Here is a 55,579-nt window from a genome sequence, read left to right as displayed (position 1 = left end):
AGCTACATCAACGCCATCGGCCGCTCCATGGCGGTGATCGAATTCAACCTCGCCGGCGAGGTGGTATCCGCCAACCGCAACTTCCTCGAACTCATGGGCTACCGGCTGGAGGACATCCTCGGCAAGCACCACCGCATGTTCTGCGTCGACGAAGACACCCGGGGTGATGAGTACCGGCAGTTCTGGGCCCGCCTCAACCAGGGTGAATTCCTCTCCGACCGCTATCGCCGGGTCACCCGTGACGGCCGCGTGGTCTGGTTGCGCGCCACCTACAACCCGCTGTACGACGCCAACGGGCGCCTCTACGGCGTGGTCAAGTTCGCCAGCGACATCACTGCCCAGGTGGAACGCCGCAACGCCGAGGCCGCCGCCGCCCAGCTGGCCCACGATATCGCCATGGAGACCGACGTCACTGCCGCCCAGGGCACCCAGACCGTGGCCCGCACCGTCGACGTGGTCACCGAGATCGCCACCAACCTGGGGACGGTCGCCGACCAGATCGAGGGGCTGAACAAGCAGTCCGAGCAGATCACCAGCATCGTCCAGGTCATTCGCGGCATCGCCGACCAGACCAACCTGCTGGCCCTCAACGCCGCCATCGAAGCCGCCCGCGCCGGTGAGCAGGGCCGTGGCTTCGCCGTGGTGGCCGACGAGGTGCGCCAGCTCGCCTCCCGCACCAGCCAGGCCACGGTGGAGATCAACAGCGTGGTGCAGCAGAACCAGAACCTGGCCCGCAGCGCGGTGAGCAGCATGAGCACCACCCAGGACCGCGCCCGGGAAGGGGTCCAGCTCGCCAACCAGGCCGGCGAAGTGATCCGCGAAATCCGCAGCGAGTCCCACCGGGTGGTGGATGCCGTCGCGCAGTTCTCGGTGACCTTCGCCGACTGAGCCGCACACGCCGGTCGGTGCTTGCCATGGCCAGTGCACGGGTGCAGAGTCGCGATCGCCCCAGGAGCGACACCATGCTGAATACACCCGACCTGCCGCTGACCCTCTACGTCGACCTCGCCTGCCCGCTCTGCGCCCGCGAGGCCCATTGGCTGGCGCGCCACGCCGACCCGGTACGGCTGCGCCTGGTGGACATCAGCGCCGTCGACTTCGACGAACAAGGAGCCGGCCGCAGTCGCCAGGAGCTGGGAGATCGCCTGCACGCCCGCAGCGCCTCGGGGCAGTGGTACACGGGCGTCGATGCCACGCTCTGGAGCTGGCGTGCCGCCGGCCTGTACCGCTGGGCCGCACCGCTGGCCTGGCGGCCCTTGCGGCCGCTGTTCAAGCTCGGCTATGGCCTGTTCCGCCGCCTCCGTCCGCACCTCACCTGGCTGCCCCACCCGGATGGCAGCCGGCGCTGTGCCGGCCAGTGCGAGCTGCCCCCGAGCCCCCACGACAAGCCCTGAAGCCAGCTAGCTGCCCCCCTTCTGCAGGGGCTGCTGGGCAGCACGACAGCAGTGAACCGCGCAAAAAAAAGAGCCGCCAGGAGGTGGCGGCTCGAAGCATGTCCGGTTGTCCCGTGTGGCACCGGACACGTGGTGGAACAGCGATCAGGAGAGGAGCCGGAGGCCCAGGAGAGGGAGGTCGCCTTTTCCGCATCCTTGGGGCCAAGACTAGGGCCCGCAATGTCAAAACGATGTCACACCTGCGTGAAGAATTCGTCGGCCACTACTTTTTTTCAGCAGAGCCCTCGTGGCGCAGTTCCAGCACCCGATTGCGACCCTGCTCGGCCAGCAGGTAGCGGCCGGGTGCGACTTCCACCAGGGTCTGCGCCGAGCGCAGGTGATCCAGCACCACGCGCGGTTCATTCTTGCGGTCCCAGAGCAGCAGGCGCGCCTGGTGGGTGGCGTCTTCGCTGATCCACAGCCCCTCGCCATTGCACAGCAGGTAGCCCGGCTGGCGCAGCTGGTCGAGCACCACCGGGTCGCTCGCCTGCTCCAGGCGCAGGGCATGGACGATGCCTTTCTGCTTTTCGGAGTAGTACACCTGCCCGTCCGGGCACACCGCCACGCCCTCGCCCTCTTCCAGGCCGTCGCGCAGGGTGCTCACCTCGCCGGTGGTGGGCGCGTAGCGCAGCAGCCGCCCGTCGCCCTTGCGATCCTCGATGGCATAGAGGTGGTGGCCGTCGGTGGCCAGGCCTTCCACGTTGATGGCCGTGAACAACACGTGAACCACACCGTCGGCCAGCCACAATACCGGGTGCTCGCCCTCCTCCTGGCTGAAGGCGATCCCGCCGCGGTACTGCACCATGCCGTCGGGCTTCGACAACCCTTCCTCCAGCTCCAGGCTGGTACCGCCGGAGAGGCTGCGCAGGAGACGTCCCTGCCCGTTTCCCAGCTCCTCGCTGAGGTAGGCGCCACCTGCGCCATCGGGTAGCAAGGCGCTCACCTTCTCCAGCCCCGAGAGGCTGACGCGGAAGGTCCAGCCCTCGGCAGCCGTGACCGGGTAGAAATGCCGCCAGGCCGGAATGCACAGGCCAACCAGCAGCACCAGCGCCACGCCCGCGAACAGCGCGCGTCCGTAGCGGTTCCAGGATTCAGCCATGGCCATGGGCCTCCTTGTCGGTTGCCGGGATCAGCCCTCGAGGCTGACCGTGAAACAGCTCCCTCGCCGAGGTTCTGAACGGACGTCAACCCGCCACCCCTGCTGCTCGCAAATGCGCCGCACCAGGGACAGCCCCAGGCCGAGCCCCTCACCCCGCGCCCGCTCGCCCCGCACGAAGCTCTGGAAGATGCGTTCCTGCTCGGACTCGGCGATGCCTTCCCCGGTGTCCTCCACGCGAAACCCGGACGCCACCAGCACCAGGCGCACGCGGCCCTTCTCGGTGTAGTGCAGGGCATTGCGCAACAGGTTGGACATCACCGTCCTTAGCAGGGGCGCCTCGTAGCGTCCAGCCGGCAGCCCCTCCTCCACCACCTCGAAGGCCAGGCCCTTGGCGGAGAACTGCACAGTCCATTGCCGTGCCTGCTCGGCCGCCAGGGCATCCAGCGCCACGCTCTCGCCGGTGCGGCAACCGTCCTCGCGGTTGCGCGCCAGGCGCAGGAAGGTCTGCACCAGGTCGTTCATCTCGCCGCTGGCCCGGGCAATGCGGGCCACCTGGCCACGCTCGGCGCGGCTCAGGTGCTCGGTGGCCTGCAGCAGTTCGCAGGAGGTGATGATGATCATCAGGCCGGTACGCAGCTCATGGCTCACGTCACTGGTGAACAGTCGCTCGCGCTCCAGGGTCTCGCGCAGTTGCCCAAGGGTCTCGTCGAAGGCCGCTGCCAACCGCCCCACCTCGTCGTCGGGGTAGTCCGGCGCCAGGCGCGGTGCCAACGGCAACAGCAAGTCGCGGTGACGCACCTGCCGGGCCAGGCGCCGCACCGGCGACATCACCCGTCGCGCCAGCAGCCGGCCCAGGCCCCAGGCGCCCAGCACGCTCAGGGCGAACCCGGCGGCCACCACGGCGAAGAGCATGTGCTCGCGAGCCTCGAACTCGTGCTGCTCCTCCACCAGCATGTCCACATGGTCGGCGTGGGCACGCTTGAACACGTAGTAGGCCTCGTCACCGGCCACCCATTCGGAGAAGCCTTCCGGCAGGTCGACGAAGCGCGCCGGCAGGCTGCCGTGCCCGCCCTCGGAGCTGTAGAAGCGGGTGCTGGCGTCGATGCGCGCTGCCTGGTCATAGCTGACCTCTCGGCGCATGGCGAAATCCAGCTCGCGGCTCATTTCCTCGGAGACCAGGTTCTCTTCGAGGCAGTGCACGATGCCGACGATACCCAGGGAGAACAGGCCGCTGACGAGCAGCGTCATCACCACGAAGGCCAGGACGATGCGCCGCTCCAGCGGCTGCTTGCTGGGGGCCGGCATGGATCAGCCGGCCCGCGCGCGAAGTACCACGATCACGCCCCCGCGCCTGCCAGGGTCGAGCCGGCCTGGCGGACCCGGCAGCCGGCGAACAGGTCCAGCCCGTCGTTGTAGGCCGTGGTCTGCAGCTGCAGCAGGCCGAGCAGGGAATGGAACAGGTTGTCCTGGCTCAGCGGCTTCTCGCGGTCCTTGGCCAGGCAGCCGGTGTCCAGGCCGAAGTCCTGGGTGTAGCTGTCGGAGAACCAGGCCAGCAGCGGCACATGCTTCTGCTGGTCCGGTGCCAGCACATAGGGCGTGCCGTGGAGGAACAGGTTGTACTCGCCCAGGGACTCGCCGTGGTCGGAGAGGTAGATCATCGCGGTGTCGAGGCGATCCTGGTTGCGGCGCAGGATGTCGATCAGGCTCGCCAGCACATGGTCGGTGTAGACCAGCGTGTTGTCGTAGGCATTGACGATGCTCTCCTGGCTGCAGTCGTTCAGCGCGTTGCTGCGGCACACCGGGGTGAAGGTCTCGAACCCCTGCGGGTAGCGCTTGTAGTACTCCGGCCCATGGCTGCCGGCCTGGTGCAGCACCAGCACGGTGTCGCCCTTGAGCTGGTCGATGTAGGCCTGCAGGTCGCGCAGCAGGATCTCGTCGCGGCACTCGCCGTCGCGGCACAGGTCAGGGTCCTGGCGGTGGCTCAGGTCCACCTGGTCGACGCGGTCGCAGGCGCCCTTGCAGCCGGACTGGTTGTCCCACCAGCTCACCGTCAGGCCGGCGCGCTTGAGCACGTCCAGCAGGCCTTCCTGGGTGCGTGCCTGGGTGGCGTCATAGCCGGCCCGCCCGAGGTTGGAGAACATGCAGGGCACCGATACGGCAGTCTCGGTCCCGCAGGAGTGCACATTGGTGAAGCCCAGCAGACCGCTCTCGGCACGCAGCTTCGGCGTGGTGTCACGGGCGTAGCCCAGCACCCCGAAGTTGTCGGCCCGGGCGCTCTCGCCCACCACCAGCACGGTGAGGGACTTGCGCTGGTGCCCCACCCAGGCAGAAGACTTGCGGGCATCGGTGGCGATGCTGCGCAGCGGCTCCTGGGCGGTGGCCAGCTGCTCGCGCACGTAGCCGAAGGACGCATTCAGGTAGTTGCTCGGCACCACCAGCAGGCGCAACTCGTGGTGATTGCGGAACAGCGAGGCCAGGCCCTGGTAATTGACCAGCGCCACCCCGCCCAGCACCGCCACCGACCCCACCGCCAGCACCACCTTGCCCACCAGCTCGCGGCGCAGCGAGCGGTGCCGCACCGGCACCTTCCACAGCAGCCAGCTGGGCAGCACGCCCAACAGCAGGATGTGCAGCAGCAGGCTCAGGGACATCAGCCCGTGCACTTCCTTGATGTCGGTCTCGGCCACGTTGCGCAGCATGTTGGCGTCGATCATCACGCCGTACTGGCCCATGAAATAGGCGACCCCGGAGCTGACCATGAACAGCACGATCAGCACCGGCTTGAATACCCAACGGAACGACAGCAATGCCAGCACGAAGCTGAAGATGGACAGCACCATCACCCCGAAGGCGACCCGCAGGCCGATGCCACCGGCACCCGCCGGAACGATGCTGGAGAGGTGGGACCAGAGGGGGTAGTTGTACAGCGCCAGCAGCAGCACGCTCGCCAGCAGGGCCAGGCTTTCGGGGCGGAAGGAGAGGTTCTTGAACATCGGTAGGCTCACGCAGCGAAGGGATCGTCCCTGTCGATTCGCCAGCGAGAGTAGAAAGCGCGATATCAAAAGTTCGTGAATTAAACCTTGGCAAATTGTCGAGGACGCCCTGCCAGCCAGCGCCCTTCACGCTTTTTTCAGGATTGCTTGACCCGCGCTTGACGCAATGACCCGCAGCATCGCCTCGCACCCTGCCATTCGCAGGCCCCTTCGCGAGGACACCACGCCGATGAACAAGCTTCCCCAGATCACCCTGGCCTTCTGGGTGATGAAGATCTGCGCTACCACACTCGGCGAAACCGCCGGCGACCTGCTGTCAATGACGCTGGACGTCGGCTACGCCATCAGTTCGATGATCCTCATCAGCCTGTTCCTCGTCTCCCTGGTCACCCAGCTCCGCGCCCGCACCTACAACCCGGCCCTGTACTGGACAGTGATCCTCACCACCAGCACCGCCGGCACCACCATGTCCGATTTCATGGACCGCACCCTCGGCCTCGGCTATGCCAGCGGCTCGGCGATCCTCATCTCGCTGCTGCTTGGCGTCCTGGCAGTGTGGCGGTTCAGCGAGAAATCCCTGTCGGTGGACCACATCGACAGCCGTCGCGGCGAGCTTTTCTACTGGATCGCCATCCTCGTCTCCAACACCCTCGGCACCGCCCTGGGCGATTACCTGGCCGACGACTCCGGCCTCGGCTTCGCCGGCGGTGCCCTGCTGATCGGCAGCCTGATCGCCGCCGTGGCGCTGGCCTACTACTTCACCCGCCTGTCCCATGTGCTGCTGTTCTGGCTGGCCTTCGTCCTCACCCGCCCGTTCGGCGCCACCCTCGGCGACGTCCTCACCAAACCCCACGCCAAGGGCGGCCTGGACTTCGGCACGGTCGGCTCCTCGGCGATCCTCGCCGGCGTGCTGGTGGTGCTGGTGGTCATCGCCATCCGCGCGCAACGGCAGCAGCCCCTGCTGCAGGCCATCCCCCTGCAGGACAGCCCGCCTCGTTGAGGGCGGTCGCCCACTCGCAACAAGGCGCGCCGCTGACTGGCAACACGCCATCTGCAAGCAGCCGCTCCGCTCGCGCAAGGCTCACCCCAGGGTGGGCCTTGTGTCGTTCATCAGACGTTGTAGTCCGCCGGCGGCGGTGGCAGTTGGCTGAGGAGTTCGTGCAGGCCGGCGGCCCAGTCGCGGCGGATGCCCTGGTAGTACTCGTCGTCTTCGGTGACGCGGTAGCCCACCGGGTGGATGAGGCTGTCGGTGTGGTAGACCAAGAGGTCCAGCGGCATGCCGACGGAGAGGTTGCTTCGGATGGTGGAGTCGAACGACACCAGGGCGCAGCGCAGGGCCTCTTCCAGGCCGGTGCGGTAGGTGAGGTTGCGGTCGAGGATGGGCTTGCCGTACTTGCTCTCGCCCAGTTGCAGGAAGGGGGTGTCTTCGGTGGCCTGAATGAAGTTGCCCTGGGGGTAGATGCTATACAGCGCCGGCGGCTGGCCGGCGATCTGCCCGCCGACGAGGAAGGAGCAGGTCAGGTCGGTGTTGCCCGCCAGCGGTGCGCCGTCCCGGGCCACCACCTCGCGGATGGTCTCGGCCACCAGGGCGGTGGCGTCGTACAGGGTCGGCACGCTGTCGAGGTTCACCAGGGTGCTGCCCAGGCGCTGCTTGAGCAGGTTGACCACCGACTGCGAGGTGGCCAGGTTGCCGGCGCTCTGCAGCACGATCAGCCGCTCGCCCGGCACGCCGAAGGTGAACAGCTTGCGGAAGGTGGCGATGTGGTCGATGCCCGCGTTGGTGCGGGAATCGGAGACGAACACCAGGCCATCGGCGAGGTGCATGGCGACGCAGTAGGTCATGTCAGGCTCCTGTTGTTGTAGGCGCCCCGCCCTGCCCATGTTCGGGCGGCATTCCCGGCTGGTGGCCTGCCGGGTGGCAGGCGGGCAGTCAAAAGCCGGGGTGCGGCGGAGCGTCGGGGGACCGCGTTACTGCTGTTCCTGGACCATCAGCAGCGGCGGCGGGTCGAGGTCGACCCGCGCGTGCATCTGCTCCCCGCCGCCCCGGCGCATCCCGCGCACGGGGCAGGCGTCTAGGTAGTCCAGCCCCACCGCCAGCTTCAGGTGGCGTTCGGGGCGGGACAGCCGGTTGGTGACGTCGAAGCTGTACCAGGCCCCCTCCAGCCAGGCCTCCGCCCAGGCATGGCTGACCAGTTGGCTGTCGCCGTCGCGGTACAGGTAGCCGGAGACGAAGCGGGCCGGCACACCGAGGGTGCGGGCGCAGGCGAGGAAGGCGTGGGTGTGGTCCTGGCAGACGCCGGCACGCCCGGCGAAGGCTTCGGCAGCGGTGCTGTCGACGGCGGTGACGCCGGCCTTGTAGGGCATGTGTTCGTGCAGGGCCTCCATCAGGGTGATGAGCCCGTCGCGCCCGGTGTTGGCCGGGCAGCGCTGGTGGGCGAAGGCACGCAGGGCCTCGTCCGCTGCGGTCAGCCGGGTGCTGCGCAGGAACGGCAGCGCGGACTGCGGGTCGTGCTCGGCTTCGCGGCTCTCGTCGATCTCCACCTGGCCACGGGCACCGATGACGATGGCCTCATGGGGCTCGTCCAGGGTCAGCACGTGGAGGATGTTGCCGTACGGGTCCAGCTGCGCGCGCACCGGGCGCGGCAGGTCCAGCTCCCAGCTCAGCACGTGCTGTCGCTCGCTGTCGTGGGGGGTCAGGCGCAGGTACTGGATGCTCGCGCGAACCTGGTCGTCGTAGCGATAGGTGGTTTCGTGGCGGATGGACAGTTTCATACGGCCTCCAGGTAGGAACTGTGGATGGCTCTGGCCAGCTGGCGAACCAGCAGGATGAAGTCGGTGAGCCAGCCGTGCAGGCCCTCACCGAGGATTTCGTCGATGCTCGTGTAGCGCAGGCGGGCGTCCAGCTCGGCGGCGAGCCGCTGGGCCGGGCGGCCGTTCTCGCCGGGCAGCCCGGAGAGGATCAGGTTCAGCTCCTCCATGCAGGCCCGCAGCGAGCGCGGCACGTCGGGGCGCAGCAGCAGCAGTTCGGAGACCTGGCGGGTGCCCGGGGAGCCCCGGTAGACCTCGTTGTAGGCCTCGAAGGAGGACAGCGCCCGCAGCAGCGCACTCCACTGGTAGTAGCCGCGGGCGGAGGTGTCGCTGACCTGCTCGGCGTCCTCGCCGAGCATTTCGTAGCGGGCATCGAGCAGGCGCAGGGTGTTGTCGGCCCGTTCGATGAAGGTGCCCAGGCGAATGAAGCGGTAGGCGTCGTGGCGCATGATGGTGCCGAAGGTGGCCCCCCGGAACAGGTGGGAACGCTCCTTCACCCAGTCGCAGAAACGCTTGATGCCGTAGCGGCCGAGGCCTTCGGCGGCGATGCCGCGCATCTCCAGCCAGGTGGCGTTGATGTTCTCCCACATGTCGGCGGTGATGCGCCCGCGCACGGCGTGGGCGTTGGTTCGCGCGGCTCGCAGGCAGCTGTAGATGCTGGCCGGGTTGTCGGCATCGAGGGCGAAGAAGTGCAGCATGCGCTCGGCGTGCAGCTGCCCGTGGCGGGTCAGGTAGGCGTCCAGCGTGCCGGTGATCAGCAGCGGCATGGCCAGTTCTTCCAGCCCGTCGCCACGGCCATCCTGGGGCATCAGCGACAGCGAGTAGCTGACGTCCAGCATGCGGGCGAGGTTCTCGGCGCGCTCCAGGTAGCGCGACATCCAGTACAGGTCGGAGGCAGTACGGCTCAGCACGGTCAGTCCTCCACGATCCAGGTGTCCTTGGTACCACCGCCCTGTGACGAGTTGACGACCAGGGAGCCCTCGCGCAGCGCCACCCGGGTCAGCCCGCCGGGCACCAGCCGGGTTTCACGGCCGGAGAGCACGAAGGGGCGCAGGTCGATGTGGCGCGGGGCGATGCCCTTCTCGACGAAGGTCGGGCAGGTGGACAGGCACAGGGTGGGCTGGGCGATGTAGGCGTCGGGACGGGCCTTGAGGCGCTCGCGGAAGGCCTCGATCTCGGCCGCCGTGGCGGCCGGCCCGACGAGCATGCCGTAGCCGCCGGAGCCCTGGGTTTCCTTGACCACCAGTTCGGGCAGGTGGGCGAGGACGTGGGACAGCTCCTCCGGCTTGCGGCATTGCCAGGTGGGCACGTTGCGCAGGATGGGCTCCTCGTCGAGGTAGAAGCGGATCATGTCGCCGACATAGGGGTACACCGACTTGTCGTCGGCGACGCCGGTGCCGATGGCGTTGGCCAGCACCACGTTGCCGGAGCGGTACGCGGCCAGCAGGCCGGGCACGCCGAGCATGGACTCGGGGTTGAAGGCCAGGGGATCGAGGAAGGCGTCGTCCAGGCGGCGGTAGATCACGTCCACCGGCTGCGGGCCGGAGGTGGTGCGCATGAACACGCGGTCGTCACGCACGAACAGGTCGGCGCCTTCCACCAGTTCGACACCCATCTCGCGTGCCAGGAAGGCGTGCTCGAAGTAGGCACTGTTGAAACGACCGGGGGTCAGCACCACCACGCTGGGGTTGTCCAGCGGGCTGGAGCTCTTGAGCGTTTCCAGCAGCAGGTTCGGGTAGTGGTCGATGGGGGCGACGCGCTGGGCGGCAAACAGCTCGGGGAACAGCCGCATCATCATCTTGCGGTCTTCGAGCATGTAGCTGACGCCGCTGGGGGTGCGCAGGTTGTCCTCCAGCACGTAGTAGGTGCCGTCGCCGTCGCGCACCAGGTCGACCCCGGCGATGTGGGCGTAGATGTCGCGGTGCAGGTCCAGGCCCTGCATGGCGATCTGGTAGCCCTCGTTAGCCAGCACCTGCTCGGCGGGGATGATCCCGGCCTTGATGATGCGCTGCTCGTGGTAGAGGTCGGCGAGGAACAGGTTCAGCGCCTTGACGCGCTGGATGCAGCCCCGCTCGACCACGCGCCATTCGCTCATGGGGATGGCGCGGGGGATGGTGTCGAAGGGAATCAGGCGCTCGGTGCCCTGCTCGTCCCCGTAGAGGGTGAAGGTGATACCGGCCCGGTGGAACAGCAGGTCGGCTTCGCGCCGCCGCTGGGCAAGCAGTTCTTCGGGGGTTTCGGCCAACCAGCGGGCGAACTCCCGGTAGTGCGGACGGCAATTGCCGCTCGCGTCGTACATCTCGTCATAAAAGGTGCGGGCCATGCCGGACTCCTTGTCGCTACCGACCACCGAGCCGTCGCAAGCGCCGTGCCAGCGACGAAAATCCTTCCCGATCAAGCAGTTGCAACCAGGCCGAAAATTACCTGCACCACAGCGGTGCAGCCCTGGGAGCGGATCGGGACGCCGCGCCCCGTTTGGCGGCGGCTTGAAGCTAGGACGGTGGGGATCGCCGCTGCGTTCCGTCTTTTTGCGCGGCAGGAAGGAGTCTAGGTCACGCCCGCCGGGCTGCCCGGGGAGAGGACGGAAGGTGGCTGCGCCACCCTGTCGCAGGGAGCGGGGCGGCGAGCCGCCCCGTGGGCATCAGGCGCGTTCGGGGAAGGCCAGGTCGAGCCAGTGGCGGTAGAAGCCTTCGGCCACCTGGTTCAGCTCGGCGACGCGCCGGGGCAGGTCATCCAGCATCACCTGGCGGGGTTGCTGGCTGGGCTGGGTCTCGTCCAGCAGGTGGGCCCAGTCGGTGAGCCAGAGGCGTACCAGCTCCTCGGTCATCTCCGGGTGCCCCTGCAGGGCGAGGATCTTGTCCCCCCAGGAGAACCCCTGGTTTGGGCACCAGGGGCTGTCGAACAGCCAGCGCGCGCCTTCGGGCAGGTCGAAGGTGTCGCTGTGCCACTGGTAGACCGGGAACTCCGCCGGCAGGTGCGCCGTCCAGGGGCTGCCCTGGGCATCGGCGCGTTGCTCCAGCGGCTGCCAGCCGATCTCGGTGTAGGGCATGCGGTGCACAGCCGCGCCCAGGGCACGGGCCAGCAACTGGCCGCCCAGGCAGTGGCCGATGACGGGGATGTCGCGGGCGATGAAATGGCGCAGGGCGGCCAGCTCGGTGTCGATCCAGGGCAGCGGGTCGTTGACGCTCATCGGGCCGCCCATCACCGCGACGGCCCGGGGCCGGTCGAGGTCGATGCCGTCCAGCTCGCCATGGTCGGCACGCAGGACGCTGTAGGCGATGCCTTCGCGCTCCAGCACGGTGGCCAGGTGGCCGGGGGAACAGAAATCAGCGTGGGTGAGAATCAGGATATCGGTCATGGGGTTGCCTCCGTCGGCGGAGTCTGAGGCAAAGCCCCCGGCTCGGTCGAGGGGACGCTCAGGCCCTCCTCGGCCCGGCACCCAGGGCGATGGCGACCAGCACCAGCGTCATGCCCAGCAGGCGGCCGGCCTCCAGCCCTTCTCCCAACAGGCTGATACCGACCATGGCCGCTCCAACGGGCATCAACCCGGTGAAGAGGCCGGCGACGCCTGCCGCCACCTCGCGCACGCCGCGATACCAGAGCAGGAAGGACAGCACGCTGGCACTGAGCGCGTAGAACACCAGCCACGCCCAGGTGGTGGCGGATACGGCGGGAAGATCCAGGGCCAGTGCCTCGAGCACGGCGAGGGGCAGGAACAGCACGAGACCGGCGAGGTTGACCCCTAAGGCCATGGCCCAGGGGTGCAGGGAAAGCGACAGCCGACGGGAATAGATGGCGAAGATCGCCTCGGCGAACACGGCCCCCAGCACCAGCAGGTTGCCCAAGAGGGACCCCAGCCCCTGCTGTCGGCCGTCCGGCAGGTTCAGTACGCCGATGCCGCCTGCAGCCAGGGCGATGGCCAGCGCCACCCGCCTGCCAATGGGCTCGCGCAGCCACAGCCAGCCCAGCAGCGCAACGGCACAGGGCGTGGCGCTGGTGATGATCCCGGCGCTGGTGGCGCTGGTGTGCTGCACGCCGTAGAGCATCAGGAGGCTGAACAGGAAACAGCCGAAGAACGCCTGGAGGAACAGGCCCCGCGCCGCGCGCCGGTCCAGCCCCTGGCGCACCCGGTGCAGCCCCATGCCCGGCAGCAACACGAGGGTGGCGATGAGAAAGCGCAGGCCGGCGAACAGGAATACCGGGACTTCAGCCAGCACCAGCTTGCCGATGGCGATGTTGCTCCCCACCAGGAGCATGGAGCAGGACAGGCAGAGGTAGGCGAACCAAGGCATCGTGGCAACATCCTTGCGGGCGCGGAGCACGGCCGGCCAGCCTACCCCAGCTGGCACGGCCGGGCCATTCGTCACTCCCGGCTCAGCACCTTCATGACCCAGCGGTTGACCCAGGCCGGCGAGAGCTGCCCGGCCAGGTACAGCAGGCGGAAGGCGACGCTGATGGGACGGTGCACGGCCGCGCCCTGGGCCTGTTGCCAGCAGGCTTCGGCCACGTCCTCGGCCTGGAGGTTGACACCGAGGCGACGCAGGGCCGGCGGCTCGAAGGTCTGCCGGCTGACCATGGGCGTGCGCACGAACGGTGGCATCAGGTCGCCGACGCGGATGCCATGGCGTCGCCACTCCAGTTCCAGCGCCTCGGTGAAACCACGCACGGCGAACTTGGAGGCGGAGTAGCTGGCCATGTGCGGCGTGCCGTAGACCCCCGACGCCGACCCCATGTTGATGACCTGCGCGCCCGGCGTGGCCTTGAGGTAGGGAAAGGCGGCGTGGGTCATCTGCACTACGCCCTGCACGTTGATGGCGAGGATGCGCGCGTGCTCGGCCACGTCGATCTGCTCGAAGTAGCCGAAGCGCAGGATGCCGGCGCAGTTGAACAGCAGGCGCAGCTGCCCGCCGTGCTGCCCGCAGAAGTCGGCCAGGGCCTGCTGCACGGCGCCCAGGTCGGTCACGTCCAGCGCGCGGTGCCATACATTGCCAAGGGCCGCAGCCTGGGTGGCGAGGGCCTCGGCGTCGCGGTCCAGCAGGCCCACCTGCCAGCCGCGTTCGTGGAACAGCCGGGCGGTAGCGGCGCCGATGCCGGAGGCGGCGCCGGTGATGAGGAGAGTGGTCATCTCAGCCCTCCTGCGGGTGGTCGAGCCAGTGGCGGATGAACCCGGCGGTGCTCGCCAGGGCCTCATCGGCGCTGCGCAGCAGGCCGGCGTGGGCCTGGAACACGTGCCAGAGCCCGGGGTAGCGCTCCAGGCGGACCCAGCCCCCCGCCTCGCGGAGCCTGGCCACCAGGCGCAGGCTGTCGTCGCGCAGCAGTTCATCCTCGGCCACCTGCACCAGCAGCGGCGGCAGGTGCCCGAGGTCATCGAACAGCGGCGACAGGGCCGGGTCCCGGCGCTCCATGCCCGGTGGGCAATAGAGGTCGGCGGCCAGCTCCATCCACTTCGGGTTGATCAGCGGGTCGCCGGCTGGTGGCTGGTGCAGGGCGTTGCCGCTGAGGTCGGTGACCGGCGAGTAGCACACCAGGGCGGCCGGTGCCGGCAGGCCGAGCTGGCGCAGGCGCAGGGCGGTGACCAGGGTGAGGTTGCCGCCGGCGGAGTCGCCGCCGATGACGATGCGCGAGGCGGCATGGCCACTCTCCAGCAGGGCCCGGTAGGCCGCCGCGGCATCGTCCCGGCCGGCGGGGAACGGGTGTTCCGGTGCCAGGCGGTAGTCCAGCGCGCAGACGTCGATACCGGCGCGCTTGGCCAGGTTGCCGGCGATGGCGCGGTGGGTGGCGGGCGAGCCGGTGATGAAGGCGCCGCCGTGCAGGTACAGCAGCACGGCATCGCCACCGCCCGGTGGGCGGTGCCATTCGCAGGGTCGGCCGGCGAGCTGCGCCGCCTCGCGGGTGACGCCGCGGGGCGCCAGGGTGCTGGCGGTGAGCCCGCGCAGAATGGCGCGCTGCAGCGGGACCGGCAGCGGCGGGCGCATCAACCCGCGGAACAGCAGCGTCAGGGCACCCCGCAGGATGCCGCGCAGGGCCGCCTGACCGGGCGCGGGGGCGGTGAAATCAACGGACGCAGTCATAGTGTTCCAGCTCCAGGCGGCGGGTCTGCCGGCGGTAAGTGAAGGTGAAACCGGGCCAGTTGTTGGTGTTGCGCCCGTCGGCGGTCTTGTACCAGCTCTGGCAACCCTGCTCCCACACGGTGTGGCGCACGGCCTGCTGCAGGCGCTGGTTGAAGCGGTGCTGCACGTCGGGCTTGAGGTCCAGGTAGCGCAGGCCATCGAGGGCGCGGATGCCGTCGAGCACATAGCGGAACTGGCTTTCCAGCATGTAAAGGATGGAGTTGTGCCCGAGGTTGGTGTTCGGCCCGTAGAGCATGAACAGGTTGGGGAAGCCGCTGACGCTGATGCCGAGGAAGGCTTCGGCGCCGTCGCGCCAGGCTTCGTTGAGGTCGCGTCCGCCTCGGCCGCGCAGGGTCATGGGGGCGAGGAAGTCGGTGGCGGTGAAGCCGGTGCCGAGGATGATGGCGTCCACCTCGATGCGCCGGCCGTCACGGGCGATCACGGCATCCTCGGTGACTTCGCTGATGCCGCAATCCACCACTTCGACGTTGTCGCGATCCAGGGCCGGGTAGAAGTCGTTGGAGATGAGGATGCGCTTGCAGCCCAGGGGGTAGTCCGGCACCAGGCGCTGGCGCAGCACGGGGTCGGCGATGCCGCGTGCGAGGTGCCGGTGGAAGCGTGCACGCATCAGTTTCATCAGCGGCGGGAACACCGAGAAGGCCAGCACCCGTGATTCGTGCTGCACATACTTGAGCAGCCGGTCGACCTTCTGCAAAGCCGGCAGGCGACGCATCAGCGCCAGCTCCCAGGGCCGGTAGGCGCGGTCGGGCTTGTGGATCACATAGGCCGCCGAGCGCTGGAACAGGCTCAGCCGGGCAACCTTGGGGGCGATCTGCGGGACGAACTGGATGGCACTGGCGCCGGTGCCGATCACCGCCACCCGCTTGCCTTCCAGGGAGTAGCCGTGGTCCCAGCGGGCGGAGTGGAATAACGCACCCCGGAAGCGCTCCAGCCCCGGCACCTTGGGCCAGGCCGGACGATTCAGCTGGCCGCAGGCACTCACCAGGGCGCGGGCACGGAAGGTCTCGCCAGCGGTGCTGCGCAACTGCCAGGTGCCGTCGCCTTCGTCGAAGGTTGCCTCGGCCACTTCACAGCCGAAGCGGATGTGAGGTCGCAGGCCGTACTTGTCGGCGCAGTGGCGCTGGTAGGCGAAGATCTCGGCCTGGGGCGCGAACTTGCGCGACCAGTCGGCCTTGGGCTCGAAGGAGTAGGAATACAGGTGCGAAGGCACGTCGCAGGCGGCGCCGGGGTAGCTGTTGTCGCGCCAGGTGCCGCCGACGTCATCGCCTTTTTCCAGGATCTGGAAATCGCGGATGCCCGCCTTCAACAGCTGGATCGCCAGGCCGATGCCACCGAAACCGGCGCCAATGATGAGCACGCGCAGGGGCGCGCCACTCGGGGAAGTGTTGGTCATTGTTATCTCCCGTTGGCTGGAACCGCGCGGCAGGTCCTGTCCGCGAGGCTGCATGCATCCTAGTTCCGCCACCGGGTTCGGGTTATGGCATAGTCGGACACCTGATTGTGAGTTCCGGACAACCTGCTCAAGCCACCATGACCTGCCCTGCTCCCACATCCCACCGTCGCAGCGCCACCAGCGTGCAGCTGATGATCCAGTTCGGCCTCGACCACGGCCTGAGCCTGGAGCACTGCCTGGCCGGTACCGGGCTCGACTGGCAGCTGCTGGGCGACCCCGGCTCGGAGGTGAACGCGGCCCAGGAACTGAGCCTGCTGCGCAACATCGCCCGGGGGCTGGGGGATCGTCCGGGCATCGGCCTCGAAGCCGGCCGGCGCTACCGCCTGAACACCTACGGCATCTGGGGCTATGCGCTGCTCAGCAGCAGCACCTACCGCAGCGCGGTGGAGCTGGGCCTGCGCTACCAGGACCTGACCTATGCCTTCCACGGCCTGCGTCTCGATGAGGTGGGGGACGCGGCGCAGCTGCACCTGATCCCCTCGTCGCTTCCCGAGGACCTGCGCGGCTTCGTACTGGAACGCGACGTATCCGGCGCGCTCAGCGTGCACCGTGACCTGGCCGGCGGCGGCCTGCCGGTGCGCCGGGCCTGCTTCGCCCTCCCCGCTCCGGCCGACACCACACCCTGGCGTGCGCTGCTGGGCGTGGAGCCGACCTTCGGTGCGGCGCACAACTGCATCACCTTCGACCGCGCCCTGCTGGACCTGCCCCTGCCCGGTGCCAACCCCCAGGCGGCCGCCTACTGCGAGGCCCAGTGCCGCGCCCTGCTGGACCGCCGTCGCCAACGCGACGGTTTTGCCAGCCGCATCCGCGACCTGCTGCTGGGCCGACCGGGCCAGCGGGTGGACATGGAAAGCCTGGCCGCCCAGCTGCACATGACTTCGCGCACCCTCAGGCGCCGCCTGGACGCCGAAGGCACCAGCTTCCGCCAGTTGCAGGACGAAGTGCTGGGCACTCTGGCCGAGGAGCTGCTGCACTCCACCGCCCTGCGCCTGGAGGAGATCGCCGAGCGCCTGGGCTACGGCGAGGTGTCCAACTTCATCCACGCCTTCAAGCGCTGGAAGGGCGTCTCGCCCGGGCAGTTCCGCCGCGACGAACGCTGACCCGCCGCCTCCCAGAACGAAACCGGCCAACCCGAAGGTTGGCCGGCATGGGCAAGGAAACAGGGCTCAGCGCGGCTGCGCCGGGATCTCCTGGGTGACCCCCCAGCCATCGAGTACACCGCCCAGGGGAACCACCAGCTCCTCCAGGTCATGCTCGAAGTCGCCGATGCCGGCGTGGGTGGCGTACATCACCTTGCTCACCTGCAGGTGCCAGGCCCCGTCATCCCGTGGGGAGACCTGGGCGTTGAGCGATTCACCACGGAAATTGCGTGCGGCCATCCGGGCCCGGTCCTCATCGGGAAAGATGGCGTAGAACTCGATGGGGTGAACGCGGGCGAAATCGAAACCGCCCTCTTTCATACGGCGCAAGACATTGCTGCTGACGTCATCGTGGAAGGTGGTGCTCATGTTCAAGACCTCCTCTCTGGCGATGGATGAGTGTGACGCTGGGGTCGAGGGACTCGACCTGCGGCGCCTGGCGGCGCCGCCCCACCCGTGCCCACGGACGTAGGCTCCGGGTGTGGCCGGGTCCCGAGGGGCCGGCCACGGCTTGGCTTGTACACAACGATCGACTGCATCGGTTTTCAGGGTAGCGCCCAGCGCGCAGCTCTGCCGGGGAGTATGGATGGAAGCCACCGGTCGGACGACGGGCGGCATCCCTGCAGCACTGAATGGGGGGCGGCTCAGCGTACGCTCGACGCCGACACGCTGACCATCCGGAGCCTCTGACGAAGCGCACCAAAAACGCTGAAACCCTCGTTCTAGAGCACTGGAATGTGCATGGATCGACATTTATCGCGCCTGGTTCCCCGTCTGCTGGGTGGCCAGCATTCCACCTCGCCCCATCCTGTGCTTCGCTGGCAACCGGTCAGAAGAAACTGACCGCCTCATCAAGGAAAAGGACTGATAGATGAACAAGCAAGCAAAACTGTTGCTGTCCGGCCTGGCACTGCTGGGCACCCAGGCACTCATTCCCCAGGCACAGGCAGCCGACCTACTCGGCCGTTGGGATCTGGATGGTGATGGCACGCCGGAAAGCGTGTTCCGCGAATCCGGAAAGATCCAGGTGAAAAGCGCCGGCGGCTCCCTGCTGCGGACCTACGACCTGGGCAATACCACCTGGGAACTGCGCTTCGCCGCCAATACCGACTCAAGGCCCGGCGCGGAGTTGATCGTCAAGGCCGGCCCCGACCTCGCCATCATCAGCATGGTGGAGAACGCCGTCCGCAAGTACCCGGTCGGCAACAAGGTCTGGAACGTGGTGGGCACTGCACAGCTGGACAATAACCCGGGCGAGGAAGTGATCGCGCTGACCGGCGCCGAAGCCATCATCGTCAGCCACCACCTGAAGGAACAGGTCACCCTCAGTGACTTCATGGTGGGCGGCTGGCACTACTACGGCCCGTTCAACATCGGTGGCCTGCCCTACGGCACGCTGTCCTTCACCACCGGCAACGGCATCCTGCTGTACGACTTCCAGACGCGCCTCAAGCGCACCACCTTCACCAATGGCGCCACTGCCACCATCGCCGCGGCAGAGGTGAACGGCGTGCCGGGCAACGAGCTCATCGCTCGCGACAACAACGACCTGATCATCTACACCGGCACAGTCGCCGCCGGCCAGTTCCAGAACTACACCCAGGGCAGCGGCTCGAACTGGGCAACATACGCTGGCTTCGTCGACACCAACGGCAAGCCGGGAGCTGACGTCATCATCAACAAGCTGGACAGGATCACCATCCTCCACCCGGCGGATAACACCCAGAAGGACTACCCGATCAACTCGACCGAGTACTCGATCCTCTCCGTCAGCGACCAGGACGGCCAGCCGGGCGCCGAGATCACCCTGATCGACAAGAGCAACCGCACCTACGTCATCAACGACCGCCTCGGCACCATCCAACCGCTCTGACCCCCTCCGCTCCCGGCTCCTGCCGGGAGCACCTTCCCTAGTACGGATGTACTAGCCCGCCGCCACGCGTGAACCGGTTAGCGTACCGTGACGGGCACCGTCGCTATGCTCGGCGACCTCGATCCCAGCCCGCTCAGCCCGGCGGGCTTCCAGGCCCGCCTCCAGAAGGAACGCCCATGAAGAACGGACTCCCCTGCCTCAGTCTCCTTGCCCTCTCGCTCGCCCTGCTCGGCGGCTGCGTGGCGCCGCCATCGCTGATGGACCAGCAGCGTCAGTACGAACAGGAAGTGGTCAGCCAGGCCCGCCAGCTGCACGCCGCCACCGACGACCTGTTCGAGGCGGCGCTGGCCTCCGGCATGGCGGTGGTGGTGACCACCACCATCAACCTCGACAGCCAGCAGTACGACTTCGAGAACAATGACGACGCGGTGCGCTTCGAGAAGCTGCGCACCGGCACCGCCGTATGGCGCAACCGCGCCAACCCCAAGCGGGTGCTCTACGTTGGCAACAACATGAAGGCCGAGAAGATCGGCGTGCACGGCTCTCACTACCAGACCGTGTTCGACCGCACCCTGTACCAGGTCTACATCGTCGAACCCGGCCAGTACGACCTGATGGGCAGCGTCTACAACTCACCGCGCACCACCGCGCCCAACCCCCAGGCCAATCGCGACATCACCCCCTCTCCCCTGGGCCTGGTGACGCTGGTGGAGAAGGCGTTCAGCGAGTTCGACCGGGACCAGCGCTGGCAGGACCCGCAGTACCAGACCGAGACGGTGAACCAGAGCTATTGCGCAGCCGTACGAGTGGTCAGCGGCGAATGCGTGAGCTGGGGCAACAACGCCTACGACGTCACCCGGCAGACCTCGGCGGGTGGCTGGGTGGCGGACGTCAAGGAACGTAAGGTGGCCAGCATCGAGGCCTACAGCGACCTGAAGAAGCCCTTCGCCACCTTCGAGGTGGCCCCAGGCGAGGCGGTGCTGGTGGACGGCTTCTACCCGGAGGCCCCCAACGTCGGCTTCGAGCAGAGCGACTGCCGGCGCGTGGCCAATGACAAGCTCGACTGCCAGCTCTCGGCGCTCTACATGGTGCGCATCCCCACCGGCCTGCAGGAGTTCCGCAGCGCCAGCGACCCGTCCAAGTACGGCTACATGAAGATGAGCAAGGCCCTGGCGAACCTGCAGTACCGCCCGGTCAAGCTCAACGCCAAGCCGGTCAAGGACGATTCCATCTGGGGCGAAACCTACGTGCTCGAGCGCTGAGCCGATCCAGCGCCAGACAACACCCCCTGGGGTCCACGACTCCAGGGGGTGTTGCGTTCAGGGCCCCGGCCCATTGCATTGCGCACTGGCGCACAGTCCGCCAACAAGCACCCTGCCACTAGTCCATGCGCCCTATTCATGCCGCCCTGGGGGCTCGCTACCGTTCGCCCAGCGCCGCAGACCGGCATACCAGGGAAGACCGCATGAACATCAGGAACAGACTGATCGGGGCCGCCACGCTGGCCCTGCTGGCCCAGACCCCGCAATCGGCTCTCGCCGCGGACTGGTGGGTGATATTCGGCACGGGCGATTCACCGGAGCGCGACATGTTCTACGCCGACGCCCTGTCGGTGGCCGAGCAGCGCCGAGGCTCAGGCGAAACGGAGGCCCCGCGCAGCGTCGGGGTCGTGCAGGTGCTCGAGTCCGCCGAGGCGCCGAACTTCGTGCACTACAGCATGCAGTTCCAGTGCCGCCAGCGCCTGGTGAAGTTCGACGGCATCACCGCCTACATGCGTTCCAACACCCCCTCCAACCTGGCCTCGCCGCAGGGCTGGAAACCGGTGCCACAGAGCTGGGTCGACCGCGCCTACACCTTCGCCTGCGACGCGCAGAACCGCGAAGGCAACGCCATGCTGCGGATCGGCAACACCACGGCGGACGTGCTGGCCCAGGTCACCCGTACACAGATCTGGGGCCTCACGACCCCAGCAGCCTATGACCAGGCCCCCGGCGCGGTGCGCAACGGCACCGACGGGGTGATGCGCGACCTCGACATCCTGCTCGGCAACCCGCCCAAGCGCTGAGGAGACGGCCCCCATGACCCTACGCGCCCTGCTCGCCCTGTTCGCCCTGCCCGCCGCCCTGTCCGGCTGCATCCAGATGGACACGCTCCCCGAGATACTGGCCCGCAACCAATGGATGGGGCGCCCTGCCGAAGACGCCATCAGCTACTTCGGCCGCCCCGACGAGATGACGCCCCTCGCCGATGGCCAGGTGGTGATGCGCTGGACCACCGACACCTCCTACTACCGCAGCGAAGTGGTGGGCAGCTCGACGGAGCAGCAGGGCAATGCCCTGGTCACCACCCACTACTGGGACAACGTGCACCACCCCAACCGCTGCATCATCTCCGTGACCGTCGACAAGACCCGGACCATCACCGCGTTCGAGGCCGATGACGGCGAATTACTGCTGTCCAGCGGGTGCGCCAGCATCCAGTACGGACCACCCTGATCCCCCGGGTCGTCACTCCTGCGCCATGCGCGCGCGGTAGCGGGCGATGGCCTCGTCGCTGACGTCCTCGCGAAAGCACAAGGGTGCCTCGCCGCCCGGCCGGTCATGGGCACTGCGCCGCCCGCAGCGGCTGCCGTTGCGGGCGGTGCTGTAGGGACAGGGGCAGCTCCCCGCATAGCGGGCGATGGACGCCTCGATCAGCCGGCGCGCGATCTCGTCGTCATCGGGAGAGGGGGTGGTGGGTTGTGCCAGGGCCAGCGTGGCCAGGAAGGCCAGCGGCGCCAGCCACAGGGAGGACTTCATGTCGGCTGCACTCATCATCCGGGTGATGAGGCAGATTTACCCAAAGGCAACATGCCATCAAGGAATTTTCTTACAAAGAAAATAGGGTTATATCTATTGCCACAGAAGACAGGACACGAATGTAAACCCATTCGACGATCCGTCCGGCAGCGGCATGGGGCATCGGGTACAGCGACCGGGGCATCGCGCTGGATCCGGGACCTTCATGACCGCGGGCCACTGGTGTGCCCGCCATACGACCACCTGAACAGGGACGTCATCATGCGGCTGACCACCACCGCCTTTCCGCTCCGTCGCCTTGCCCAACACATCGCCCAGGCTTCGCTCCTGCTCGGCGCCTCTTCCGCCTTCGCCCTGCCAGCGCCGCTGACCGGCTGTACCACGTCCGGCAACGTGGCCTCGCTGCAATGCGGCCCGACCGACATCCAGATGCAGGGCAACGCGGGAGCCTCCTCGCTGACCGTCACCGACGTGACGGCCAACTCGGTGGCGGTGCTGAGCAACCCCTCGGCCACCGGCCCCTTCACCCAGACCCTGACCATCGACGGCACCACCGTGCTGAACCGCAGCGACTACCCGGCGGTGTACATGTACTCCAGCCAGGCGGGCTGGAACGCCAACCTGCTGATCGGCTCCGGCGTCAGCATCACCTCGGCCGGCCCGTTCGGCGCGGTCTGGCTGCGCTCGGAGAGCAACGACACGTCCACCCGCAATGAAATCCGCGTGGACAGCGCCGCCACCGTCACCAGCTACGGCGCCAACTCGGACGGCATCACTGCCACCTCCAACAATGGCCCGGTATCGGTGATCAACCGTGGGCAGGTGACGGTCGCCAACGGCCGCGGCCTGTACGCCGATGGCGGCTCGGCCAGCCTTGTACCGGTGGATGTGGGCATCACCAACCTGGGCACGGTCCATGCGTTCCAGGCCGGCGCCCGGGCCATCAACTACCAGGGCACCGCGCGCATCGACAACCAGGGCAGCGTGCGCTCCACCACCCGGCAGGGCCTGATCGCCTGGTCCGCCAACGGCAGTGCGGAAATCACCAACAGCGGCACCGTGGTAGCCGACCACTACGACGCGGTGGTGGCTGCCGGCACCGGCGGCAATGTGAGGGTGACCAACAGCGGCAGCATCACCGCCAACCGCAACCCCAACCTGGCCCAGGTCAGCCCGGACTTCCACGGCATCAGCGCCTACACCGACGGCACCGGCACCGTGACCCTCACCAACACCGCCAGCGGCCTCATCAATGCCGCCCATGACGCGGGCATGGCGGCCGCCAGCGCCCAGGGCGCGATCAGCCTGTTCAACGCCGGGCGCATCAATGCCCTCACCGGCCTGCTGGCCGAATCCAACAGCGGGCCGGTGGGCATCAGCAACAGCGGCATCCTCACCACCACCGGCGTGGGCATCCGCGTGACCTCGGCCAGCGGCGGCAGCGTGGTGAACACCGGCACCGTCGCCAGCGCCGCCACGGCCGTGCAGGTGGACAACGGCATTGCACTGAACGTGGACAACCGGGCCGGGGGCACCCTCCTGGGGGGCGTTTCCCTCGGCACCCTGGCCAACCTGAACAACGCCGGCAGCCTGTACCTGAAACAAGGCGCGACGGTCGCCAACCCGCTCGCCACCGGTTCGGCCGTTGCCAGCAGCGTGGGCGGCAACTTCACCCAGACCGCCAGCGGCACCCTGGGGCTGGCCGCGGCCGGCGGCAGCTACAGCACCCTGGCAGTGGGCGGCAGCGCCAACCTCGGCGGCACCTTCGCGGTGGACGTGAAGCCCACCTTCGCCGGCGGCGACCTGACCAACGTGCTGACGGCCAACGGCGGCGTCACCAACAACGGCCTGCAGGTCACCGACAACTCGTTGCGCTATGCCTTCTCCGCGTTGTTCCGCAACAACGCGGTGGACCTGGTGGTGCGCGACACGGGCATGACCAGCATCAGCGCGGCCGTCTCCCCCAGCCAGCCCGGCGCACGGGGTGCCGCTTCGATCTGGGACGCCCTGCTGGCCAGTGGCACCGACTCGCCCGAGCTGGCCCAGGCGCTGAACAGCATCCTCGGCAGCGGCGATGCCGGTGAGGTCAATGACCGGGTCGAGCAGACCCTGCCGCTGCTGACCGGCAACTCCCTGTCCCTGGCCCGCGACACCCTCGGCAGCGTCAACGCCGTGGTGCAGTCACGCATCGACACCGCTCGCGGCCTGTCGTCAGGCGATGCCTTCCTGGGTGACCGCCACCTCTGGCTGAAGCCCTTCGCCACCCACTCCCGCCAGGACAGCCGCAACGGGGTGAACGGCTACAGCGCCGACACCCAGGGGCTGGTGGCCGGCCTCGACGGCAGCCTCTCGACGGACACCGACCTGGGCGTGGCCTTCGCCTACGCCAAGACCGATGTCTCCAGCCACTCCGGCGGCCCCAAGCAGAGCGCCGATGTGGACAGCTACCAGCTCATCCTCTACGGCCGCCACGCGCTGGATGCCCAGAGCGATCTGTCGTTTCAGCTCGACGGGGGTCGCATGGACAATGACGGGCGCCGGCAGATCGACCTGGCAGGCCTCAGCGCGAAGTCCGACTACACCAGCAAGACCGCTCACGCCGGGGTGGCGGTGGACCGCCGCTTCGCCCTGGCGCCGAGCACCACCTTCGCCCCGTTCATCCGCCTGGATTACACCTGGATCGAGGACGAGGCCTATCGCGAGAAAGGTGCCGGCGGCCTGGACCTGCAGGTGAAGTCCCGCAGCACCGACGCCCTGGTGCTCGGCGTGGACGGCACCCTGACCCACGCCCTGAGCGACCAGCTCAAGGTGAGCGCCAACCTCGGCGCCGGCTACGACCTGTACAACCGCGACGCCAGCATCACTTCGGCCTACGCCGGCGCACCGGACGCGGCGTTCGTCACCTACGGCACCCATCAGTCGGCCTGGAGCCAGCGGGCCGGCGCCGGGCTGACCTACACCACCGCCACTGGCACCGAGATCACCGGCCGCTACGACGCCACCCACAAGGAAGGCTTCCTCGGGCAGACCGCCTCGGTGCAACTGCGCTGGATGTTCTGAGCAGGCCTGCGCCATGAACGCCCGGGCGCACCTGGCCCTGATGGTGCTGCTGGCCACCCTGGCCGGCTGCGCCACGGTGCCCTCCCCGGCTGAGCGCACCCAACACGCCGATGCGCTGGCGCAGGCGCACGGCTGGGTGGCCGAGGACCTGGATGCAGGGCGCTTCGTGCTGCGTAGCTATCACCCACGGCAAGGCAGCGCTGGCGGGGTGCTGACCGTTTACTTGGAAGGCGACGGGCTGGCCTGGCTCAGCCCTACCCTGCCCTCGCCCGACCCGACCCCGCTCACCCCGCTCGCCCTGCAACTGGCCCTGGCGCAGCCGGACGGCAGCGCCGCCTACCTGGCACGCCCCTGCCAGTTCGTGGGCACCCGCCACTGCACGACCCAGGACTGGACGGGGGCACGCTTCGCCCCGGACGTGGTGACCGGCACCAGCCACGCCGTGGACCGCCTCAAGGCGAGCCTGGGGGCCAGGGAACTGGTGCTGGTGGGCTACTCCGGCGGGGCCGCCGTCGCCCTGCTGGTGGCGGCGCGACGCGAGGATGTGCGCCAGGTCATCACCGTCGCCGGCAACCTCGACCCGGACGCCTGGGCAGATTGGCACCGCGTCCCGCGCCTCACCGCCTCGGACAACCCGGCCCGGCACCACGACGAACTGCGGGCGCTGCCCCAGGTCCACCTGGTCGGCGACCGCGACCCGGTCACGCCCGCCGAACTGGCGCAACGCTTCCAGGCGGCCACCTCCGCCGGGACGCCGTCACAAGTGATCGAGATGCCCGGCTTCGACCATGGCTGCTGCTGGGCGCAGGATTGGCCGGCCTTGTGGAAGCGCCATGCCTATAAAGGCAGCACAACACGCCGCTGAGGGTCAGTCGCCAAACCGCCACTCCAGGACCGGCAGCTGCCGAGGCTGCCCGCACACCGGGCGCGATGCATCGCGCACATGCCGGGCCCCGAGTCGCTCGTAGAAGGCCCGGGCCGAGGGGTCGGACTCCACCGTCAGGCTCGCGGCGCCCAGCCCGCGGGCCACGGCCAGGGCGTGCTCCACCAGGCGCCGCCCGTGGCCGCGCCCCATGGCAGACGGTTCGATCCAGCAATGCTCCAGCTGCCAACCATCCTCGTCATGCTCCAACCCATAGAAGCCCAACGGCTGCCCATCCGCAGCCGCCAGCACGGCGTAATGGCTCGCCAGCTGCGTGGGACTGAGGGTCAGCGCGGCATCCCACGCGCCCAGCCAGGCTTCGGGATAGCCCCAGTGAGCCTTGCTGCGCTTGGCCAGGGCGCTGAGCGCCGGTGCGTCCGTTCCACGGGCCGGACGCAGGATGGGTGAGGCATCCGCCAGCAACGCCCGCCCTGCCGGGTCGGTGGCCAGCAGGCTGTACTGGTGCAGGCTGAGGAAGCGGCCATCCTTGCACTCCACGTCCCGCAAGGTGCCCTCGAGCACGAAGCCGAGACGCTCCAGCAAACGGGCGCTGGCGGGGTTCTCGGGCTCCACGTCGGCGTGGATACGGTGCACGCCGAGGGTGGCCAGGGCAAAGCGGAGGATGGTGGGCAGGCAGGCCTGCATCAGCCCCTGGCCCCAGTGCTGCGGCATCAGCCAGTAGCCGATGTCGAGGCTGCGGTCGGCGTGGGACCAGTCGTTGAAACCGCAGGCCCCCACCAGCTCACGCCTCCCGGGCAAGGCGATGCCCCACCAGATGCCCTGGCGCTCCTCAAGGAGCGAGTCGTACCACTGCATCTGCTCGTCCGTCGCCTCCAGGCTGTCGTAGGACACGCCGTAGTGGACGATCACCTGGGGGTGGGACAACCCGGCGAAGATCGCCCCGACGTCACGGGGATGAATCCGTCGCAGCGTGCAGCGGGGCAGGAAAAATTCGGGAAACTCGACAGGCAAGTCCGCCATGGTCCAACTCTCAGGGCTTGATCAGGGCACGCATGCTCGCAACAAAGAACCAGGGAGCACAGGGACAGTAAGGACCGGGATGAGCAGAACAGCAGAGCGCCGATCTGGCATGGACAAGAGCGCAGGGCAATACGGGCGGCGCCAGGCACGTATAGGTGCGGACGCTGAAAAGCAAAAACCCCTGACTTCACTAGGAATATCAGGGGTTTTCTTGTATCGGAAAGTGGCGGTGAGGGAGGGATTCGAACCCTCGATACGGTTTCCCGTATACACACTTTCCAGGCGTGCTCCTTCAACCGCTCGGACACCTCACCGGAATCTCTCTGAGGCGTTGGCCCCGTCGAGGTGCGCTAATTTAGTGGAGTGTTTTCCGGAATGCAAATATTTTTTTGAGAATTTTCATGCGCTTATGGCCGACGCCCGGATTCTGCATCGGCACGGTGCGGGGCGTCGTCGAATTTGAGGCTGCCGAAGAACACGAAGCCGAACGAGACCACGACGCCGAGCACGAACAGCAGCAGCACGCCCATTGGGCTTTTCAGGGTGGCGCTCTGGGCGAGCAGCACGGAACCACCGAGCAGGACGAGCGCGAGGATGATGGCGGCGCGGTTGATCCACTTGTCCATGGGACCTCCTGGAATGGGGAACGCTGCCACCCTAGGGAAGGGTCGCGCCAGGAGCCAATTGGCCTTGGGTATCGCCCTGATAGAAAACCGCGCGGATGCGCTGAAGCCCGCATGGTGGCTGACTTGCCAGTCAGCCAAAGCGCTTTACCTGCCCACCGCCCGTGGGTAACGTCTGCCGCATTCCACAACAAGGACTCCCGCCATGAGTGAGCTGATCTCCTACCAACTCGAAGACGGCATCGCCACCCTGACCCTGTCCAACGGCAAGGTGAACGCCATCTCCCCGGATGTGATAGCCGCCTTCAATGCCGCGCTGGACCGCGCCGAGCAGGACCGCGCCATCGTCATCCTCACCGGCCAGCCGGGCATCCTCTCCGGCGGCTATGACCTGAAGGTGATGACCTCCGGCCCGCAGAACGCGGTGAACCTGGTCGCCGCCGGCTCCACCCTGGCCCGCCGAATGCTGGCCCACCCCTACCCCATCATCGTTGCCTGCCCTGGCCATGCCGTGGCCAAGGGTGCCTTCCTGCTGCTGTCGGCCGACTACCGGATCGGCGTCGAAGGGCCGTTCAACATCGGCCTGAACGAGGTGCAGATCGGCATGACCATGCACCACGTGGGCATCGAACTGGCCCGTGACCGCCTGCGCAAGTCCGCCTTCCACCGCTCGGTGATCAACGGCGAGATGTTCGACCCGCAGGGCGCGCTGGACGCCGGCTTCCTCGACAAGGTGGTTCCGGCCGAAGCATTGCTGCCGACCGCCCTGGCGGCCGCGCAGCAGCTGAAGAAGATCAACATGACCGCCCACCGCAACACCAAGCTGAAGGTGCGCAAGGCACTGCTGGAAACCCTCGACCAGGCCATCGAGCTGGACAAGCAGCACCTGGGCTAAGCGCCCCCGGCAAGCCTCCGAAGCCCGGCCCAGCGCCGGGCTTTTTCATGCCGGCGGGTCGCGCTTGCTCAGCAGAGCGGTTGTGGAGCGCCGCTCATTTTCCGACGGGTGATGGCACGTTGACAGGTGAGCTTGGCAAACCTGTATTACTTTTAATGCGTGGGGCAGTCAGGGACGGTAGCCGCCAGCCTTCCATCCGCTTGGGGAGTCCCGAATGAGAATCGTCCACAAGGTCAGCCTCGCCGCAGCCGCCGTGCTGTTCCTGACCACCGCGCTGTTGTCCCTCTCCCAGGTGAGCCAGGTCCGCGAGACGCTGCGCGCCCAGACCGAGTCCAGCATTTCCGAAAGCAGCAACGCACTGGCCCGGCAGATCGAGAACTGGCTCAACGCCAAGCTCCGCCTGATGGACCTCATGGCGCAGAACGTCGACAGCCAATACAGCCCCGAGCAGACCCAACGGGTGTTCGATTCGCCCATGCTGCGCAACGAATTCATCCTGGTATTCGGTGCACTGGAGGCAGACGGCAAGCCGATCAAGAACGATGCGTCCTGGCAGCCCAAGCCGGACTGGGACGGTCGCCAGCGCCCCTGGTACGCAGTCGGCAAGAACGGTAGCCAGGCCGTGCTCACCGAGCCCTACACCGACTCCACCACGGGCGAGATCCTCATTTCTGCCGTTGCACGCATCACCGATGCCGGCAAATTCCTCGGTGTGATGGGCGGTGACATCCGCCTGAAGACCGTGGCCGATGCCGTCAACACCCTGGATTTCAACGGCGCCGGCTATGCCTTCCTGCTGAGCCGCGACGGCAACATCATTTCCCACCCGGACACCAAGCTGAACGGCAAGTCCTACAGCGAGCTGTTCGACGGCAAGAGCCCGGCACTGCGCAAGGAGCTGCAGGAGGTGGAAGCCGGAGGCAAGAAGCTGCTCGTCTCCTTCACCCCGCTGCCCAACCTCAAGGGGATGGACTGGTACATCGGCGTGGTCCTCGACCAGGACAAGGTGATGGCCGAGGCCAATGCCCTGAGCTGGCGCGCCGTGATCGGCACGGTGCTGGGCGTGGTGATCAGCCTGGTGGTGCTCAGCCTGCTGGTGAAGAGCCTGCTGCGCCCGCTGGACGGTCTGGCCGCCTCGCTGCGCGAGATCAACAGCGGCGAGGGCGACCTGACCCGGCGCCTGCCGGCCGAGGGCAATGACGAGATTTCCGTGCTGTCCCGCGAGTTCAACGGCTTCCTGCAGAACCTGCAGACGCTGATCGCCGACGTGATGAGCAGCTCCCGCCAGGTTCGCGGCAGTACCCAGCTCACCTCCCACGAAGCCGAGCAGGCCGCCAGCCGCCTGCAGGTGCAGTTGCAGGAGTTGGACCAGTTGGCCACCGCCATGCAGGAGATGGCCTCCACTGCCGAGGAGGTGGCGCGCAACGCCCAGGCCGCAGCCCAGGCTGCCTTGGCGGCCAACGAGGAGACCGAGAATGGCGTGGGGGTGGTTTCCAACTCCACCCAGGCGATCAAGCAGCTGGCCGACGAGATGGAGGACACCGGCCAGGCCATCAACGAGCTGGCCAAGCTGAGCCAGAACATCGAGTCGATCCTCTCGGTGATCACCAGCATCGCCGACCAGACCAACCTGCTGGCCCTCAACGCGGCCATCGAGGCGGCGCGGGCGGGCGAATCAGGGCGGGGCTTCGCCGTGGTGGCGGACGAGGTGCGCTCCCTGGCCTCCCGCACCCAGCAGTCGACCCAGGAAATCCGCCAGATGATCGACCAGTTGCAGACCGGCGTGCGCCAGGCCGAGCAACGCATGCAGCAGAGCCGCGACACCGCGAGCCGCACGGCAGAGGACGCCGGCGCGGCCAACGACATGCTCGGGCGTATCCGCGAGGCCATCAACCGCATCAACGACATGAACCTGCAGATCGCCACGGCGGCCGAGGAACAGAGCGCCACCACCGAAGAGATCAACCGCAACACCACCAACATCCGCGACATCAGCCACGAGGTGGCCGGCGGCGCCGAGCAGCAGGTGCGCCAATGCGCGGTGATGGTGGACCAGGTCGGCCAGCAGGATCGCCTGCTCAGCCGCTTCAGGATCTGACCACGCGCCGCGCCTGGCGCGGCGTTTCCGGAGGCCGCCATGCGTATGCTCCTGCGCCTCGCCTTCGCCTGCGCCCTGTTGCTGGGGCGCGCGGAGGCCGATCCCATCGAGGTCACCATCCTTTGCGATTCCGGCTACCCGCCCTACAGCTACGAGGAGAACGGCGAGGCCCGGGGCCTGTACACCGACATCCTGCGCAGCGTGTTCAAGCGCATGCCGGAGTACCACGTGTCCATCCGTCCCCTCCCCTGGCCCCGTGGCCTGGCGGAGATCGCCAAGGGCAGCGCCTTCGCCCTCTACCCGCCCTACTACCGGCCTGAAGAACGGCCGTGGATGGAATATTCCCGGCCGATCCTGGAGGAGCGCCTGGCGGTGTTCATCCGCCCGGGCCTGGCGGGCAAGCGCCACTTCGAGGACTTCCCCAGGGCCTATGCCGGGTTGCGGGTGGGCCTGAACAGCGGCTTCGTCACGGTGGACGACGTGCGCTACCGCGACATGGTGGAGTCCGGGGTGATCGACCAGTCCTACGCCCGCGACAACCGCACCAACCTGCTGAAACTGCTGCACCAGCGCACCGACGTGTACATCAACGACCGGCTGTCGATCCTCTGGGAGCTGCAGCGCATGGTCCGCGACGGCAGTCTGAGCCATGACGAGGCCAGCCGCCTGGTGGAGGGCCCGACGCTGTCCACCGAGCATGGCCACCTGGGGTTCTCCCGCCTGAACACCGAGGCCTATCCGTACCGGGCCGATTTCATCCAGCACTTCAATACCGCGCTGGGCGAAGTGATGGACGACGGCACGGTGGCTCGGCTGGTGCGGGAATACAGCGCACTGGAGCCCGAGCTGCCCACGCCGGGGCGCGGCCATTGACCCCGGTGGCCTGCGATTGCAGGCAAAAGTGCACACCCGTACACTGCGCGCCTTTTACCTGATCGAGCGAGCCCGATGCTTTTTCTCCTGCGCATGGTCCTGATGGGCGTGCATTTCATCATCGCCGGCGTCGCCGGTCTGCTGCTGGGCCTGTGCCGCCCGTTCAACCCCGACAACAGCCGCCTGTGCGCTCGCCTCTACGGGCTGCCAGGCCTGTGCATCATGCGCTTGAAGCTCAAGGCCGAGGTCAGCACGCTGACCCGGGACCACCCCTGCGTGATCATCGCCAACCACCAGTCCAACTTCGATCTTTATGTGCTGGGCCGGGTGGTGCCGCCACGTACCGTCAGCATCGGCAAGAAGAGCCTGAAGTGGATTCCCTTCTTCGGCCAGCTCTACTGGCTGGCCGGCAATGTGCTCATCGACCGGGGCAACGCCCGCCGCGCCCGCGACGCGATGGTCACCACCACCGAAACGCTGCGCAATCGCGACACCTCCATCTGGGTCTTCCCCGAAGGCACCCGCAACCAGGGCGAGCGCCTGCTGCCGTTCAAGCGCGGAGCGTTCCAAATGGCCATCAACGCGGGAGTGCCGATCATTCCCGTGTGCGTCAGCAACTACGTCCGTCAACTGCGGCTGAACAGTTGGAACAGTGGCCGAGTGCTGATCCGTGCGCTGCCGGCCATCCCCACGGCCGGCCTGACACTCGACGACATGCCCGCGCTGATGGAGGAGTGCCGCCAGCGCATGCTCGACTGCATCGAGGGCATGGACCGCGAACTGGCCACCGACTGATAGCGCCCACGTGGTCCTGGGCAACGTGGCGCCCCGCTGATGCGCCGGGCGGGTTAAGCTCGCCCCACTCTCCAGCCGCACAGGGAACACTCACATGGGTCATGTGGTCGCCGCCGCCGTTTACTCCAAAGGCAAGCGCGTTGCCAACATCAGCCTCGACGAGGGGCTCGAATGGGCGAGAAAGCCCGGCCACTTCGTCTGGATCGGCCTGCATGACCCGGGCCCCGAGGAACTAACCACGCTCCAGCGCCAGTTCGGCCTGCACGAACTGGCGCTGGAAGACGCCCTGCAGCGCCACACCCGCCCCAAGCTGGAAACCTTCGGCGATGCGCTGTTCCTGGTGCTCTATTCCCCTGTGAAGGTGGACGGCCAACTGGTGTTCATCGAAACCCAGCTGTTCGCCGGTAACGGCTATGTGATCAGCGCGCGCTATGGCGAGTCGGCGCCCTACTCCCAAGTCCGCCAGCGTTGCGAGGCCCGCCCGCTGTTACTGGAGCACGGCGAGGACTTCGTCCTCTACGCGCTGCTGGCCTTCGTGATCGAGAACTACCGGCCGCTGATCGACACCTACCACGCCGACCTGGAAGCGCTGGAACTGCGGGTGCTGGAATGCCCGCTGACCCAGGCCGATGTGGTGCACATCCAGGGACTGCGCCGCGACCTGCTGCGCCTGCGCCGCTACATCGGTCCGCTGGCGGAAATCTGCCAGGAGCTGCAGCGCCTGGACTTCCCTTTCATCGACAAGAACATGCGCCCCTACTTCCGCGACATCGCCATCCACGTGAGTCGGCTGCTGGAGGACCTTACCGGCCTGCGGGAGATGGCGGACCACGCCATCGAGATCGGCTTGCTGCTGGAGTCCTCGCGCCAGAGCGTGGTGCAGCGCAAGTTCGCCGCCTGGGCAGCGATCCTCGCCTTCCCAACCGCCGTGGCGGGCATCTACGGGATGAACTTCCAGAACATGCCGGAACTGACCTGGCACTACGGCTACTTCGGCGTGCTGGGCTTCATCGCCACGGGCTGCACGGCCCTGTTCGCCAGCTTCAAGCGCTCCGGCTGGCTCTAGCCCTTTCCCAGGCCTGAAAAAACCGATGCCCGCTGGTGCGGGCATCGGTTCGTGTGCGTGCGCGAGAGGAGGCTCAGGCGGCGCTGCGGCCTTTGGCCACGAAGCGCATCATCCACTCGGCCACTGCCGTGCCCTGGTGGTCGCGATCGAGGCTGGCGATGCCCTGGCCATACACTTGGTCGCCCAGGGCCTGCTGGCGGATGTTGAGCAAGGCACGGGAGTAGTCGTGAACGAACTCCGGGTGCCCCTGGAAGCACAGCACCTGCTCGCCAATGGCGTAGGCGGCATTGGGGCAGAACTCGCTGGAGGCGATGAGGGTGGCGTTCTCGGGCAGGCGGGTGACCTGGTCCTGGTGGCTGATCAGCAGGGTCAGCTCGTCCAGCGCCGGGCTCATCCACTCCGGCTGTTTCTCGACGCGATAAGCATGGGTACCAACGCCCCAGCCCTGGGTGGCGCGCTCGGTCTTGCCGCCCAGCAGCAAGGCCAGCAACTGGTGGCCGAAGCAGATACCGAGCAGTTTGTCGCCAGCCTTGTAGCGCTCCAGCAGGTAGGTGCGCAGGGTCTGGATCCAGGGATCGTCGCCGAAGGAGTCGGCCTTGCTGCCGGTGACCAGGTAGGCATCGAAGCGCTCGCCGGCAGCCGGGTAATGGCCTTCCACCACGTTGTAGGTGACGAACTCGGCCTCGATGGGCTGCTTGGCGAAGAGCTGTTCGAACATCTTGCCGTAGCCCTTGTACTCGTCGACGAGCTCAGGGCGAAGGATGTCGGTTTCCAGAATGCAGATGCGTAGGGGCATGAAATTGTCCTGAAGCTTGGGTAAGGCACCTTGTGTGCGATTTATTTAACACAAGCCTCCGAGCTTTGAAATAGCGCCGCTTCGCAAGGCCTGCTCGTGTTGCCGAACTGCCTGAAATTCGGGAAGGAAATTGCAACCTGCCACGGCGGAGCTGGCATGACACTGCGCCAGCATCGTCAATAAAATTTGACGCTCGTGGCGATGATATCGCCCATGTCGATAGTTGAAATGCTCAGGGAGCGTTTTTCCATCGAATCCGTATTGGCGATTCTGGGTCACCCCAACCCGATGACGGATCGCAGCCATGACCCCCTCCCCGCTCACTTACGCACGCAACGGCGCGCTGGCCAGCCTGGGCCTCTACACCATCGTGGTGACCATCGTTCTGGTGCTGAGCGGCAGCTTCAGCCAGGCGCGGCCGGTGCTGCCGCAGGCCGGCTGGGGAGAACGCCTGGCACAGGCCGTTCCGACTCTGTTGCTGAGCGATCCGCATCCCCTGTCGCCCCCGGCAAGGCGAAGCTGAGGTGGCCATGGAACAGCAGCGCTCAAGGCGCCGGCTGCTCACATTGGCGGCGCTGGCATTGATGACCAACGGCTTTACGCTGCTCGGCCATGCGCACGGCTCGGCAGGCGCGGTGGCCCAGAACCTGGAGACACGCCAGGAGATCGCCCGACAGGGCAGTAACGAGCGAGACACCCGCCAGGGACTCGAGAGCCCGCCCCTGAAACGCACCAGCTGGTTGCCGGAGCGCTTCGAGCGCACCTCACTGCGAGGTTGTGAAGGCAAGCTCTGAAGCCCCCGGAAACGAAAAGACCGCCCGGTGGGCGGTCTCTTTTGGCTACGAACCTCAGGCGACTTGTGGTGCCTTGGCCCCCAGCAGTCGATCCAGCATAGCGGCGACCAACAGGACTGCCAGCACCGGCAGCGACCAGCCGAGGCTCTGATCTGCGAGCGGCAGTTGCGCGACGAAACCAGGTATCCAGCTCTTGAAGCCAGCCGCACCGATGCCATCCAACACACCGAACACCAGGGCGACGGCCATGGTGGGGATGAAGACCCGGCGGGCGTCGACCCACAGGCTCGATGCCAGGCTCAAGGCAACCAGCACAATGGCCAGGGGATAAAGCCCTACGAGGACAGGAACCGAGAGGCGGATCAGTTCCGTCAGGCCTTGGTTAGCAACGACCAAACTGAAGACGCCCAGGATGATGACTACCATGCGGTAGGAGAACGGCAGGAAGCCGCTGAAGAACTCGCCACAGGCCGTAAGCAGACCAACGGCCGTGGTGAGGCACGCCAGGGTGATGACCAGGGCCAGCAGCAGGCTACCGGCGGTCCCGAAGGTGTGCTGCACATAGGCCGTGAGGATCTGCACACCGTTCTGCGCCTCGCCGGCAATGCCCTGGCTGGTGGCGCCGAGGTAGAACAGCGTGAGGTAGACCAGGGAAAGGCCGATTGCAGCGATGCTGCCGGCGATCACCGAGTAACGGGTGACCAGACGCGGCTCGGAGATGCCACGGTCGTGGATCGCCGTGGCGATCACGATGCCGAATACCAGCGCGCCCAGGGTGTCCATGGTCAGGTAGCCCTGCAGGAAGCCCTCGACGAAGGGGGCCTTGGCGTAGGCGTCGTTGCTGGCACCGATGTCGCCCGCCGGTGCGAACAGCGCCGCACCACCCAGGACCAGAAGCGCCGACAACAGCACCGGGGTGATGAACTTGCCAATGCTGTCCACCAGCCGCCCGGGGTTGAGCGCGAGGAACAGCGCGAAGGCGAAATAGACCAGCGAATAGAGGGCCAGTGCCGTGGGGTTGTCGCCGGTGAAGGGGGCAACGCCCATTTCGAAGGAGACGACAGCGGTACGCGGCGTCGCGAACAGAGGCCCTATGGCCAGGTACACGGCAATGGCCAGCAGAAGCCCTGCCACCTTGCCCAGGGGCGAGGTCAGGCGATCCATGCCGCCACCTACCCGCGCCAGGGCAATGACGGTCAGCAAAGGCAGGCCGACGCCGGTCAGCAGAAAGCCCATCGCAGCGAACCAGACGTTCTCGCCTGCCGCCATGCCGGCGCTGGGGGGGAAGATGATGTTGCCGGCGCCCAGGAAGAGCGCAAAGGTCATGAAGCCGAGGGCCAGGAGGTCCGAGCCTTTCAAACGAGTCATAGAGAGGGATACCACGAGTCGAAATTCATTGTTCCGAGGGGGTTTCCCTTTGGGTGAGGGGAACCGTCATCCGCCCGTTTGGGGCAAACCACTACTAATGCGCGCCTTCCCCCTTTTGGGGTTCATGCGCAGGAAGGTCGCAAGCCTAGCGAATCCGACGGTTTTGCGGCACTGATGCAGGTCAGGCTGTCGGCTTGCTGTAATCGGTTGTCGCCATGGCTACATTGCGACAGAAAAAACGAAGGCCACCCGAGGGTGGCCTTCGCCATCAGTCAATCACGCTCAGGCGTTCTTGACTTCCCAGCCGGTCAGCTCGGCCAGGGCCTTGCCGATGTCGGCCAGGGAACGCACGGTCTTCACACCAGCGTCCTGCAGGGCGGCGAACTTCTCGTCCGCAGTGCCCTTGCCGCCGGAGATGATGGCGCCGGCGTGGCCCATGCGCTTGCCGGGCGGTGCGGTGACACCAGCGATGTAGGACACCACCGGCTTGGTCACGTTGGCCTTGATGTAGGCAGCGGCTTCTTCTTCAGCGGAACCACCGATCTCACCGATCATGACGATCGCTTCGGTCTTCGGGTCTTCCTGGAACAGCTTCAGGATGTCGATGAAGTTGGAGCCCGGGATCGGGTCGCCACCGATGCCCACGCAGGTGGACTGGCCGAAGCCGGCGTCGGTGGTCTGCTTCACGGCTTCATAGGTCAGGGTGCCCGAACGGGACACGATGCCGACCTTGCCCGGCAGGTGGATGTGACCGGGCATGATGCCGATCTTGCACTCGCCGGGGGTGATGACGCCGGGGCAGTTCGGGCCGATCAGGCGTACGCCCAGTTCGTCGCACTTGACCTTGGCTTCCAGCATGTCGATGGTCGGGATGCCTTCGGTGATGCAGACGATCAGCTTGATGCCGCCGAAGGCTGCTTCAAGGATGGAGTCCTTGCAGAACGGGGCCGGAACGTAGATCACCGAAGCATCGGCGCCGGTGGCTTCCACGGCTTCCTTGACGGTGTTGAACACCGGCAGGCCGAGGTGGGTGGTGCCGCCCTTGCCGGGGGTCACGCCACCAACCATCTTGGTGCCGTAGGCGATGGCTTGTTCGGAGTGGAAGGTACCCTGCGAGCCGGTGAAGCCCTGGCAGATTACTTTGGTGTCTTTATTGATCAGGACGCTCATTACTTACCCTCCGCGGCCTTGACGACCTGCTGGGCAGCGTCGGTCAGGCTGGTCGCCGCGATGATGTTCAGACCGCTCTCGGCCAGTACCTTGGCGCCGAGTTCGGCGTTGTTGCCTTCCAGACGGACGACCACCGGGATCTTCACGCCGACTTCCTTCACTGCACCGATGATGCCTTCGGCAATCATGTCGCAACGAACGATACCGCCGAAGATGTTCACCAGTACGGCAGCGACGTTGCTGTCGGACAGGATGATCTTGAAGGCCTCGGTGACGCGCTCTTTGGTTGCGCCGCCGCCGACGTCGAGGAAGTTGGCAGGCTTGCCACCGTGCAGGTTGACGATGTCCATGGTGCCCATGGCCAGGCCAGCGCCGTTGACCATGCAGCCGATGTTGCCTTCCAGCGCGACGTAGTTCAGTTCCCACTTCTGCGCATGGGCTTCACGAGCATCGTCCTGGGACGGGTCGTGCATGGCGCGCAGCTTGGGCTGACGGTACATGGCGTTGCTGTCGATGTTGATCTTGGCGTCCAGGCAGTGCAGGTTGCCGTCGGCCTTGATGACCAGCGGGTTCACTTCCAGCAGGGCCAGGTCGTAGTCCTGGAACAGCTTGGCCAGGTTCACGAAGATGTGGGTGAACTGCTTGATCTGGTCGCCTTGCAGGCCCAGCTGGAAGGCCAGCTCGCGGCCCTGGTAGGGCTGAGCGCCAACCAGCGGATCGATGGTGGCCTTGAGGATCTTCTCGGGAGTCTCGTGGGCTACTTTCTCGATGTCCACGCCACCTTCGGTGGAGGCCATGAACACGATGCGGCGGCTGGAACGGTCTACCACGGCGCCCAGGTACAGTTCCTTGGCGATATCGGTGCAGGACTCGACCAGGATCTTGCTGACCGGCTGACCATTGGCGTCAGTCTGGTAGGTCACCAGGCGCTTGCCCAGCCAGTTGGCGGCGAAGGCCTTGGCGTCTTCCTTGCTCTTGACCAGCTTCACGCCGCCCGCTTTACCGCGGCCACCGGCGTGGACCTGGGCCTTCACGACCCATTCGCTGCCACCGATCTTGTCGCAGGCTTCAGCGGCTTCTTCCGGGGTGTCTACGGCAAAGCCCTTGGATACGGGCAGGCCGTATTCAGCGAACAGCTGCTTACCCTGATATTCGTGGAGATTCATGCTTGTCTACCGTCTTCGTTTGGGTATTGCGCATTCGGCGCTGCATTCGTGGTGCCGCGCCACCTGTGACTGCCCTGGGGCAGTCCGGCGAGCGTTCCGCGGTGAACGCCCTAAGGCTTCACGACGGGCTGCCCACCGTGGTTCTGCTGCCCCGGGAAGGTCGCGCGCGCCCTCCCCGGGGATAGTGCTCAGCGCTTCTTGCGGTTGGCGATGTGGATCGCGTGGCCGTTGACGGCCAGGGCCGCTTCGTGGAGCGCTTCGGACAGGGTCGGGTGCGAGAAGACCATCATGCCCAGGTCTTCGGCACTGGTGCCGAACTCCATGCCGATGGCGCCCTGCTGGACCAGCTCGGCAGCGCTCGGGCCGATCACGTGGACGCCCAGGACGCGGTCGGTCTTGGCATCGGCGATGACCTTGACCAGGCCGGCAGTGTCATTGGCAGCCATGGCACGGCCACTGGCGGCGAAGGGGAAGGTACCGACGTTGATCTCGACGCCTTCGGCCTTCAGGGACTGCTCGGTCTTGCCGACCCATGCAATTTCCGGGTGGGTGTAGATCACGGACGGGATCAGGTCGTAGTTCATCTGGGCCTTGTGGCCTGCGATGCGCTCGGCAACCATGATGCCCTCTTCCGAGGCCTTGTGAGCCAGCATGGCGCCACGTACCACGTCACCGATGGCGTAGACGCCGGGGACGCTGGTCTTGCAGTGGTCGTCGACGTAGATGTAGCCACGCTCATCGAGGGTGACGCCGCTGTCAGCGGCCAGCAGGTCGGTGGTCACCGGGCGACGGCCGACCGCGACGATCAGCTTGTCGAAGACTTCCTTCTGCTCGCCGTTGGCGTCGGTGAAGCTGACAGTGACCTGCTTCTTCTTCACGTCGGTGCCGGTCACGCGGGCGCCCAGGCGAATCTTCAGGCCCTGCTTGGTGAGGATCTTCAGGGCTTCCTTGGCGATCTGCTCGTCAGCGGCCGGCAGGAACTTGTCCAGGGCTTCGATGACGGTCACTTCAGCGCCCAGGCGGGCCCAGACGGAGCCCAGCTCCAGACCGATGACGCCCGCGCCGATCACGCCCAGCTTCTTCGGTACGGACTGGAAGTCCAGCGCGCCGGTGGAGTCGACGATGACGTCCTGGTCAACCGGGGCCGGGGGAATCTCGACCGGCTTGGAGCCGGAGGCGAGGATCACGTTCTCGGCCTCGACGACCTGGACCTTGCCATCCAGACCGGTGACTTCGACCTGCTTGTTGGCCAGCAGCTTGCCGTGGCCTTCCAGCAGGGTGACGCCGTTGGCCTTGAACAGGGTGCTGACGCCGCCGGTCAGGTTCTTGACGATGGTGTCCTTGCGACCAACCATGGTCGGCACGTCGATGGAGACGCCCTTGGCTTCGATACCGTGCACTTTGAAGGCCTCATGGGCCTCGTGGTACTTGTACGAGCTGTCCAGCAGCGCCTTCGACGGGATGCAGCCGACGTTCAGGCAGGTACCGCCCAGCGCGGTCTTGCCGTCCTTACCCTGGTACTTCTCGATGCAGGCGGTCTTCAGGCCGAGTTGGGCCGCCTTGATGGCTGCCACGTAACCGCCAGGGCCCGCACCAATCACTACCACGTCGAATTTCTGGGTCATAACTCATTCCTTCTCGTATGAAACCGGACGGCCCCTTGCGGGGCCGCCGTTTGGAGAGATCGCCGATCAGATGTCCAGCAGCAGACGAGCCGGGTCTTCCAGCAGGTTCTTGATGGTCACCAGGAAGCTGACGGCTTCCTTGCCATCGATCAGACGGTGATCGTAGGACAGAGCCAGGTACATCATCGGCCGGATCACAACCTGGCCGTTGATCGCCATGGGGCGCTGGATGATGTTGTGCATGCCGAGGATGGCAGCCTGCGGCGGGTTGACGATCGGGGTCGACATCATCGAACCGAAGGTACCGCCGTTGGTGATGGTGAAGGTGCCACCGGTCATCTCGTCGATGGACAGCTTGCCCTCACGGGCCTTCTTGCCGAAAGTGGCGATGCCGTTCTCGACTTCGGCCAGGCTCATCAGCTCGGCGTTGCGCAGGACCGGAACCACCAGGCCACGGTCGCTGGAAACGGCAACGCCGATGTCCTGGTAGCCGTGGTAGACGATGTCGTTGCCGTCGATGGAGGCGTTGACAGCCGGGAAGCGCTTCAGCGCTTCGACGGACGCCTTGACGAAGAAGGACATGAAGCCCAGGCGAACGCCGTTGTGGGTCTTCTCGAACAGGTCCTTGTACTTCGAACGCAGGGCCATGACTTCGGTCATGTCGACTTCGTTGAAGGTGGTCAGCATGGCCATGGTGGACTGGGCTTCGACCAGACGCTCGGCAACCTTGGCGCGCAGGCGGGTCATCGGGACGCGCTTCTCGACGCGGTCACCCGCAGCGAATACCGGCGCCTCGGCGGCCGGAGCAGCCGGTTTGGCAGCCGGAGCGGCCGGGGCGTTCTTCTTCGCCTCGACAGCGGCAACCACGTCTTCCTTGGTTACGCGGCCACCTTTGCCGGTGCCGGCGATGCTGTTCGGGTCGATGCCGTTTTCCTCGGCCAGCTTGCGAGCGGCCGGGGACAGGATGGCGTCGTCACCAGCAGCAGCGGGGGCAGCAGCCTGAGCGGCCGGAGCCGGGGCAGCAGCGGCGGCCGGGGCGGCGGCAGCGCCGCCTTCGTTCAGTTTGCCCAGCAGCTCGCCACTGAGAACGGTGTCGCCCTCGTTCTTGACGATTTCTGCCAGTACGCCGTCGGCCTCGGCCAGCACTTCCATTACGACTTTGTCGGTCTCGATGTCGACGATCAGCTCGTCACGCTTGACGGCGTCGCCCGGCTTCTTGTGCCAGGTGGCCACGGTGCCGTCGGCGACCGATTCCGGGAAGGTTGGGGCTTTGATCTCGATAGCCATTGTGTGTTTTTCCTGTCTGATTCGGTTTTCTGCGCGAAGGCGTTAAACAGTAAAGGCGTCCTGCAGCAGTTTTTCCTGCTGCTCGGCGTGCATGGAGGCGTAGCCACAGGCCGGAGAGGCCGAGGCATCACGCCCGGCGTACTCGAGGAACAGGCCTTTCTTGTGGGCGCTGGCCACACGACGCATATGGTGCTGGCTGCAGTACCAGGCGCCCTGGTTCATGGGCTCTTCCTGGCACCAGACGATGTGCTTGAGGTTCTTATAGGCAGCCAGAACCTCAGCCAGGTCGTCTTCCGGGAACGGATACAGCTGCTCGATACGCACGATCGCGATGTCCTCGCGGCCTTCGGTGCGACGCTTCTCCAGCAGGTCGTAGTAGACCTTGCCGCTGCAGAGCACGAGGCGCTCGACCTTCTTCGGATCGATCGGATCGATCTCGCCGATGACGGTCTGGAAGGAGCCTTCGGCCAGATCTTCCAGGGTGGAGATGGCCAGCTTGTGACGCAGCAGCGACTTGGGCGTAAGGGCAACCAGCGGCTTGCGCAGCGGGCGAATCACCTGGCGGCGCAGCATGTGGTAGACCTGAGCCGGCGTGGTCGGCACGCAAACCTGGATGTTGTGCTCGGCGCACAGCTGCAGGTAGCGCTCCAGACGCGCAGAGGAGTGCTCCGGACCCTGGCCTTCGTAGCCGTGCGGCAGCAGCATGGTCAGGCCGCACAGACGGCCCCACTTGTGCTCGCCGCTGGTGATGAACTGGTCGATCACCACCTGGGCGCCGTTGGCGAAGTCACCGAACTGGGCCTCCCAGATCACCAGCGCGTTGGGCGTGGTGGTGGAGTAGCCGTATTCGAACGCCAGTACGGCTTCCTCGGAGAGGTAGGAGTCGTACAGCTCGAAGCTCGGCTGGCCGTCGAACAGGTTCTGCAGCGGCAGGTAGGTGCTGGCATCCTTCTGGTTGTGCAGCGCCGCGTGGCGGTGCGAGAAGGTGCCGCGGCCCACGTCCTGGCCGGTGATGCGAACCGGGTGGCCTTCGAACAGCAGGGTGGCGTAGGCCATGGTCTCGGCGTAGCCCCAGTTGATCGGCAAGCCGCCGGCGCCCATCTTCTGGCGGTCTTCGAGGATCTTCGAGACCTGGCGCTGGACGACGAAACCTTCCGGGATCTCCAGCAGCTTGGCGGAGAGTTCCTGCAGGGTCTTCAGGTCGAAACGGGTGTCGTGACGAGCGGTCCAGGCATGGCCCAGGTACGGACGCCAGTCGACGAACAGCTCCTTGTTGGGCTCCTTCACCAGGCTCTTGACCACGTGCTGGCCGTTGTCCAGCGCAGTGCGGTACTCGTCCATCTTGGCCTGGATGCGCTCGACATCGAGCACGCCCCCCTGGATCAGGGCATCTGCGTACAGCTCACGGGTGGTGCGCTGCTTGGCGATCTGCTGGTACATCAGCGGCTGGGTACCGGACGGCTCGTCGGCCTCGTTGTGGCCGCGGCGACGGTAGCAGACCAGGTCGATCACCACGTCGCGCTTGAACTGCATGCGGTAGTCAACGGCCAGCTGGGTCACGAACAGGACGGCTTCGGGGTCATCACCGTTCACGTGGAAGATCGGCGCCTGGATCATCTTGGCGACGTCGGTGGCGTACTCGGTGGAGCGCGCATCTTCCTGGCGGCTGGTGGTGAAACCGACCTGGTTGTTGATGACGATGTGAACCGTGCCGCCGGTGCGGTAGCCACGGGTCTGCGACATCTGGAAGGTTTCCATGACCACGCCCTGGCCTGCGAAGGCGGCGTCACCGTGGATGGAGATCGGCAGTACCTTGTCGCCAGTCTTGTCCTTGCGGCGATCCTGACGGGCACGAACGGAACCTTCCACCACCGGAGAAACGATTTCCAGGTGGGAGGGGTTGAACGCCAGGGCCAAGTGAACTTCGCCACCTGCGGTCATGACGTTGGAGGAGAAACCCTGGTGGTACTTCACGTCACCGGAGGACAGGCCCTCGACCTTCTTGCCTTCGAACTCGTCGAAGAGGTCGCGCGGGTTCTTGCCGAAGGTGTTGACCAGTACGTTCAGGCGGCCCCGGTGGGCCATGCCGATGACGATCTCCTGGGTACCGTATGCACCGGAACGCTGGATGATCTCGTCCAGCATCGGAATGAGGCTTTCACCACCTTCCAGGCCGAAACGCTTGGTGCCCGGGTACTTGGTGCCCAGGTACTTCTCCAGGCCTTCGGCCGCAGTCAGGCGCTCGAGCAGGTGGCTCTTGACCTCAGGGGAGAAGGACGGACGGCCACGCACGCTTTCCAGACGCTGCTGGAACCACTTGCGCTGCTCGGAATCGACGATGTGGGTGAACTCGGCGCCGAAGGTGCTGCAATAGGTTTGCTGCAGGGCCTGGTGGATCTCGCGCAGGGTTGCCTCTTCCTTGCCGATGTAAAGCTCACCGGTACGGAAGGTGGTGTCGAGATCGGCATCGGTCAGGCCGTAGTGATTGATCGCCAGATCGGCCGGCGCCTTGCGCTGCCAGAGGCCAAGGGGGTCGAGCTGGGCCGCCTGATGGCCGCGCATGCGGAAGGCCTGGATCAGGCGCAGGACTTCAACCTGCTTCTTCTCGTGCTCGGTGCTGACGCTGCCAGCGGAAACCGGCTGAGCGCGGCGCTGGTTCTTGGCGAGCAGGACGAAATGGTCGCGAACGGTAGAATGCGATACGTCGGTGGCTGCATTGCCGTCGGACGGCAACTTCTGGAAGTAGGTGCGCCACTCTTCTGGCACAGCGTTGGGATCGTGCAGGTAAAGCTCATAGAGCTCTTCCACATATGCAGCGTTGCCACCGGATAGGTGGGCGCTGTTCCACATGCGCTGCATTTCGCTTTCTTGCATGCTTGGTCACCCTCGGTAAGGGGACACCACCGGCGTGGAATCGGCATCGCAGCCTCAACTCCGGGTACGGCGACCAGGATGAAAGCCACTCAGGATCCCGCAGATAGTCCGGGCACCAGCCCGGTTGCCCCTGCTGGTCATCTATATCATTTCAAATAAGGACTTCGGCTTTGTGAGCGTCGGTCCTGGTTGTACTGCGGCGCCCCGAAAGGCGCCGCAGGTGTTACGGGTACAGCATGTAACGCATCAGGTACCGCTTTGCAGCAGCATGTTGCGTACGTGACCGATAGCCTTGGTGGGGTTCAGACCCTTGGGGCAGACGTTCACGCAGTTCATGATGCCGCGGCAGCGGAATACGCTGAACGGGTCATCCAGGGCAGCCAGACGCTCTTCGGTCTTGGTGTCGCGGCTGTCGGCCAGGAAACGGTAGGCCTGCAGCAGCGCAGCGGGACCGAGGAACTTGTCGGGGTTCCACCAGAACGACGGGCAGGAGGTCGAGCAGCAAGCACACAGGATGCACTCATACAGACCGTCCAGCTTCTCGCGCTGTTCCGGGGACTGCAGACGCTCGATCGCCGGAGCGGGCGTGTCGTTCTGCAGGAAGGGTTTCACCTTCTCGTACTGCTTGTAGAAGATGCTCATGTCGACGACGAGGTCACGGATGACCGGCAGGCCCGGCAGCGGGCGGATCACCAGCTTGCCGCCCTTCAGCCCGGCAGCGGACAGCGGGGTGATGCAGGCCAGGCCGTTCTTGCCGTTGATGTTCATGCCATCGGAGCCGCAGACGCCTTCACGGCAGGAACGACGGTAGGAAAAACCCTCGTCCTTTTCCTTGATCAGGGCCAGGACATCGAGAACCATGATGTCCTTGCCGCCGGTATCAACCTGGAAGTCCTGCATGGTCGGAGCGCTGTCGCTCTCCGGGTTGTAGCGATAGACGCTGACAGTGAGAGTGTTGGACATGTCGGCCACCCTTAATAGGTACGTACTTTGGGTTCGAAGGCCGGAACGGTCTTCGGCGCGAAGTTGACGGCGCGCTTGGATACGCGCTTCTCACCCGGGAAGTACAGGGTATGGCACAGCCAGTTCTCGTCGTCCCGATCCTCGAAGTCTTCGCGGGCATGGGCACCACGGGACTCCTTGCGGACCTCGGCGGCGATGGCAGTGGCTTCCGCGACTTCCAGCAGGTTCTGCAACTCCAGCGCTTCGATGCGCGCAGTGTTGAAAGCCTGGGACTTATCGTTGATCTTGACGCCGGCGATGCGCTCGCGCAGGTCGGCGAGTTGGGCGATGCCCTTCTGCATGTATTCGCCAGTGCGGAACACACCGAAGTAGTTCTGCATGCACTGTTGCAGTTCGCGCTTCAGCGGGGCGACTTCTTCACCACTGGAACGCTCGTTGACACCAGCCAGACGCTTGAGGGATTGCTCGATGTCGGTGTCGCTCGCGCCACGGGTCTCGATGCCTTCCTTGAGGGCCTTCTCGAGGTGCAGGCCAGCCGCACGACCGAAGACTACGAGGTCCAGCAGGGAGTTGCCGCCCAGGCGGTTGGCACCATGCACGGATACGCACGCGACTTCGCCGACCGCGAACAGGCCTTCGATGATTGTGTCGTTGCCGTTGGCATCCTGGGTAATGGCCTGGCCATGGATGTTGGTGGCAACGCCACCCATCATGTAGTGGCAGGTCGGGATGACCGGGATCGGCGCAACAACGGGGTCGACGTGCGCGAAGGTCTTGGACAGTTCGCAGATGCCGGGCAGGCGGCTGTGCAGGACTTCCTCACCGAGGTGGTCCAGCTTCAGCAGCACGTGGTCCTTGTTCGGGCCGACGCCGTTGCCGGCGATCACTTCCTTGACCATGGAGCGGGCAACCACATCGCGACCTGCCAGGTCTTTGGCGTTCGGAGCGTAACGCTCCATGAAACGCTCGCCATGGGCGTTGATCAGGTAACCACCCTCACCACGGCAACCTTCGGTCACCAGCACGCCGGCGCCGGCAATACCGGTCGGGTGGAACTGCCACATCTCGATGTCCTGGACCGGCACGCCAGCGCGCAGGGCCATGCCGACACCGTCACCGGTGTTGATCAGGGCATTGGTGGTGGAAGCGTAGATACGGCCTGCACCGCCGGTGGCCAGCACGACGGCCTTGGAGCGGATGTAGACGGTCTCGCCGGTCTCGATGCAGATGGCGATGATGCCGACGATGGCGCCGTCCTGGTTCTTCACCAGGTCAACGGCATACCACTCATTGAGGAACGAGGTACCGTTCTTCAGGTTGGCCTGGTACAGGGTGTGCAGCAGCGCGTGACCGGTACGGTCGGCTGCGGCGCAGGTACGAGCAGCCTGACCGCCCTTGCCGAAGTCCTTGGACTGGCCGCCGAACGGACGCTGGTAGATGCGACCTTGTTCGGTACGGGAGAACGGCAGACCCATGTGCTCGAGCTCGAACACGGCCTCCGGCCCCACGGAGCACATGTATTCGATAGCGTCCTGGTCACCGATGTAGTCGGAGCCCTTGACGGTGTCGTACATGTGCCAGCGCCAATCGTCGTTCGGGTCGGCCGAAGCGATGGCGCAGGTGATGCCACCTTGAGCGGAAACGGTATGGGAGCGGGTCGGGAAGACCTTGGTCACCACGGCAGTCTTGTGACCACCCTGAGCCAGCTGCAGAGCAGCGCGCATGCCAGCACCACCACCACCGACGATGATGGCATCGAAGGAAAGAGTACGAATGTTAGCCATGAATCAGATACCCCACAGAATCTGAACGCCCCAGACGAAGTAGGCGAACATCGCCATACCGCAAACAGCCTGGAACAGGAAACGCACGACCACAGCCCAACGACCCAGCGCCATCGGCGTCAGGTAGTCAGTGGAAATGGTCCACATGCCGACCCAGGCATGAACACCCAGGGCGACCAGTCCGAGCAGACTGAAAATGCGCATCCAGCTCTGTGAGAACAGACCATGCCAATCGGCGAAGGTCAGTCCGGGGTGAGCAACGAGGTACCCCAGCAGGAAAAGGAAATAAGCCGCGAGAACGACTGCAGAAACGCGCTGAGCCATCCAGTCATAGAGACCCGAACGCGAGAAGTTCGTGACGTTGGTTACCATACCCATACCCCCGCGAGAATGATCAGCACAGCCGAAACTGCGATGACGATTTTCGAGCCCCGCTTGCCGCCCTCGAGCGTCTCACCGACACCCGCGTCCATTACCAGGTGGCGCACGCCGGCCACCAGGTGATAGAGCAGTGCGGACAGCAGGCCCCAAATCACAAGCTTGGCCAGCGGACTGGTCAGGCACGCCTTCACGCTCTCGAAGCCAGCCTCGGATTCAAGCGACTTGCCGAGCGCATAAAGCAGCACAGCGATGCCGATGAAGAGGATGACGCCGGAGATGCGGTGAAGAATGGACGTATAAGCTGTGATCGGGAGTTTGATGGTCCTGAGATCTAGGTTTACAGGTCGTTGGCTATTCACGGCTTTTTTTCACACTGAGGCCCCTAACAATCAGGGCAAGTTGTCGGGAAGTGCACTGGTCAGGTACCCCTCACCAAGGGAGTGCCAACCTCCGGATTACAGGCCTTCAAAGCCCCCTGAGGTCGGGCCGTGAGTATAGACAGTTAGCTGACTAATGACAACGCAATCCCCCCCACCCAATAGCGGATTGCACGCCCTAAATAAAAGGCGTAAATAGGCCGCCTTTTTACTTGAAAAATGCCCGCAAACCCGCCTGCCACATGGGTTTCTCCAAATTGACATTCGGATTTATACCTCTATAGTGGTGCGGGCCCTGCGTGGGGGGCTGTCTGATGATTTCAAGCATAAATAGGAGGCCGTTATGGCTGACAAAAAAGCGCAGTTGATCATCGAGGGCGTAGCCCCCGTCGAGCTGCCCGTTCTGTCCGGAACCGTAGGTCCCGATGTAATCGATGTGCGGGGCCTGACCTCCACGGGGCGCTTCACGTTTGATCCTGGCTTTATGTCTACCGCCTCTTGCGAGTCGAAGATTACCTACATCGACGGCGACAAGGGCATTCTGCTTCACCGCGGCTACCCCATCGAGCAACTGGCCGAGAACTCCGATTACCTGGAGACCTGCTACCTCCTGCTGAACGGTGAACTCCCCAGCGCAGAGGAAAAGGCCAAGTTCGTCAGCACCGTGAAGAATCACACCATGGTGCACGAGCAGCTCAAGAGCTTCTTCAACGGCTTCCGCCGCGATGCCCACCCGATGGCCATCATGTGCGGCGTAGTCGGCGCCCTCTCCGCCTTCTACCACGACTCCCTGGACATCAACGACCCGCACCACCGCGAGATCTCCGCGATCCGCCTGGTCGCCAAGATGCCGACCATCGCCGCCATGGTCTACAAGTACTCCATGGGCCAGCCCATGATGTACCCGCGTAACGACCTGAACTACGCGGAAAACTTCCTGCACATGATGTTCAACACCCCGTGCGAGATCAAACCGATCAGCCCGGTACTGGCCAAGGCGATGGATCGCATCTTCATCCTGCATGCGGACCACGAGCAGAACGCCTCCACCTCCACCGTTCGCCTGGCCGGCTCCTCCGGCGCCAACCCGTTCGCCTGCATCGCTGCCGGCATTGCAGCCCTCTGGGGCCCGGCACACGGCGGCGCCAACGAAGCGGTACTGACCATGCTGGACGAGATCGGTGATGTCTCCAACATCGAGAAGTACGTCGCCAAGGCCAAGGACAAGAACGATCCGTTCAAGCTGATGGGCTTCGGTCACCGCGTCTACAAGAACTTCGACCCCCGCGCCAAGGTCATGAAGCAGACCTGCGACGAAGTACTGGCCGAACTGGGCATCAACGACCCGCAACTTGAACTGGCCATGAAACTGGAAGAGATCGCGCGCAACGATCCTTACTTCAAGGAGCGCAACCTCTACCCGAACGTGGACTTCTACTCCGGCATCATCCTGAAGGCCATCGGCATTCCCACCAGCATGTTCACCGTGATCTTCGCCCTGGCGCGCACCGTCGGCTGGATCTCCCACTGGAAGGAAATGCTTTCCGGCCCGTACAAGATTGGCCGCCCGCGCCAGCTGTACACCGGCCCGGAGCAGCGCGACTACGTCGAGCTCAACGCTCGCAAGTAAGCGCGAACTCCACGAAAAAGGCTGCCAATTGGCAGCCTTTTTTCATTTCAGCGATGGATCATTTCTTCTCGGCCAGCTTGCGCAGGTGGTCCAGGGTATTGAACGGCGCATCGACCACGAAGCTGTTGGCCAGCCAGGACGGCACGCTGCCACCCGGCTCGGTGTGGACCTGGTAGGTCACCTCCACCGCATCGGCCCCTTTCGGCACGAACTTCCACTCCCCTTCTACCGACGCCACGCGAACGTAGCCCTTCTCCTCCGGCAGGTAGGTCGGCTCGCCCTTGAGGACACGGGTCAGGCTGCCATCGGCGCCTTCGCTGGTCACCGCATGGATGATCGAATCACGAGGGGTGACCGGCCAGGGCGTATTGAAGCGCGTGTAGGTCCAGCTATCCGCACCTTCTCGCTTCAGCAGCTTCTGCTGCTCGCACTCGTGGATCCACTTGCAGGAGCCGGACACATCCTCCTGCAGCTTGCGCAGGGTGGCGACGTCCGACTTGATGGTGACGACCCCGCGATAGGCCTTGTACTTGGAACCGGACACCTCGCTGAGATAGACCTTGATGCCATCCTCGTCCTTGGCCAGCTTCCAGTCCTCGGCGTGGGCAGCCGACGCCAGCAGGACACCCAGCCCGCAGGCCACGGCGATACGTTGCAGCGAAACCATCCTTCTTCTCCTTGTTATTCGATGACCAGTCCTCGTCCCTCTTGGACGCCTACCGGACAGATTGACTGACCGCGACAGCGGTCTCTTGTTCCAGCCAGCCCAGCAAACGTATAGCGTCCTCACGGGTTTCGCCACAGACAAAAGGATCGGCATCGAAGGCCGAACAGACCTGCGGACGCTCGGGCCTGCCAAACAAACGGCATAGATGTTCGGGGGACAGGTGCAGACAACGCTCTCCCGCGGCCTTGCCATCGGGCATGCCGGGGATGGGGGAAGAAATGGACGGTGCTATGCAGCAGGCACCGCAACCTGCTCGGCAGATCATGATCGCTGAGTAATGACAGGGCTGATGGGAGCGCGGATTCTACTCGCGGCGCAACTCGCTGTGGAGAGGCCTGAACGCACCCGCCGCGCATCGGAGCCAGTGGAAGGTCATGGCGATAGCGCAGGCCTGGCAACCCGCAACTCAAGGCTGCCCGCTTCCACGGCAAGGGAAACGACTTCGGCGGATTCCGCATCGAATGCCCGCGTCACACCCGGTCCGCTGTAGAACGCACGGCTCGGCGATTGCAGCAGCAACGACTCGGAAGGCCCCATCATCCAGCGCTCCTTCACTTCGGGTATCGGCCCCCTCCCCTCACCCACACCGGCCGCGCTGCCATTTCCGGCATCGGCAACGCCCTGGAAACGCTCGTCGGGCTCACGCTGCCAACGCAGCACAATTTGGTCGAGCGCCGGATCCCCCAGGGTCACGGACAGAAGCACGCCGCGCGCGCCCTCGTCCCGCATCTCCAGGCGATAGGGGCTGATACGGCCATCCGTGCAGCGCAGGTGACCAAAGACCTGCAGCCGACGACCGGCACTCTGGAACCCCTCCAGGCTCTGCTCGTCGCAGCGCACCACAGGATCAGCCCTGCCGGTCGAGAGGAATCCCTCCTTTGTGCGCCACAACGAGCGCCCCGCACCATCGAGCAGGTCCAGGTCACGCCCGCTCCAGGCCAGGCGATAGGCGCCGAAGCCGAACTCCCTGGCCAGGGCAAAGGCCGGTGGAACCACCAGGCTCGGCGCCGAGGACAGAGGGGCGCGAAGCATCCAGCCCCACCACGCCAAACCAGCCACCAGAAGCGCCAGCGCCGCAGCTGTCGCCCAACCCCACACACCCCGCATCCCGCCCCCTTCTCATCCCACCATCACGCCCATTAGGCTGGCATCCCGCCCAACGCCCGGAGCCCTGCCATGCCCATCTGGATGCAGACTGCCATCCTCCTGACCTTCTCCAACGTCTTCATGACCTTCGCCTGGTACGGCCACCTGAAGACCCTGAACACCAAGCCGTGGATCATTGCCGCACTGATCAGCTGGGGCATCGCCCTGTTCGAATACCTGCTGCAGGTGCCTGCCAACCGGATCGGCTACACCGCGCTGTCGGTCGCCCAGCTGAAGATCATGCAGGAGGTCATCACCCTCGCCGTATTCGTCCCCTTCAGTGTCTACTTCATGCAACAGCCGCTGAAGCTGGACTACCTCTGGGCAGGGCTGTGCCTGCTCGGTGCGGTGTACTTCATCTTCCGCGCCTGAGGCGTCAGCGGGTCAACCGTGTGATCAGGCTGGAGGTGTCCCAACGACCGCCGCCCTCCTGCTGGATTTCCGCATAGAAGCGATCCACCAGCTCGGTCACTGGCAGCGCAATGCCGTTGCGCTGCGCCTCCTCGAAGACGATCGCGTAGTCCTTGCGCATCAGATCGACCGCGAAGCCGAAGTCGAACTTGCCTTCCAGCATGCTCTGGTGACGGTGGTCGAGCTGCCAGGACTGCGCCGCACCCTTGCCGATCACCTCCATCGCCGCCGCCGCATCCAGCCCGGCGCTGCGGGCGAAGTGCAGCCCCTCGGACAGCGCCTGCAGCAGGCCGCCCACGCAGATCTGGTTCACCATCTTGGTCAGTTGCCCGCTGCCGGTGGGGCCCATCAGGCGGCTCATCCGCGCGTAAGCCTCGATGACCGGAGCCGCCCGCTCGTACAGCTCACGCTCGCCACCCACCATGATGGTCAGCATGCCGCTCTCGGCACCGGACTGGCCGCCGGACACCGGCGCATCGAGGAAGCCCAGCTCCCGCTCCGCTGCCAGTACCGCCAGCTCACGGGCCACGGATGCCGATGCCGTGGTGTGATCGACCAGCAGGCTGCCCGGCGCCATGCCGGCAAAGGCACCCTGATCGCCGAGCAGTACCGCACGCAGGTCATCGTCATTGCCCACACAGGTCATGACGAACTCGGAACCCTCAGCCGCCTCGCGTGGCGTAGCGAAGCACTCGCCGGCGAACTCGTCGCACCAGAGCCGGGCCTTCTCCGGCGTACGGTTGTAGACCCGCACCTCGTGCCCTTCGCAGGCCAGGTGGCCGGCCATGTGGAACCCCATCACGCCCAACCCGATAAAGCTCACCTTCGCCATCTCACACCTCCGCATTCGACTGTCCAAAGAAGCCTATCACGCGGTTTGCGGTGCCGCGAAAGCGCCCCCATACTCGCTCGCAGCCCATTGCAGACACCCTGCAGGCGCCAAGGAGAGCCCCATGCCGCACTGGCTGGTGATAGACCTGGAAGCCACCACCGACGAAGGCGGCTGGCCCATGGAAGAAATGGAAATCATTGAGATCGGCGCCACCCTGGTCAGCACCGAAGGGCGAGAACTGGACCACTTCCAGCGCTTCGTGCGCCCGCAACGCCGCCCCTGCCTGACGACCTTCTGCCGCGAACTGACCCACATCACCCAGGCCAATGTCGACGCCGCGCAGCCCCTGCCCAGCGTCTGGACGGGCTTCGAACGCTGGCTCGACAGCCATCGCCCCCGCCTGGTGGGCTGGGGCAGCTGGGGCGACTACGACCGCCGCCAGCTGGAGCAGGAGTGGCGGCAGAACCAGCTCACCAGCCTGCTGGCCAGCCTCCCCCACCTGAACCTCAAGCAGCACTTCGCGAAAGCCCGCCAGCTCAAGCGTCCGGTCGGCCTCAATGCCGCCCTGCAACTGGCCGGGCTCAGCTTCCAGGGACAACAGCACCGCGCCCTGGAAGACGCCCGCAATACCGCCCGGCTGCTGCCCCTCCTCCTGCCCGCAGCGCCGGGCCAAAGGGACTAGTGACGCTGTCAGACGCCTTCGGCATACTGGCGAGCCTTTTTAGACCCCTTTCCAAGGAGCCCGCCCCATGTTCAAGGTCAACGAGTACTTCGACGGCACCGTAAAATCCATCGCCTTCGGCATGAGCGAAGGCCCCGCCACCATCGGCGTCATGGCCGCTGGTGACTACGAATTCGGCACCAACCAGCTGGAAGTGATGCACGTCATCGCCGGCGCCCTGACCGTCAAGCTGCCGGGCAGCGAGCAATGGGAAACCTTCGCCGCCGGCACCCAGTTCACCGTACCGGCCAACAGCAAGTTCCAGCTCAAGGTCGCCCAGGACACCGCCTACCTCTGCGAATACCGCTGAGTGACGGCCCCCTGAAAAAACCGGCCCTGGTGGCCGGTTTTTTCATGCCTGGCGATCACCCCTCGCGCACCTGGGTCTCGATCCGCATGCCCTCCAGCTCCGCCAGGTACTCCTGGGTACTGAACAGGCCGATGCAGGGCATTGCCCCACGCGCCACAAGGCTGCCATTCGCCAACTTGCGCACCAGCGCCACGGCCGCCATGCAGGGAATGTTGGGGCCGTCGTTGTCATGGGCAAGCAACTCCCAGGTGAGCGTCAGCGGCAGCCCGCTCGGGTCCTGGCCGGACAGCTGCACGAACATGCCACTCAGCCCGTCCCCCAGCGGCTCCAGCATCACCGCCCCGCGCCGCAGCAGCGGCGCAAGCCGAACGGCGTCACGCACCAGGCCGGCACGCACCAGCCAGGACAGCGCCCAGGTACCGAACTGGGTCAGACGCAGGCCGACCCCGGCGCGGAAGCTCACTTCCCGCACCCCAGGGTAACGCGCGGGGAAAAGCTCCAGGTCCGGTACATCGCAGGCGCCGATCCAACGGGCCCCCATGGGCGCGCGGAAGCGCTGCAGCCGCAGGTCCTGCCAACCGCATACCGAGCGCCACTGCCCATCCCGCCAGCAACGGATCGGCCGCCCGCAATAGTTGAGCACCGCCGCCAGGGTGGAGACGCCCGGCGTCTTTTCCGAAGAGCTGATGCCGTGCTCGATCCGCTCCAGGCGACCGAAACGGGGAAGCAGCTCATCCACCACCGCCGCGCTCAGGCCGGGCACAGAACTCGCCCCCGCGCAAAGCAATACGCCGCGCTGGCGGGCCACCTCGTCCAGCCGGGTGATGCCGCACACGAAGCCCCGCGCATCCGCCAGGTCGATGTAATGCGAGCCCGCCGCCAGGGCGGCCTCGGCGACGCGGTAGTCCTGCCCCTGGAACGGCCCCACGGTGGAGATCACCACCTGCACGTCGAGCCGCGAGAACGCCTCCGCCAGCCCCGGCTCATCGATGTCCAGCCGCACCGCCCGGGCACCTTGCGCCTCGGCCACCGCCTGGGCCTTCTCCAGGTTGCGCCCCGCCACCAGCACCCGCACACCGGGCACACTGGCCAGGCGCCGGACGATCAGGCGGCCGAAATTGCCATAGCCACCCAGCACCAGCACGTTCAGTTCCGTTGACACCAACAGCTCCTCAGGCGCGGTCACCCGCCGCGTCCCTATGGGTTGAAAACTGCAGCTCGGCCAGGCGCGCATACAGCGGGCTGCTGCGCACCAGCTCGGCGTGGGTACCGATCGCCACCAGGCGGCCCTGGTCGATCACGGCGATGCGATCCGCCCGCTGCACCGTCGCCAGGCGGTGAGCGATCACCAGGGTCGTACGCCCCTGCATCAACGCTGGCAGCGCCTGCTGGATCTGGTATTCGCTCTCGGCGTCCAGTGCGCTGGTCGCCTCGTCCAGCAGCAGGATGGGCGCGTCCACCAGCAGCGCGCGGGCAATGGCCAGGCGCTGGCGCTGACCGCCGGACAGCCCGGCCCCGGCATCGCCGAGGTGGGTGCGATAGCCCTCGGGCATGCGCGCAATGAACTCGTGGGCGTGGGCGGCACGTGCCGCCGCCTCCACCTGCTCGGCGGTGGCAGCCGGGCAGCCATAACGAATGTTCTCCTCCACGCTGCCGAAGAACAGCGCCGGCGACTGCGACACCAGGGCAAAGCAACGGCGCAGGTCGGCCGGGTCCAGCGACCGGAGCGGCACCCCATCGACCCGGATCTCGCCGGAATCCGGATCGGAGAAGCGCAGCAGCAGGTCGAACAGGGTCGACTTGCCCGCACCGGATGGCCCTACCAACGCCAGCGTCTCGCCGGGTCGGATCTCCAGATCGATGCCGTCGATGGCCGGCACACCCGGGCGCGAGGGGTAGGCGAAGCGTACCGCCTCAAGGCTGAGCGCGCCGACCGGCCGGGGCGGCAGGTGCTGAAGCTGGTCAGCGGGCGGGGCCTGGATCAGGCTGCGCGTCGCCAACAGTTCGGCGATGCGCTCGGCGGCACCGGCTGCGCTCTGCAATTCGCCGATCACCTCGCTGATGGCCCCGAAAGCCGAGCCGACGATCAGGCTGTWGAAGACGAACGCCGCCAGGTCACCGCCGGAAATACGCCCAGCGATCACGTCCATCCCGCCCACCCAGAGCATCACCCCCAC

The 55,579-nt window shown here is 66.0% G+C and carries 55 protein-coding genes, 1 tRNA gene and 2 pseudogenes (1 of these 58 cut by a window edge); 23 read left to right on the top strand and 35 right to left on the bottom strand.

Annotated elements, in window-relative coordinates:
- From SZ55_RS28945 to SZ55_RS01720, 3 genes and pseudogenes are all read left to right on the top strand, one after another.
- A pseudogene (locus SZ55_RS28945) lies at positions 1–345 on the top strand (PAS domain-containing protein) (its annotated part extends 468 nt beyond the left edge of the window); the annotation flags it as partial.
- A gap of 51 nt (positions 346–396) precedes the next feature.
- Positions 397–888, top strand: coding sequence for a methyl-accepting chemotaxis protein (locus SZ55_RS28940; protein ID WP_236692380.1), 492 nt, complete (start codon positions 397–399; stop codon positions 886–888).
- 74 nt (positions 889–962) lie between these two features.
- Positions 963–1,394, top strand: coding sequence for a thiol-disulfide oxidoreductase DCC family protein (locus SZ55_RS01720; RefSeq protein WP_044400308.1), 432 nt, complete (start codon positions 963–965; stop codon positions 1,392–1,394).
- Between the two features lie 262 nt (positions 1,395–1,656).
- Here SZ55_RS01720 and SZ55_RS01715 read toward each other — a convergent pair whose 3' ends face one another.
- From SZ55_RS01715 to SZ55_RS01705, 3 genes are read right to left on the bottom strand one after another with little or no spacing between them, the layout of a single operon-like run.
- Positions 1,657–2,532 carry a hypothetical protein gene (locus SZ55_RS01715; RefSeq protein ID WP_052807511.1) on the bottom strand — a complete coding sequence of 292 codons (876 nt, stop codon included), beginning with the start codon at positions 2,530–2,532 and terminating at the stop codon, positions 1,657–1,659.
- A gap of 30 nt (positions 2,533–2,562) precedes the next feature.
- A complete protein-coding gene (locus tag SZ55_RS01710; protein ID WP_044400305.1) occupies positions 2,563–3,837 on the bottom strand; it encodes a sensor histidine kinase in 1,275 nt (424 codons plus the stop codon).
- A 32-nt stretch (positions 3,838–3,869) separates the two neighbouring features.
- The gene (locus tag SZ55_RS01705) at positions 3,870–5,525 is read right to left on the bottom strand and encodes a phosphoethanolamine transferase (protein WP_044400302.1); all 1,656 of its coding nucleotides are present in this window, start codon (positions 5,523–5,525) and stop codon (positions 3,870–3,872) included.
- A 229-nt stretch (positions 5,526–5,754) separates the two neighbouring features.
- Here SZ55_RS01705 and SZ55_RS01700 point away from each other — a divergent pair, with 229 nt between their 5' ends.
- Positions 5,755–6,525, top strand: a complete 771-nt coding sequence (locus SZ55_RS01700) for a COG4705 family protein (protein WP_044400299.1) — start codon at positions 5,755–5,757, stop codon at positions 6,523–6,525.
- Between the two features lie 110 nt (positions 6,526–6,635).
- Here the strand turns inward: SZ55_RS01700 and SZ55_RS01695 are convergent, their stop codons facing one another.
- From SZ55_RS01695 to SZ55_RS01655, 9 genes are all read right to left on the bottom strand, one after another.
- Positions 6,636–7,367 carry a proteasome-type protease gene (locus tag SZ55_RS01695; protein ID WP_044400296.1) on the bottom strand — a complete coding sequence of 244 codons (732 nt, stop codon included), beginning with the start codon at positions 7,365–7,367 and terminating at the stop codon, positions 6,636–6,638.
- A 126-nt stretch (positions 7,368–7,493) separates the two neighbouring features.
- Positions 7,494–8,297: a transglutaminase family protein gene (locus tag SZ55_RS01690; RefSeq protein WP_044400293.1), complete on the bottom strand. Its 804-nt coding sequence runs from the start codon at positions 8,295–8,297 to the stop codon at positions 7,494–7,496.
- A complete protein-coding gene (locus SZ55_RS01685; RefSeq protein WP_044400290.1) occupies positions 8,294–9,244 on the bottom strand; it encodes an alpha-E domain-containing protein in 951 nt (316 codons plus the stop codon). Before SZ55_RS01685 ends, SZ55_RS01690 begins: the two co-directional genes overlap by 4 nt.
- A 2-nt stretch (positions 9,245–9,246) precedes the next feature.
- Positions 9,247–10,656 carry a circularly permuted type 2 ATP-grasp protein gene (locus SZ55_RS01680; protein WP_044400287.1) on the bottom strand — a complete coding sequence of 470 codons (1,410 nt, stop codon included), beginning with the start codon at positions 10,654–10,656 and terminating at the stop codon, positions 9,247–9,249.
- Between the two features lie 318 nt (positions 10,657–10,974).
- Positions 10,975–11,691, bottom strand: coding sequence for a type 1 glutamine amidotransferase (locus SZ55_RS01675; protein ID WP_044400284.1), 717 nt, complete (start codon positions 11,689–11,691; stop codon positions 10,975–10,977).
- 58 nt (positions 11,692–11,749) lie between these two features.
- A complete protein-coding gene (locus SZ55_RS01670) occupies positions 11,750–12,625 on the bottom strand; it encodes a DMT family transporter (RefSeq protein ID WP_044400281.1) in 876 nt (291 codons plus the stop codon).
- 71 nt (positions 12,626–12,696) lie between these two features.
- Entirely contained in the window at positions 12,697–13,458 is a 762-nt protein-coding gene (locus SZ55_RS01665; RefSeq protein ID WP_044400278.1) for an SDR family oxidoreductase, read from the bottom strand.
- Between the two features lies 1 nt (position 13,459).
- A complete protein-coding gene (locus SZ55_RS01660; protein WP_044400275.1) occupies positions 13,460–14,404 on the bottom strand; it encodes an alpha/beta hydrolase in 945 nt (314 codons plus the stop codon).
- Positions 14,388–15,857, bottom strand: coding sequence for a flavin-containing monooxygenase (locus SZ55_RS01655; RefSeq protein ID WP_044400272.1), 1,470 nt, complete (start codon positions 15,855–15,857; stop codon positions 14,388–14,390). Before SZ55_RS01655 ends, SZ55_RS01660 begins: the two co-directional genes overlap by 17 nt.
- Before the next feature lie 137 nt (positions 15,858–15,994).
- Here SZ55_RS01655 and SZ55_RS01650 point away from each other — a divergent pair, with 137 nt between their 5' ends.
- Entirely contained in the window at positions 15,995–17,017 is a 1,023-nt protein-coding gene (locus tag SZ55_RS01650) for an AraC family transcriptional regulator (protein ID WP_044400269.1), read from the top strand.
- A gap of 66 nt (positions 17,018–17,083) precedes the next feature.
- Here the strand turns inward: SZ55_RS01650 and SZ55_RS01645 are convergent, their stop codons facing one another.
- Positions 17,084–17,425, bottom strand: coding sequence for a ribonuclease E inhibitor RraB (locus tag SZ55_RS01645; protein ID WP_044400266.1), 342 nt, complete (start codon positions 17,423–17,425; stop codon positions 17,084–17,086).
- Between the two features lie 502 nt (positions 17,426–17,927).
- Here SZ55_RS01645 and SZ55_RS01640 point away from each other — a divergent pair.
- From SZ55_RS01640 to SZ55_RS01625, 4 genes are all read left to right on the top strand, one after another.
- Positions 17,928–18,929, top strand: a complete 1,002-nt coding sequence (locus SZ55_RS01640) for a hypothetical protein (protein ID WP_044400263.1) — start codon at positions 17,928–17,930, stop codon at positions 18,927–18,929.
- A 176-nt stretch (positions 18,930–19,105) separates the two neighbouring features.
- Positions 19,106–20,191 carry a hypothetical protein gene (locus tag SZ55_RS01635; RefSeq protein ID WP_052807508.1) on the top strand — a complete coding sequence of 362 codons (1,086 nt, stop codon included), beginning with the start codon at positions 19,106–19,108 and terminating at the stop codon, positions 20,189–20,191.
- Positions 20,192–20,394: 203 nt separating this feature from the next.
- The gene (locus SZ55_RS01630; protein WP_044400260.1) at positions 20,395–20,994 is read left to right on the top strand and encodes a hypothetical protein; all 600 of its coding nucleotides are present in this window, start codon (positions 20,395–20,397) and stop codon (positions 20,992–20,994) included.
- Between the two features lie 13 nt (positions 20,995–21,007).
- Positions 21,008–21,424: a hypothetical protein gene (locus SZ55_RS01625; RefSeq protein WP_044400257.1), complete on the top strand. Its 417-nt coding sequence runs from the start codon at positions 21,008–21,010 to the stop codon at positions 21,422–21,424.
- Positions 21,425–21,436: 12 nt separating this feature from the next.
- Here the strand turns inward: SZ55_RS01625 and SZ55_RS01620 are convergent, their stop codons facing one another.
- On the bottom strand, positions 21,437–21,727 hold the full coding sequence (locus SZ55_RS01620) for a hypothetical protein (RefSeq protein WP_152644417.1): 291 nt from the start codon (positions 21,725–21,727) through the stop codon (positions 21,437–21,439).
- Positions 21,728–21,988: 261 nt separating this feature from the next.
- Between SZ55_RS01620 and SZ55_RS01615 the strand changes: the two genes are divergently transcribed.
- Positions 21,989–24,787: an autotransporter outer membrane beta-barrel domain-containing protein gene (locus SZ55_RS01615; RefSeq protein WP_044400253.1), complete on the top strand. Its 2,799-nt coding sequence runs from the start codon at positions 21,989–21,991 to the stop codon at positions 24,785–24,787.
- Positions 24,788–24,800: 13 nt separating this feature from the next.
- Complete coding sequence (locus SZ55_RS01610; RefSeq protein WP_236692378.1) at positions 24,801–25,652, top strand: alpha/beta hydrolase; 852 nt, start codon at positions 24,801–24,803, stop codon at positions 25,650–25,652.
- Positions 25,653–25,655: 3 nt separating this feature from the next.
- Here the strand turns inward: SZ55_RS01610 and SZ55_RS01605 are convergent, their stop codons facing one another.
- The 3 genes from SZ55_RS01605 to SZ55_RS01595 all read right to left on the bottom strand — a co-directional run bounded on the left by SZ55_RS01605 (position 25,656) and on the right by SZ55_RS01595 (position 27,316).
- The gene (locus SZ55_RS01605; RefSeq protein WP_044400250.1) at positions 25,656–26,690 is read right to left on the bottom strand and encodes a GNAT family N-acetyltransferase; all 1,035 of its coding nucleotides are present in this window, start codon (positions 26,688–26,690) and stop codon (positions 25,656–25,658) included.
- A 224-nt stretch (positions 26,691–26,914) separates the two neighbouring features.
- A tRNA-Ser gene (locus SZ55_RS01600) sits at positions 26,915–27,004 on the bottom strand.
- A gap of 93 nt (positions 27,005–27,097) precedes the next feature.
- Positions 27,098–27,316: a hypothetical protein gene (locus tag SZ55_RS01595; protein WP_044400247.1), complete on the bottom strand. Its 219-nt coding sequence runs from the start codon at positions 27,314–27,316 to the stop codon at positions 27,098–27,100.
- A gap of 202 nt (positions 27,317–27,518) precedes the next feature.
- On the opposite strand from SZ55_RS01595, the gene SZ55_RS01590 reads away from it, so the two are divergent.
- From SZ55_RS01590 to SZ55_RS01570, 6 genes and pseudogenes are all read left to right on the top strand, one after another.
- Complete coding sequence (locus SZ55_RS01590; protein ID WP_044400244.1) at positions 27,519–28,208, top strand: crotonase/enoyl-CoA hydratase family protein; 690 nt, start codon at positions 27,519–27,521, stop codon at positions 28,206–28,208.
- A gap of 214 nt (positions 28,209–28,422) precedes the next feature.
- Positions 28,423–29,448, top strand: a pseudogene (locus SZ55_RS28935) (HAMP domain-containing protein); the annotation flags it as partial.
- 30 nt (positions 29,449–29,478) lie between these two features.
- Positions 29,479–30,306 carry a methyl-accepting chemotaxis protein gene (locus tag SZ55_RS28930; RefSeq protein ID WP_373870879.1) on the top strand — a complete coding sequence of 276 codons (828 nt, stop codon included), beginning with the start codon at positions 29,479–29,481 and terminating at the stop codon, positions 30,304–30,306.
- Positions 30,307–30,345: 39 nt separating this feature from the next.
- Complete coding sequence (locus tag SZ55_RS01580; protein WP_044400238.1) at positions 30,346–31,179, top strand: substrate-binding periplasmic protein; 834 nt, start codon at positions 30,346–30,348, stop codon at positions 31,177–31,179.
- Between the two features lie 75 nt (positions 31,180–31,254).
- Positions 31,255–31,974 (top strand): 1-acylglycerol-3-phosphate O-acyltransferase, encoded by a 720-nt coding sequence (locus SZ55_RS01575; RefSeq protein ID WP_044400231.1) that lies wholly within the window; start codon positions 31,255–31,257, stop codon positions 31,972–31,974.
- A gap of 94 nt (positions 31,975–32,068) precedes the next feature.
- Positions 32,069–33,040, top strand: coding sequence for a magnesium and cobalt transport protein CorA (locus tag SZ55_RS01570; RefSeq protein ID WP_044400228.1), 972 nt, complete (start codon positions 32,069–32,071; stop codon positions 33,038–33,040).
- A gap of 73 nt (positions 33,041–33,113) precedes the next feature.
- Here SZ55_RS01570 and SZ55_RS01565 read toward each other — a convergent pair whose 3' ends face one another.
- Together SZ55_RS01565 and SZ55_RS27830 are read right to left on the bottom strand one after the other, a co-directional pair.
- The gene (locus SZ55_RS01565; RefSeq protein ID WP_044400225.1) at positions 33,114–33,836 is read right to left on the bottom strand and encodes an amidotransferase; all 723 of its coding nucleotides are present in this window, start codon (positions 33,834–33,836) and stop codon (positions 33,114–33,116) included.
- A 45-nt stretch (positions 33,837–33,881) separates the two neighbouring features.
- Positions 33,882–34,142: a hypothetical protein gene (locus tag SZ55_RS27830; protein ID WP_152644416.1), complete on the bottom strand. Its 261-nt coding sequence runs from the start codon at positions 34,140–34,142 to the stop codon at positions 33,882–33,884.
- Between SZ55_RS27830 and SZ55_RS01560 the strand changes: the two genes are divergently transcribed.
- Both SZ55_RS01560 and SZ55_RS01555 read left to right on the top strand, forming a co-directional pair.
- On the top strand, positions 34,141–34,359 hold the full coding sequence (locus SZ55_RS01560; RefSeq protein ID WP_044400222.1) for a hypothetical protein: 219 nt from the start codon (positions 34,141–34,143) through the stop codon (positions 34,357–34,359). The genes SZ55_RS27830 and SZ55_RS01560 overlap by 2 nt on opposite strands.
- 7 nt (positions 34,360–34,366) lie before the next feature.
- On the top strand, positions 34,367–34,630 hold the full coding sequence (locus SZ55_RS01555; protein ID WP_044400570.1) for a hypothetical protein: 264 nt from the start codon (positions 34,367–34,369) through the stop codon (positions 34,628–34,630).
- Between the two features lie 54 nt (positions 34,631–34,684).
- Here SZ55_RS01555 and brnQ read toward each other — a convergent pair whose 3' ends face one another.
- From brnQ to sdhC, 10 genes are all read right to left on the bottom strand, one after another.
- On the bottom strand, positions 34,685–35,998 hold the full coding sequence (brnQ, locus tag SZ55_RS01550; RefSeq protein ID WP_044400219.1) for a branched-chain amino acid transport system II carrier protein: 1,314 nt from the start codon (positions 35,996–35,998) through the stop codon (positions 34,685–34,687).
- A 282-nt stretch (positions 35,999–36,280) separates the two neighbouring features.
- Positions 36,281–37,168, bottom strand: coding sequence for a succinate--CoA ligase subunit alpha (gene sucD, locus SZ55_RS01545; protein ID WP_044400216.1), 888 nt, complete (start codon positions 37,166–37,168; stop codon positions 36,281–36,283).
- The gene (gene sucC / locus SZ55_RS01540; RefSeq protein WP_044400213.1) at positions 37,168–38,334 is read right to left on the bottom strand and encodes an ADP-forming succinate--CoA ligase subunit beta; all 1,167 of its coding nucleotides are present in this window, start codon (positions 38,332–38,334) and stop codon (positions 37,168–37,170) included. The genes sucD and sucC overlap by 1 nt, the downstream gene beginning before the upstream one ends.
- Before the next feature lie 188 nt (positions 38,335–38,522).
- Positions 38,523–39,959 carry a dihydrolipoyl dehydrogenase gene (gene lpdA / locus SZ55_RS01535; protein ID WP_044400210.1) on the bottom strand — a complete coding sequence of 479 codons (1,437 nt, stop codon included), beginning with the start codon at positions 39,957–39,959 and terminating at the stop codon, positions 38,523–38,525.
- A 66-nt stretch (positions 39,960–40,025) separates the two neighbouring features.
- Positions 40,026–41,246, bottom strand: coding sequence for a 2-oxoglutarate dehydrogenase complex dihydrolipoyllysine-residue succinyltransferase (gene odhB, locus SZ55_RS01530; protein WP_044400207.1), 1,221 nt, complete (start codon positions 41,244–41,246; stop codon positions 40,026–40,028).
- 42 nt (positions 41,247–41,288) lie between these two features.
- Positions 41,289–44,120, bottom strand: a complete 2,832-nt coding sequence (locus SZ55_RS01525; protein WP_044400204.1) for a 2-oxoglutarate dehydrogenase E1 component — start codon at positions 44,118–44,120, stop codon at positions 41,289–41,291.
- A 246-nt stretch (positions 44,121–44,366) separates the two neighbouring features.
- Positions 44,367–45,083 carry a succinate dehydrogenase iron-sulfur subunit gene (locus tag SZ55_RS01520; protein ID WP_044400201.1) on the bottom strand — a complete coding sequence of 239 codons (717 nt, stop codon included), beginning with the start codon at positions 45,081–45,083 and terminating at the stop codon, positions 44,367–44,369.
- Positions 45,084–45,094: 11 nt separating this feature from the next.
- On the bottom strand, positions 45,095–46,867 hold the full coding sequence (gene sdhA / locus SZ55_RS01515; RefSeq protein ID WP_044400198.1) for a succinate dehydrogenase flavoprotein subunit: 1,773 nt from the start codon (positions 46,865–46,867) through the stop codon (positions 45,095–45,097).
- A 3-nt stretch (positions 46,868–46,870) separates the two neighbouring features.
- Positions 46,871–47,239, bottom strand: coding sequence for a succinate dehydrogenase, hydrophobic membrane anchor protein (sdhD, locus tag SZ55_RS01510; RefSeq protein WP_044400195.1), 369 nt, complete (start codon positions 47,237–47,239; stop codon positions 46,871–46,873).
- Positions 47,233–47,607, bottom strand: a complete 375-nt coding sequence (sdhC, locus tag SZ55_RS01505; protein ID WP_044400192.1) for a succinate dehydrogenase, cytochrome b556 subunit — start codon at positions 47,605–47,607, stop codon at positions 47,233–47,235. Before sdhC ends, sdhD begins: the two co-directional genes overlap by 7 nt.
- Before the next feature lie 361 nt (positions 47,608–47,968).
- Between sdhC and gltA the strand changes: the two genes are divergently transcribed.
- Positions 47,969–49,255: a citrate synthase gene (gene gltA / locus SZ55_RS01500; RefSeq protein WP_044400187.1), complete on the top strand. Its 1,287-nt coding sequence runs from the start codon at positions 47,969–47,971 to the stop codon at positions 49,253–49,255.
- Positions 49,256–49,313: 58 nt separating this feature from the next.
- Here the strand turns inward: gltA and SZ55_RS01495 are convergent, their stop codons facing one another.
- From SZ55_RS01495 to SZ55_RS01490, 3 genes are all read right to left on the bottom strand, one after another.
- Positions 49,314–49,922 carry an START domain-containing protein gene (locus tag SZ55_RS01495; protein WP_044400184.1) on the bottom strand — a complete coding sequence of 203 codons (609 nt, stop codon included), beginning with the start codon at positions 49,920–49,922 and terminating at the stop codon, positions 49,314–49,316.
- A gap of 49 nt (positions 49,923–49,971) precedes the next feature.
- Entirely contained in the window at positions 49,972–50,247 is a 276-nt protein-coding gene (locus SZ55_RS27230; protein WP_082078109.1) for a YkgJ family cysteine cluster protein, read from the bottom strand.
- A 107-nt stretch (positions 50,248–50,354) separates the two neighbouring features.
- Positions 50,355–51,014 carry a hypothetical protein gene (locus tag SZ55_RS01490; RefSeq protein WP_152644415.1) on the bottom strand — a complete coding sequence of 220 codons (660 nt, stop codon included), beginning with the start codon at positions 51,012–51,014 and terminating at the stop codon, positions 50,355–50,357.
- A 144-nt stretch (positions 51,015–51,158) separates the two neighbouring features.
- Here SZ55_RS01490 and SZ55_RS01485 point away from each other — a divergent pair, with 144 nt between their 5' ends.
- The gene (locus SZ55_RS01485) at positions 51,159–51,500 is read left to right on the top strand and encodes a DMT family protein (protein ID WP_044400183.1); all 342 of its coding nucleotides are present in this window, start codon (positions 51,159–51,161) and stop codon (positions 51,498–51,500) included.
- A gap of 4 nt (positions 51,501–51,504) precedes the next feature.
- Here the strand turns inward: SZ55_RS01485 and SZ55_RS01480 are convergent, their stop codons facing one another.
- Positions 51,505–52,386, bottom strand: a complete 882-nt coding sequence (locus SZ55_RS01480) for an NAD(P)-dependent oxidoreductase (RefSeq protein ID WP_263011414.1) — start codon at positions 52,384–52,386, stop codon at positions 51,505–51,507.
- Positions 52,387–52,492: 106 nt separating this feature from the next.
- Here SZ55_RS01480 and SZ55_RS01475 point away from each other — a divergent pair, with 106 nt between their 5' ends.
- Both SZ55_RS01475 and ppnP read left to right on the top strand, forming a co-directional pair.
- A complete protein-coding gene (locus SZ55_RS01475; RefSeq protein ID WP_044400178.1) occupies positions 52,493–53,053 on the top strand; it encodes an exonuclease domain-containing protein in 561 nt (186 codons plus the stop codon).
- 67 nt (positions 53,054–53,120) lie between these two features.
- A complete protein-coding gene (gene ppnP / locus SZ55_RS01470; protein WP_044400175.1) occupies positions 53,121–53,402 on the top strand; it encodes a pyrimidine/purine nucleoside phosphorylase in 282 nt (93 codons plus the stop codon).
- A 55-nt stretch (positions 53,403–53,457) separates the two neighbouring features.
- Here the strand turns inward: ppnP and SZ55_RS01465 are convergent, their stop codons facing one another.
- Entirely contained in the window at positions 53,458–54,564 is a 1,107-nt protein-coding gene (locus SZ55_RS01465) for a saccharopine dehydrogenase family protein (protein ID WP_236692377.1), read from the bottom strand.
- A 10-nt stretch (positions 54,565–54,574) separates the two neighbouring features.
- On the bottom strand, positions 54,575–55,579 hold a 1,005-nt coding region (locus SZ55_RS01460; RefSeq protein WP_044400172.1), incomplete at its 5' end, for an ATP-binding cassette domain-containing protein.

The organism is Pseudomonas sp. FeS53a (genome assembly GCF_000931385.1).
GTDB lineage: Bacteria > Pseudomonadota > Gammaproteobacteria > Pseudomonadales > Pseudomonadaceae > Metapseudomonas > Metapseudomonas otitidis.
The sequence above is the reverse complement of the archived record's forward strand: the minus strand, read 5'-3'. Positions and strand labels throughout refer to the sequence as shown.

Coding starts and splice junctions, on each gene's coding strand:
- sucD (WP_044400216.1), bottom strand. CDS start 37,168: ATGAGCGTCCTGATCAATAAAGACACCAAAGTAATCTGCCAGGGCTTC.
- gltA (WP_044400187.1), top strand. CDS start 47,969: ATGGCTGACAAAAAAGCGCAGTTGATCATCGAGGGCGTAGCCCCCGTC.
- SZ55_RS01605 (WP_044400250.1), bottom strand. CDS start 26,690: ATGGCGGACTTGCCTGTCGAGTTTCCCGAATTTTTCCTGCCCCGCTGC.
- SZ55_RS01715 (WP_052807511.1), bottom strand. CDS start 2,532: ATGGCTGAATCCTGGAACCGCTACGGACGCGCGCTGTTCGCGGGCGTG.
- SZ55_RS01580 (WP_044400238.1), top strand. CDS start 30,346: ATGCGTATGCTCCTGCGCCTCGCCTTCGCCTGCGCCCTGTTGCTGGGG.
- sucC (WP_044400213.1), bottom strand. CDS start 38,334: ATGAATCTCCACGAATATCAGGGTAAGCAGCTGTTCGCTGAATACGGC.
- SZ55_RS01615 (WP_044400253.1), top strand. CDS start 21,989: ATGCGGCTGACCACCACCGCCTTTCCGCTCCGTCGCCTTGCCCAACAC.
- odhB (WP_044400207.1), bottom strand. CDS start 41,246: ATGGCTATCGAGATCAAAGCCCCAACCTTCCCGGAATCGGTCGCCGAC.
- SZ55_RS01700 (WP_044400299.1), top strand. CDS start 5,755: ATGAACAAGCTTCCCCAGATCACCCTGGCCTTCTGGGTGATGAAGATC.
- SZ55_RS01720 (WP_044400308.1), top strand. CDS start 963: ATGCTGAATACACCCGACCTGCCGCTGACCCTCTACGTCGACCTCGCC.
- SZ55_RS01675 (WP_044400284.1), bottom strand. CDS start 11,691: ATGACCGATATCCTGATTCTCACCCACGCTGATTTCTGTTCCCCCGGC.
- SZ55_RS01590 (WP_044400244.1), top strand. CDS start 27,519: ATGAGTGAGCTGATCTCCTACCAACTCGAAGACGGCATCGCCACCCTG.
- SZ55_RS01645 (WP_044400266.1), bottom strand. CDS start 17,425: ATGAGCACCACCTTCCACGATGACGTCAGCAGCAATGTCTTGCGCCGT.
- SZ55_RS01520 (WP_044400201.1), bottom strand. CDS start 45,083: ATGTCCAACACTCTCACTGTCAGCGTCTATCGCTACAACCCGGAGAGC.
- SZ55_RS01620 (WP_152644417.1), bottom strand. CDS start 21,727: ATGAAGTCCTCCCTGTGGCTGGCGCCGCTGGCCTTCCTGGCCACGCTG.
- SZ55_RS01710 (WP_044400305.1), bottom strand. CDS start 3,837: ATGCCGGCCCCCAGCAAGCAGCCGCTGGAGCGGCGCATCGTCCTGGCC.
- brnQ (WP_044400219.1), bottom strand. CDS start 35,998: ATGACTCGTTTGAAAGGCTCGGACCTCCTGGCCCTCGGCTTCATGACC.
- SZ55_RS01570 (WP_044400228.1), top strand. CDS start 32,069: ATGGGTCATGTGGTCGCCGCCGCCGTTTACTCCAAAGGCAAGCGCGTT.
- SZ55_RS01670 (WP_044400281.1), bottom strand. CDS start 12,625: ATGCCTTGGTTCGCCTACCTCTGCCTGTCCTGCTCCATGCTCCTGGTG.
- SZ55_RS01575 (WP_044400231.1), top strand. CDS start 31,255: ATGCTTTTTCTCCTGCGCATGGTCCTGATGGGCGTGCATTTCATCATC.
- SZ55_RS28930 (WP_373870879.1), top strand. CDS start 29,479: ATGAGCAGCTCCCGCCAGGTTCGCGGCAGTACCCAGCTCACCTCCCAC.
- sdhA (WP_044400198.1), bottom strand. CDS start 46,867: ATGGCTAACATTCGTACTCTTTCCTTCGATGCCATCATCGTCGGTGGT.
- SZ55_RS01695 (WP_044400296.1), bottom strand. CDS start 7,367: ATGACCTACTGCGTCGCCATGCACCTCGCCGATGGCCTGGTGTTCGTC.
- SZ55_RS01635 (WP_052807508.1), top strand. CDS start 19,106: ATGAAGAACGGACTCCCCTGCCTCAGTCTCCTTGCCCTCTCGCTCGCC.
- SZ55_RS01480 (WP_263011414.1), bottom strand. CDS start 52,386: ATGCGGAGGTGTGAGATGGCGAAGGTGAGCTTTATCGGGTTGGGCGTG.
- SZ55_RS01565 (WP_044400225.1), bottom strand. CDS start 33,836: ATGCCCCTACGCATCTGCATTCTGGAAACCGACATCCTTCGCCCTGAG.
- SZ55_RS01655 (WP_044400272.1), bottom strand. CDS start 15,857: ATGACCAACACTTCCCCGAGTGGCGCGCCCCTGCGCGTGCTCATCATT.
- SZ55_RS01625 (WP_044400257.1), top strand. CDS start 21,008: ATGACCCTACGCGCCCTGCTCGCCCTGTTCGCCCTGCCCGCCGCCCTG.
- SZ55_RS01475 (WP_044400178.1), top strand. CDS start 52,493: ATGCCGCACTGGCTGGTGATAGACCTGGAAGCCACCACCGACGAAGGC.
- SZ55_RS01705 (WP_044400302.1), bottom strand. CDS start 5,525: ATGTTCAAGAACCTCTCCTTCCGCCCCGAAAGCCTGGCCCTGCTGGCG.
- SZ55_RS01610 (WP_236692378.1), top strand. CDS start 24,801: ATGAACGCCCGGGCGCACCTGGCCCTGATGGTGCTGCTGGCCACCCTG.
- sdhD (WP_044400195.1), bottom strand. CDS start 47,239: ATGGTAACCAACGTCACGAACTTCTCGCGTTCGGGTCTCTATGACTGG.
- SZ55_RS01485 (WP_044400183.1), top strand. CDS start 51,159: ATGCCCATCTGGATGCAGACTGCCATCCTCCTGACCTTCTCCAACGTC.
- SZ55_RS01650 (WP_044400269.1), top strand. CDS start 15,995: ATGACCTGCCCTGCTCCCACATCCCACCGTCGCAGCGCCACCAGCGTG.
- SZ55_RS01690 (WP_044400293.1), bottom strand. CDS start 8,297: ATGAAACTGTCCATCCGCCACGAAACCACCTATCGCTACGACGACCAG.
- SZ55_RS01495 (WP_044400184.1), bottom strand. CDS start 49,922: ATGGTTTCGCTGCAACGTATCGCCGTGGCCTGCGGGCTGGGTGTCCTG.
- SZ55_RS01660 (WP_044400275.1), bottom strand. CDS start 14,404: ATGACTGCGTCCGTTGATTTCACCGCCCCCGCGCCCGGTCAGGCGGCC.
- SZ55_RS01525 (WP_044400204.1), bottom strand. CDS start 44,120: ATGCAAGAAAGCGAAATGCAGCGCATGTGGAACAGCGCCCACCTATCC.
- SZ55_RS27830 (WP_152644416.1), bottom strand. CDS start 34,142: ATGGCTGCGATCCGTCATCGGGTTGGGGTGACCCAGAATCGCCAATAC.
- SZ55_RS01490 (WP_152644415.1), bottom strand. CDS start 51,014: ATGCTTCGCGCCCCTCTGTCCTCGGCGCCGAGCCTGGTGGTTCCACCG.
- lpdA (WP_044400210.1), bottom strand. CDS start 39,959: ATGACCCAGAAATTCGACGTGGTAGTGATTGGTGCGGGCCCTGGCGGT.
- SZ55_RS01630 (WP_044400260.1), top strand. CDS start 20,395: ATGAACATCAGGAACAGACTGATCGGGGCCGCCACGCTGGCCCTGCTG.
- SZ55_RS01665 (WP_044400278.1), bottom strand. CDS start 13,458: ATGACCACTCTCCTCATCACCGGCGCCGCCTCCGGCATCGGCGCCGCT.
- SZ55_RS27230 (WP_082078109.1), bottom strand. CDS start 50,247: ATGATCTGCCGAGCAGGTTGCGGTGCCTGCTGCATAGCACCGTCCATT.
- ppnP (WP_044400175.1), top strand. CDS start 53,121: ATGTTCAAGGTCAACGAGTACTTCGACGGCACCGTAAAATCCATCGCC.
- SZ55_RS28940 (WP_236692380.1), top strand. CDS start 397: ATGGAGACCGACGTCACTGCCGCCCAGGGCACCCAGACCGTGGCCCGC.
- SZ55_RS01680 (WP_044400287.1), bottom strand. CDS start 10,656: ATGGCCCGCACCTTTTATGACGAGATGTACGACGCGAGCGGCAATTGC.
- SZ55_RS01595 (WP_044400247.1), bottom strand. CDS start 27,316: ATGGACAAGTGGATCAACCGCGCCGCCATCATCCTCGCGCTCGTCCTG.
- SZ55_RS01640 (WP_044400263.1), top strand. CDS start 17,928: ATGAACAAGCAAGCAAAACTGTTGCTGTCCGGCCTGGCACTGCTGGGC.
- SZ55_RS01560 (WP_044400222.1), top strand. CDS start 34,141: ATGACCCCCTCCCCGCTCACTTACGCACGCAACGGCGCGCTGGCCAGC.
- SZ55_RS01555 (WP_044400570.1), top strand. CDS start 34,367: ATGGAACAGCAGCGCTCAAGGCGCCGGCTGCTCACATTGGCGGCGCTG.